Here is a 57,671-nt window from a genome sequence, read left to right as displayed (position 1 = left end):
AAGGAAAAGACCCCTTCCTTCACGGTCAGCCCCGACAAGCAGTTCTACTACTGCTTCGGCTGCGGTGCCGGCGGCAACGCCCTGGGCTTCGTCATGGACCACGACAACCTGGACTTCCCCCAGGCCGTCGAGGAGCTGGCCCGCGCCGCCGGCATGGAAGTGCCCCGCGAGCAAGGCCGCCGCGACCACAAGCCGCGCCAGCCAACCGATTCGCCGCTGTACCCGCTGCTGGACGCCGCCTCGGAGTTCTACCGCCAGGCCCTGCGCAGCCACCCGACCCGCAAGGCGGCGGTGGATTACCTCAAGGGCCGTGGCCTGTCCGGGGAAATCGCTCGCGATTTCGGCCTGGGCTTCGCCCCGCCAGGCTGGGACAACCTGCTCAAGCACCTGGGTGCCGACACCCTGCAGCAGAAGGTGATGATCGATGCCGGCCTGCTGATCGAGAACGCCGAAAGCGGCAAGCGCTATGACCGCTTCCGCGACCGGGTGATGTTCCCGATCCGCGACAGCCGCGGGCGCATCATCGCCTTCGGTGGCCGGGTGCTCGGCGACGACAAACCCAAGTACCTGAACTCCCCGGAAACCCCGGTGTTCCACAAGGGCCAGGAACTCTACGGCCTGTACGAGGCACGCAAGCACAACCGCAACCTCGACGAAATCATCGTCGTCGAGGGCTACATGGACGTGATTGCCCTGGCCCAGCAGGGCCTGCGCAACGCCGTGGCCACCCTCGGTACCGCCACCAGCGAAGAGCACCTCAAGCGCCTGTTCCGCGTGGTACCCAGCGTGCTGTTCTGCTTCGACGGTGACCAGGCCGGGCGCAAGGCCGCCTGGCGCGCCCTGGAGTCGACCCTGTCGAACCTGCAGGACGGCCGCCGCGCGCGCTTCCTGTTCCTGCCCGAAGGCGAAGACCCGGACAGCCTGGTGCGCGCCGAAGGCACCGATGCCTTCATGGCCCGCATCAACCAGCACGCCCAGCCGCTGGCCGATTACTTCTTCGAGCAACTGGGCGTCGAAGCCGACCCGCGCTCGCTGGAAGGCAAGGCGCATATGGCGACCCTGGCCGCACCGCTGATCGAAAAGATCCCCGGCGCCAACCTGCGCCAGCTGATGCGCAACCGCCTGAAGGAAATCACCGGCCTCGACCCGCAGCAGGTCGAACAACTGGCGCAACACGCCCCGGCCGCCAGCAGCGTGCCGGACTACGACCCTGGCTACGACTACGACGCCATGGCCAGCTACACCCCCGACTACGGCGACATGCCGCAGCACGACTTCGCCCCCGTTCATCAGGAACAGGAGTGGAAGCCGAACAAGGGCGCTGGCAAGAAGCAGTGGAGCGACAAACCCTGGGACAAGAACCGCAAGGGTGGCAAGCCATGGCAGCAACGTGACGAAGCGCCACCACGCGTACCGGCCCCGGTCGAGCCGCCCACCCTGGCCGCCCTGCGCACCCTGCTGCACCACCCGCTGCTGGCCGGCAAGGTGGAGGATGCCAGCCACTTCGCCGACGAAGAACACCTGTACAGCCAGCTGCTGGTGGCACTGATCGAAGCCGCGCAGAAAAATCCTGGGCTAAGCTCAATGCAGTTGATCGCACGTTGGCACGGCACCGAACAGGGGCGCCTGCTGCGGGCCCTGGCGGAAAAGGAATGGCTGATCGTGGCCGACAACCTTGAACAACAGTTTTTCGACACTATAACTAGCTTGTCCGCCCGCCAACGCGAGCGCAGCCTGGAACAACTGCTCAGGAAATCACGTCAAAGCGAATTGACCAGCGAGGAAAAAACCCAGCTCCTCGCCCTGCTGAGCCGGAATGTTCCCGCACAAACGCCGACCTCATCTGGCGCGTGAGGCCCATGCTCGGGTATAATCCTCGGCTTGTTTTTTGCCCGCCAAGACCTTCAGTGGATAGGGTGTTATGTCCGGAAAAGCGCAACAGCAGTCTCGTATCAAAGAGTTGATCACCCGCGGTCGTGAGCAGGGCTACCTGACTTACGCGGAGGTCAACGACCACCTGCCTGAGGATATTTCAGATCCGGAACAGGTGGAAGACATCATCCGCATGATCAACGACATGGGGATCAACGTATTCGAGAGTGCTCCGGATGCGGATGCCCTTCTGTTGGCGGAAGCCGACACCGACGAAGCCGCGGCCGAAGAAGCCGCTGCTGCGTTGGCGGCAGTTGAAACCGATATCGGCCGCACGACCGACCCGGTGCGCATGTACATGCGCGAAATGGGTACCGTCGAGCTGCTGACCCGCGAAGGCGAGATCGAAATCGCCAAGCGTATCGAGGAAGGCATCCGTGAAGTCATGGGCGCCATCGCCCACTTCCCGGGCACTGTCGACTACATTCTCGGCGAATATGACCGTGTCACCACCGAAGGTGGCCGTCTGTCCGACGTTCTCAGCGGTTACATCGACCCTGATGACAATATCGCCGCGCCGACCGAAGAAGTGCCGATCCCGGGCACCAAGGCCGCCGCCGCGAAGGAAGAGTCCGACGACGACGAGGAAGAATCCGAAAGCGGTGACGACGAGGAAGAGGCCGAGAGCGGCCCGGACCCGGAAGTCGCTCGCCAGCGTTTCGGTGCGGTCAACGACCAGCTTCAGGCCACCAACAAGGTCCTGAAGAAGAACGGTCGCGCCCACAAGGAAAGCATCGACGCCCTGCAGGCCCTGGCCGACCTGTTCATGCCGATCAAGCTGGTACCGAAGCAGTTCGAGGTACTGGTAGAGCGTGTTCGTGACGCCCTGAACCGCCTGCGCCAGCAGGAACGCGCCATCATGCAGCTGTGCGTGCGTGATGCCCGCATGCCGCGTGCCGACTTCCTGCGCATGTTCCCGAGCAACGAAACCGACCAGACCTGGAGCGGTGACCTGGCCAAGCGCAACACCAAGTGGGCTGCCGCCCTGGGTGAAAAGGACGCTGCCATCGTCGCTTGCCAGCAGAAGCTGATCGACCTTGAGACCGAAACCGGCCTGACCGTTGCCGAGATCAAGGAAATCAACCGTCGCATGTCGATCGGTGAAGCCAAGGCCCGCCGCGCCAAGAAAGAAATGGTCGAGGCGAACCTGCGTCTGGTGATTTCCATCGCCAAGAAGTACACCAACCGTGGCCTGCAGTTCCTCGACCTAATCCAGGAAGGCAACATCGGCTTGATGAAAGCGGTGGACAAGTTCGAATACCGTCGCGGCTACAAGTTCTCGACCTACGCCACCTGGTGGATCCGCCAGGCGATCACCCGTTCGATCGCCGACCAGGCGCGCACCATCCGTATTCCGGTGCACATGATCGAGACGATCAACAAGCTCAACCGTATTTCCCGCCAGATGCTGCAGGAAATGGGTCGCGAACCGACCCCGGAAGAGCTGGGCGAGCGCATGGAAATGCCTGAGGACAAGATCCGCAAGGTACTGAAGATCGCCAAAGAGCCGATCTCCATGGAAACCCCGATCGGTGACGACGAAGATTCGCACCTGGGCGACTTCATCGAGGACTCGACCATGCAGTCCCCGATCGACGTGGCCACGGTCGAAAGCCTCAAGGAAGCCACCCGTGACGTGCTCTCGGGCCTGACCGCACGCGAAGCCAAGGTGCTGCGCATGCGTTTCGGTATCGACATGAACACCGACCACACCCTCGAAGAGGTCGGCAAGCAGTTCGACGTGACCCGCGAGCGGATCCGTCAGATCGAAGCGAAGGCGTTGCGCAAACTGCGCCACCCGACTCGCAGCGAGCATCTGCGCTCCTTCCTCGACGAGTGATGACAAACCCCGGCCCAGGCCGGGGTTTTTCTTTTCCGGCCCTGCGCGATCCCTGTGGAAGCCGGCTTGCCGGCGATGGGCTGCGCAGCAGCCCCATTTCCTCGTTACCTCCCCCTTCCGACAGCCAGAACACAAAGCCCGCCCTTCCACCGCACACCTGCAGCAATGCCCGTCTACACTCGACTTCATACCACTTGAATGTGAGGCCGCTATGCCGCTGATGCCGGCCATCCTGTTGCTGCTCCTGATTTTGTGGAACACAGCGGCCGGCGCCCTGACCCTGACAGACGAGGAGAAAGCCTGGTTGGCTGCCCACCCGCAGCTGAGCCTGGGTGTAGACGCCTCTTGGCCACCGTTCGAGTTTCGCGACCAGGAGGGCCGATACCAGGGATTGGCCGCCGATTACATCGCCACGATCCAGCAACGCCTGGGTGTGACGCTCAAACCGGTCGAACCCAGCAGCTGGACCGAGGTACTGGCGCAAGCACGCGAAAGCCGCATCGACCTGCTGCCCGGCATCATGTCCACCCCCGAACGCCAAGGCTACCTGGCCTTCACCCGGCCGTACCTCGACTTCCCCATCGTCATCCTCGCCCACAAAGGCGGCGCACAGCCGCGCAACCTGGACGACCTGTACGGTCTGAAGATTGCCGTGGTCGAAAACTACGCCCCGCACGAACTGCTGCGCACCCACCACCCGGACCTCAACCTGGTGGCCCTGCCCAACGTCAGTTCCACCCTGCAGGCCCTGGCTACCGACGAAGTGGACGCGGTGGTCGGTGACCTCGCTTCAAGCATCTGGAGCCTGCGCCAGCTCAAGCTCGACGGCCTCTACGTCAGCGGTGAAACGCCCTACCGCTACCAGCTGGCCATGGCCGCCCCGCGCGACAAGAAGGTGCTGGTCGGCATTCTCGACAAAGTGATGGCCGACATGAGCAGCGCTGAAGTCAGCCAGATCCAGCAACGCTGGGTAGGCAATGTGGTCGACCAACGGATGTTCTGGTCGGACCTGCTGGTATACGGCCTGCCGGCGGTGCTGGTATTGATGGCCGTGCTGGCAGTGGTCATCCGCATCAACCGCCGGCTCAGTTCGGAAATTTCCCGGCGCATCGCCCTGGAACAGGAACTGCGCAGCAGCGAGTACCACTATCGCAGCCTGGTCGAGAGCCTGTCCGCCATCGCCTGGGAGGCCGACGCCAACGACTTCACCTACAGCTACGTCTCACCCCACGCCGAAGGCCTGCTCGGCTACCCATTGACCGACTGGCTCAAACCCGGCTTCTGGCGCAGCATCCTGCACCCGGAGGATGCCCTCTGGGCCCAGGCCTACTGCGACAGCGAAACCGCCGCCGGGCGCGACCACAGCCTCGACTACCGGGTAATCCGGGCCGATGGCCAGCCATTGTGGGTACGCAACATCGTCAGCATGATCGAGCATGGCCACCAGCCGGTGATGCGTGGCCTGATGATCGACATCAGCGAGACCAAGCGCACCGAGGACGCCCTGCGCCTGTCCGAGCAGAAGTTCGCCTCGGTGTTCCAGCAGTGCCCCGACATCCTGCTGATCGCCCGCCACAGCGACGGCTGCCTGCTGGAGGTGAACGAAGCCTTCGAAGAGCAGATCGGCCTCACCCCGGGCCAGGTAATCGGCCGCACCGCCACCGAGCTCAACCTGTGGGGCGTCGAAGGCACCGGCCCGCGGCTGCTCGAACGCCTGCACCGGGGCGGTATTCGCAACCTGGAAATGAGCTTCCGCCGCAGCAACGGCCAACTGTTCACCGGCCTGACCTCGGCCGAAACCTTCGAGCTCGACGGCAACCTCGCGCTAGTGGTGGCGGTACGCGACATCAGCCAGCTCAAGGAAACCCAGGAGCAGCTGCAGATCTCGGAAGAGAAATTCGCCAAGGCCTTCCATGCCTCGCCCGATGGCCTGCTGCTGTCGCGCCAGAGCGACGGCTTGCTGCTTGAAGTGAACGAGGGCTTCTGCCGCCTGACCGGCTATGACCTCAGCCCGACCCTCGACCAGACCTCGCTGGACCTGGGCATCTGGGTCGACCTCAACGAGCGCAAACGCCTGGTCGAACAGCTCAACCGCGACGGTTTCGTACGCGACTTCACGTGCCACCTTCGCCGCAGTGATGGGCAGATTCGCCTCTGCGAGCTCTCTGCACGGCCGCTGCCGATTGCTGGCGACGACTGCATGCTGACCATCGCCCGCGACATCACCGAGCGCCACCTGATGCAGGAAAAGCTGCAGCTGGCCGCCACCGTGTTCGAGAACACCGCCGAAGGTGTACTGATCACCGACATCGACCAGCGCATCAGTGCCGTCAACCGCGCCTTCAGCGAAATCACCGGCTACAGCGAGATCGAAGCCCTCGGCCAGACTCCGCGCCTGCTTGCCTCCGGCCAGCACGACAGCGCGTTCTATGTCGCCATGTGGCACCAGCTGACCGACGAAGGCCACTGGCAAGGCGAGATCTACAACAAGCGCAAGAACGGCGAGCTGTACCCCGGCTGGCTGACCATCAGCGCCGTGCGCAACAGAGAACGCGAGATCACCCACTTCGTCGCCGTGTTCGCCGACATCTCCAGCCTCAAGCACGCCCAGGCCAAGCTCGACTACCAGGCCCACCACGACCCGCTGACCGGCCTGCCCAATCGTGCCCTGTTCGAGAACCGCCTGCAGGCCGCACTCACCTGCTCGCAAGTGTCCAACCGCAAGGGCGCGGTGCTGTTCCTCGACCTCGACCGTTTCAAGCACATCAACGACAGCCTCGGCCACCCGGTCGGCGACCTGCTGCTCAAGGGCATCGCCCAACGCCTGAAGGAGCAGGTGCGTGATGTCGACACCGTGGCCCGCCTGGGCGGCGACGAGTTCATCATCCTGCTGCCCGGCCTGCACAAACCCAGTGACGCCAGCGCCATCGCCAACAAGCTGCTAGCCTGCTTCAACGCACCGTTCCAGGCCGGCGAGCACGAGTTCTTCACCAGCGCCAGCATCGGCATCAGCCTTTATCCACAGGACGGCACCGACGTTGCCACACTGATTCGCAACGCCGACGCAGCCATGTACCGCTCCAAGGCCAAGGGCCGTAACCGCGTCGAAGCCTACACCCTCGACCTCACCGCCCAGGCCAGCGAACGCATCGCCCTGGAGCACGAACTGCGCCGCGCCATCGAGCGCAACGAACTGAGCCTGTGCTTCCAGCCCAAGCTCAGCCTCAAGACCCAGAGCCTGGTCGGCGCCGAAGCGCTGATCCGCTGGAGCCACCCGACCTTTGGTGAAGTGCCGCCAGAGCACTTCATCCACCTGGCGGAAGAGAACGGCACCATCCTCCAGATCGGCGACTGGGTACTGGAACAGGCCTGCCGGCAGATGCATGCCTGGAAGATGCACTACGACCCCTTCGGCCCGCTGTCGATAAACCTCGCCGGCGCCCAGCTGCGCCACCCCCACCTTGCCCGACGCATCGAACAGTTGCTGAAGCACTACCAGCTCAAGGCCGGCGACCTGCAGCTGGAAATCACCGAAAACTTCATCATGAGCCAGGCAGAGGAAGCCCTGGCCGTGCTGCACCAGCTGAAGAAGCTGGGCGTGCAGCTGGCCATCGACGACTTCGGCACCGGTTATTCATCGCTGAGCTACCTCAAGCGCCTGCCGCTGGACATCCTCAAGATCGACAAATCCTTCATCCGCGGCCTGCCCGACGACCCCCACGACGCCGCCATCGCCCGCGCGATCATCGCCCTGGGCCGCAGCATGCAGCTGACCATCATTGCCGAGGGTGTGGAAAACCAGGCCCAGCAACGCTTCCTGGCGGCTGAAGGCTGTGAGCAGATCCAGGGCTACATCGTCAGCCTGCCCCTGCCCCCGGACGACTTCGCGGCGACGTTTCTTCGCATAGCACTATCGGATCTTTCAGATGGCACAGGTGCGAAACCCTCGTTATAATCCGGCCACTTACTGAGGGCCTATAGCTCAGTCGGTTAGAGCAGAGGACTCATAATCCTTTGGTCCACGGTTCGAGTCCGTGTGGGCCCACCAGAAAACTCAAAGGCCTACGTTGCAGAACGTAGGCCTTTTTCTTTTCGGCAGTTCTGCCGGATGAAAAAGCTACGGCCAATGTTTACATCCTGGGCCAGGCCGACACGGCAGCTGTAGGAGCGGCCTTGTGTCGCGAAAGGGCCGCGAAGCGGCCCCGGGATTTCGGCACTGAGCAAATATTGTTGGGGCTGCTGCGCAGCCCTTTCGCGACGCAAGGCCGCTCCTACAACGGGGGCGCATCAGCATGGCCAACTGTCTACCCTTGCCCTGCTTACCGCAGGCTGGCTAGGCTAGCGGGTCAACCGTAGAGACTCGCCATGTCGGATTCCCGCTCCATCACGCTGGATGAAATCGATCGCCAGCTGATCGCCCTGCTGCAGATAAACGCCCGCGAAAGCGTCGCCACCCTCGCCCGCCAGTTGGGTATCGCCCGCACCACCGTCAACTCGCGCCTGGAGCGGTTGGAGAAGAACAAGGTCATCTCCGGCTATGGCGTACGCCTGGGCCAGCGGGTGATGGGTGGCGGGCTGCAGGCGTATGTGGGGATCAAGGTGCAGCCGCGCTCGGGCAAGGAGGTGGTGCGGCGCCTGAGTGCCATGGGCCAGGTGCAGCAACTGTGCGCAGTGAGCGGCGAGTTCGACTATGTGGCTTGGCTGCGTACGGATTCGCCCGAGCAACTGGACCAGTTGCTCGACCAGATCGGCAGTGTCGACGGGGTGGAGAAGACCACCACGTCGATCATTCTCAGCAGCAAGGTGGACCGCGGACAGCCGCTCTGAACCTGGCTGGCGGTCAGGCCTCCTGGCCGTCGAGCAGGCCTTCCAGAATCGCCGAAAGGCTTTCAGCGGAATGCTGCATCGACCAGACGATGTCACGGCTGCGCTCGGGGGCGTGATGCTGGGCGTAGTCGGTGGCGATCTGATTGAGGCCACGGGCCAGCAGGCAGGCATGGACCAAGGCGTCTGCGGCGTCGATGCCGGGGCGTATGGCGAATAATGGCGGATGGCTGGATTCGCAGTTGCAGAAGGTTTTTTCTGCGGTGGGTTTCAGTTTTTCGGGTTGGTCGGGTAAGCGTTTGGTCATGGTATAGCCTCCAAATCACAAGGGTGATCGGCGACCAATCGCATCCTTCTCACGGGAATTGGGTGGCAGCCATGCACGAGGTGAGAACCGGCGAACTTGGAGGCGCGTACCCGGCCAGGCAAAGCCTGCCCGCGCACAGCTGCCATAGCAGTGCGCCTCCAGAATGGTCCGCGGGTTCTCACGCCCGATCGCCGAATTTCCGGCGACCCAGTGAAGTTAACGATGAAGCGATTCCCGCGATGCCAGACCGAGGCGATAGGGGGCGTAGGGTAATTCTTTATTTCCCGGCATGGGTGTAGGAACTATCTGATCACACCCTGGTAAGCCCGCCGCAGACCCTGTGGGAGCGGGCGTGCCCGCGAACACGGGCGCAGCCCGTGCCATACACCGCGAGGGCTTCTTCGCGGGCTCGCCCGCTCCCACAGGGGGCCGATGCTGTGCTTGAGATGGGTAGGCTTCCTGTTCGTCATAAAGCTATATTGCTTATACATTTCGACGATACAAGCTACATTCAGACAACAATCTGCACCTTAATAACGAACACCCCACTCCCTAAAATGGCCCCCAGGCATCTCCTATACTCAGGCTCCGCCCGCTGCGCAGCCTCTCTGGCAAGGTCACTCCATGAACAAGAAAAACCGCCACCCCGCCGATGGTAAAAAACCCGTCACCATCTTCGGCCCGGACTTCCCCTTCGCCTTCGACGACTGGCTGGAACACCCCGCAGGCCTGGGCAGCATCCCGGCCGAGCGCCATGGTGAGGAAGTGGCAATCGTGGGTGCCGGTATCGCCGGCCTGGTGGCGGCCTACGAGCTGATGAAGCTGGGCCTCAAGCCGGTGGTGTACGAAGCATCCAAACTGGGTGGCCGGCTGCGCTCGCAAACCTTCAACGGCACCGACGGGATCATTGCCGAACTGGGTGGCATGCGCTTCCCGGTGTCGTCCACTGCCTTCTACCACTACGTGGACAAGCTGGGCCTGGAGACCAAACCGTTCCCCAACCCACTGACCCCGGCCTCGGGCAGCACGGTGATCGACCTGGAAGGCCAGACCTACTACGCCGAAAAACCCACCGACCTGCCCAAGCTGTTCCACGAAGTGGCCGATGCCTGGGCCGACGCGCTGGAAAGCGGTGCCCAGTTCGCCGACATCCAGCAGGCCATCCGCGACCGTGACGTACCGCGCCTGAAAGAGCTGTGGAACAAGCTGGTACCGCTGTGGGACGACCGCACCTTCTACGACTTCGTCGCCACCTCGCGCTCGTTCGCCCAGCTGAGCTTCCAGCACCGCGAAGTGTTCGGCCAGGTCGGCTTCGGCACCGGCGGCTGGGACTCGGACTTCCCCAACTCGATGCTGGAAATCTTCCGCGTGGTGATGACCAACTGCGACGACCACCAACACCTGGTGGTTGGCGGTGTGGAGCAGGTACCGCAAGGCATCTGGCGCCATGTACCGGAGCGCTGCGTGCATTGGCCGGAAGGCACCAGCCTGAGCGGGCTGCATGGCGGCGCACCGCGTACCGGGGTCAAGCGCATCGCCCGCGCTGCCGATGGCCGCCTGGCGGTCACCGACAACTGGGGCGACACCCGTCACTACTGTGCCGTGCTCGCCACCTGCCAGACCTGGCTGCTGACCACCCAGATCGACTGCGAGGAATCGCTGTTCTCGCAAAAGATGTGGATGGCCCTGGACCGCACCCGCTACATGCAGTCGTCGAAGACCTTCGTCATGGTCGACCGGCCGTTCTGGAAGGACAAGGACCCGGAAACCGGCCGCGACCTGATGAGCATGACCCTCACCGATCGCCTCACCCGTGGCACCTACCTGTTCGACAACGGTGACGACAAGCCGGGGGTGATCTGCCTGTCCTACTCGTGGATGAGCGACGCGCTGAAGATGCTGCCGCACCCGGTGGAAAAACGCGTGCAACTGGCCCTGGACGCACTGAAGAAGATCTACCCGAAGACCGACATCGCCGGGCACATCATCGGCGACCCGATCACCGTTTCCTGGGAGGCCGACCCGCACTTCCTCGGCGCCTTCAAGGGCGCGCTGCCGGGCCACTACCGCTACAACCAGCGCATGTACGCGCACTTCATGCAGCAGGACATGCCTGCCGAGCAGCGCGGCATGTTCATCGCCGGTGACGATGTGTCGTGGACGCCAGCCTGGGTGGAAGGCGCGGTACAGACATCGCTGAATGCGGTGTGGGGTATCATGAATCACTTCGGTGGCCGCACCCACCCGGACAACCCCGGCCCAGGCGATGTGTTCGACGAAATCGGCCCGATCGCCCTGCCGGACTGAGACAAGGAGGCAGCATGCGCATCGCTCTGTTCCAGGGCGCACCCAAGCCACTGGACGTGCCCGGCAACCTGCAACGGTTGCGCCACCAGGCGCAACTGGCGGCCGAACGCGGGGCCAGTTTGCTGGTGTGCCCGGAGATGTTCCTGACCGGCTACAACATCGGCCTGGCCCAGGTCGAGCGCCTGGCCGAGGCCGTCGATGGCCCGGCGGCCATGGAGGTGGTGGAGATCGCCCAGGCGCACCGCATCGCCATCGTCTATGGCTACCCGGAGCTTGGTGATGATGGCGCGATCTACAACAGCGTGCAGTTGATCGATGCGCACGGCCGCAGCCTGAGCAACTATCGCAAGACCCACCTGTTCGGCGAGCTGGACCGCTCGATGTTCAGCGCAGGTTCCGATCACTTCCCGGTGGTGGAGCTGGATGACTGGAAGGTCGGCCTGCTGATCTGCTACGACATCGAGTTCCCGGAAAATGCCCGGCGCCTGGCGCTGGACGGTGCCGAGCTGATCTTGGTGCCGACGGCGAACATGTCGCCGTACGACTTCATCTGCCAGGTGACCGTGAGGGCGCGGGCGCAGGAGAACCAGTGCTACCTGGTGTATGCCAACTACTGCGGCTCGGAAGGCGAGATCCAGTATTGCGGGCAGAGCAGCATCATCGGCCCGGATGGCAGCCTGCTGGCCATGGCCGGGCGGGACGAATGCCAGTTGCTGGCGGAGCTGGAGCATGAGCGGGTGGTGCAGGGGCGCGGGGCGTTTCCTTACCTGAGCGATCTGCGCCAGGAGCTGCATCTGCGTAAAGGCTGACAGGGGCCGCTGTGCGGCCCAATCGCCGGCAAGCCAGCTCCCACCTCGACCGCACCGGTTCCAAGGCATGTGCAGTCCCTGTGGGAGCCGGCTTGCCGGCGATAGGGCCAGGCCTGCCAACACAAATGGGTTAGCATGAACACCTGACCCGGAGTTTCCATGCCTGACGCCACCCGCCACCTCACCCTCGCCAACGGCCTGCAGCTGACCCTGCGCCACGCCCCGCGTCTGAAGCGCTCGGCCGCCGCCCTGCGGGTGCACGCGGGCAGTCACGACGCGCCGACCAATTGGCCCGGCCTGGCCCACTTTCTGGAGCACCTGTTCTTCCTCGGCACCTCGCGCTTCCCTCTGGACGACGGCCTGATGCGCTACGTGCAGGCCCTCGGCGGCCAGGTCAATGCCAGCACCCGCGAACGCACCACCGACTTTTTCTTCGAGGTCCCGCCCAGCGCCCTGGCCGGGGGGCTGGAGCGCCTGTGCCAGATGTTGGCCGAGCCAGACCTGGGCATCGAGCGCCAACGCCGCGAACGCGAAGTAATCCATGCCGAGTTCATTGCCTGGTCGCGCAGCCCTCAGGCCCAGCAGCAGTTCGCCTTGCTGCAATCGGCAGCGCCCGGCCATCCATTGGGCGCTTTTCATGCTGGTAACCGGCACACCCTGGCCTTGCAGGATCCTGCCTTCCAGCAAGCGCTCGGTGGCTTTCACCAGCGCTTCTACCAAGGCGGCCAGGTCACCCTGAACCTGTGCGGCCCGCAATCGCTGGATGAACTGGAATTGCTGGGCCGGCAGCATGCCAAGCTGTTCGCAACGGGTGAACGGGTGCCACAAGCTCTGCCACCGCCTTTATCGGCGACCGACACGCACCTGCTGTTCAGCCACGAAAACCTGCCGGGAGGTGCCGAGCAGGCCCTTGAGTTGCTGATCGCCTGCCTCGGCGATAGCCGCCCGGGCACCTGGCTGCATGCGCTTCGCCAGCGTGGTTGGCTGCAAGGCTTCAAGGCCGAGGCGCTGTATGCCTTCGCTGGGCAGTTGCTGTGGCACATTGATCTGAAGCTGAGCGAGGACGCCTGCCCAGAGGAAGCCGATGCCCTGTTGCAGGGCTGGTTCGGCTTCATCCGCCAGGCCGCCCCTGAGCAATTGAGTGCCGAGTTCGAACTGCTGCAGCAAAGCCGCGAACACAGCGCCAGCGCGCTTGAGCTGGCCCGCCGGGACAGCGCCGGCCAGCCGTTCGCCGGCCTGGACACACAAGGCTTGCAGGCCCTTCGTGCCCTGCTGGAAGGCCTGCCGGGCCGCGCACATGGGCATTGGCAACTGCCCGCCGTCGACCCCTTGCTCCTGGCCGACTTGCCTGATGCCAGTCCGCACCCGCTGCCAGCGGCACTGAAAGTGAGCGACCAGCTGCCTGGCGCCCGTCAGTACGCGGCGCTGTACCTGCGCTGGCATGTCCCGTCCCCCTTGCGCCAGCGCCTGCATGCGCTGCTCGAACGCACCTTGCACCCCCTGCAGGAGCGCTGCGAGCGCGTATCGGTGCAGCTGCAGTTCAGTACCGCTGGCGAATATTGGCAACTGCGCTGCGCCGGGCTGCCGGCAGCGGTATTGCGCACTGTAGAACAGGCCTTGGCACTGATGCTCAAGCCCCCGGCAGGCAGCTGGCTGCCCAGTTCGACGCAGCCTCCAGCACTGATCCCCATCCGGGCCCTGCTCAAGCAGCTGCCCGACGCCGTGCTGGGCGCCGCGCCTGCACCTGCTCCGGCCTGCACCCTGGCACAGACGCATCTCGACAGCCTGTGGCAGCAAGCACGCTGGCACGGCCTGGCTGCCGGCTTCGACGATGCCGCCCTGAACGCATTGGGCACCGCGCTTCAGCACTGCCCTGGCCAAGGCTCGGCGCCTGGCCCTCTGCCCGCCTGGGCCAACCACCGTTGGCAACATGCCGAAGTACCTGGCAGTGAGCATGCCCTGCTGCTGTTCTGCCCACTGCCGGCGGCCATGGAGGCCGCTGGCCGCCTGCTCACCCAATTGCTGCAAGGGCCGGTTTACCAACGGCTGCGGGTAGAATTGCAGCTCGGCTATGCGGTATTCAGTACCTTTCGTCAGGTCGAGGGGGTCGGCGGCCTGCTGTTCGGGGTCCAGTCGCCTCATGCCAGCCAGGTACAGATCCTCGACCACCTGCTCACCTTGCTGCGCCAGGGCGTCACCCTGGCCCCTGCCGCTGGTCAGGCCCTGGCCGGGCAATTCGATGAACCGGCGATGGGCAACGCCGAAGTCGCCGAATGGGCGTGGCAGACATTCCTGGCCACACAACCCGGCAGGCTGGATGCGTTGCGCAGGTCTATCCTGAAAACGCGGCAGACGGATCTGGACCAGCTGCTGAGCCACTTGCTCGATACAGGCTCCACTTGGCTATGCCTTGCCAACGCTGCCGCACCAGATGCTTCCTGGCTGGGTACAACCCCATGATTGTTACGAAAACCGCAACGGAGTTTTCGAATAATTAACCTTTCGGTACAAATTTTTCTTGTAAGATAGCGCAATCCCAGCCATGGGAACCTCCAGCCAATGGCGGTACCCAAGTAGTAGCTGACAAACCCACCCCCTCATCCGGAAGGAGTAATTCCATGTGGACCAAACCTGCATACACTGATCTGCGCATCGGCTTCGAAGTCACCATGTACTTCGCCAACCGCTAAGCCCGGCTTACGGTTCAACGCCTCGGCCTGCCGGGGCGTTTTCGTTTTTTTGCTACGGTTTCTGCAGAGAGAGTGGCCATGTACATCCAGGTTCTCGGTTCCGCCGCCGGCGGCGGGTTCCCACAGTGGAACTGCAACTGCGTCAACTGCAAGGGCTTGCGTGACGGCACCCTGCGTGCCACGCCACGCACCCAGTCGTCCATCGCCCTGTCCGACGACGGCGTGCACTGGGTGCTGTGCAATGCCTCGCCCGATATCCGCGCCCAGCTCCAGGCCTTTGCGCCGATGCAGCCGGCCCGCGCCCTGCGCGACACCGGCATCAACGCCATCATCCTGCTGGACAGCCAGATCGACCACACCACCGGCCTGCTCAGCCTGCGCGAAGGTTGCCCGCACCAGGTGTGGTGCACCGACATGGTCCACCAGGACCTGACCACCGGCTTCCCGCTGTTCAACATGCTCAGCCACTGGAACGGCGGCCTGCAGTGGAACCGCATCGAGCTGGAAGGCAGCTTCGTCATCGACGCCTGCCCCAACCTGCGCTTCACCCCGTTCCCCCTGCGCAGCGCCGCACCGCCCTACTCGCCGCACCGCTTCGACCCGCACCCGGGCGACAACCTTGGCCTGCTGGTCGAGGACACCCGCACCGGCGGCAAGCTGTTCTACGCCCCGGGCCTGGGCCAGGTGGACGACAAGCTGCTGACGATGATGCACGGCGCCGACTGCCTGCTGGTCGACGGCACCCTGTGGGAAGATGATGAAATGCAGCGCCGTGGCGTGGGCACCCGCACCGGCCGCGAAATGGGCCACCTGGCGCAGAACGGCCCAGGCGGCATGCTGGAGGTGCTGGATGGCTTCCCGCGCCAGCGCAAGGTACTTATCCACATCAACAACACCAACCCGATTCTCGACGAAGACTCGCCCGAGCGTGCCGAAGTGCTGCGCCGGGGTGTGGAAGTGGCCTTTGATGGCATGAGTATCGAGTTGTAAAAAGGTCTGCGAGTTACACAACCCCCTGTGGGAGCGGGCATGCCCGCGAAAAATCCAACACGGTGTATGGCACCGGCTTCGCCGGTGTTCGCGGGCATGCCCGCTCCCACAGGGGGCGAGGTGAGCCCAGACTCAGCTATACAGGAGCCAGCCGAATGAGCGACGCACTGCCAATGTCCCCTGCCGAATTCGAGCAGGCCCTGCGCGCCAAGGGCGCCTACTATCACATTCATCACCCGTACCACGTGGCGATGTACCAGGGTCGCGCCACCCGCGAACAGATCCAGGGCTGGGTAGCCAACCGCTTCTACTACCAGGTCAACATCCCGATGAAGGATGCCGCGATCCTGGCCAACTGCCCGGACCGCGAAGTGCGCCGCGAGTGGATCCAGCGCCTGCTCGACCACGATGGCGCGCCCGGCGAGGACGGTGGTATCGAAGCCTGGCTGCGCCTGGGCCAGGCCGTGGGCCTGGACCCGGACCAGCTGCGCTCCCAGGAGCTGGTACTGCCCGGTGTGCGCTTTGCCGTGGACGCCTACGTCAACTTCGCACGCCGGGCCAGTTGGCAGGAAGCGGCCAGCAGCTCGCTGACCGAGCTGTTCGCCCCGCAGATCCACCAGTCGCGCCTGGACAGCTGGCCGCAGCATTACCCGTGGATCGACCCGGCCGGCTACGAATACTTCCGCACCCGCCTGGGCCAGGCCCGGCGTGACGTGGAGCACGGCCTGGCGATTACCTTGCAGCACTACACCACCCGCGCGGGCCAGGAGCGTATGCTGGAGATACTGCAGTTCAAGCTGGATATTCTCTGGAGCATGCTCGACGCCATGAGCATGGCCTACGAGCTGAACCGCCCGCCCTATCACTCCGTCACCCAGGAACGGGTGTGGCACAAAGGGATCACCCTATGAGTTTCGACCGTAATCAAGTGCCAGCCTGGCGCCCCGGCTACCGCTTCCAGTACGAGCCGGCGCAAAAGGGCCATGTGCTGCTGTACCCCGAGGGCATGATCAAGCTCAACGACAGCGCGGCCCTGATCGGTGGCCTGATCGACGGCCAACGCGACGTTACCGCGATCATCAGCGAACTCGAACAACAGTTCCCCGGTGTCCCGGAAGTGGCCGATGACATCGAGCAGTTCATGGAGGTGGCCCGTGCCGAACACTGGATCGTCCTCGCCTGAGTTACCGCCCACGCCCGCAGTCGGCCTGCCGCTGTGGCTGCTGGCCGAGCTGACCTACCGCTGCCCGCTGCAGTGCCCGTACTGCTCCAACCCGCTGGACTTCGCAGCCCAGGGCCAGGAGCTGAGCACCGCGCAGTGGTTCAAGGTGATGGCCGAAGCCCGGGAAATGGGTGCCGCGCAAATCGGCTTTTCCGGCGGAGAACCGCTGGTACGCCAGGACCTCGCCGAACTGATCGGCGAGGCCCGCCGGCTGGGCTACTACACCAACCTGATCACCTCGGGCATCGGCCTGACCGAAGCGCGCATCGCCGACTTCAAGAAAGCCGGCCTGGACCATATCCAGATCAGCTTCCAGGCCAGTGACGAGCAGGTCAACAACCTGCTGGCCGGCTCGAAGAAGGCCTTCGCGCAAAAGCTGGAAATGGCCCGTGCGGTAAAGGCCCATGGCTACCCGATGGTGCTCAACTTCGTCACCCACCGGCACAACATCGACAAGATCGACCGCATCATCGAGCTGTGCATCGCCCTGGAAGCCGACTTCGTCGAGCTTGCCACCTGCCAGTTCTACGGCTGGGCCCACCTCAACCGGCTGGGCCTGCTGCCGACCCACGCGCAGCTGGAACGGGCCGAACGCATCACCAACGAGTACCGGGACAAGCTCAAGGCCGAGGGCAACCCGTGCAAGCTGATCTTCGTTACCCCGGACTACTACGAGGAGCGCCCCAAGGCCTGCATGAATGGCTGGGGCAGCCTGTTCCTCACCATCACCCCGGACGGCACCGCCCTGCCCTGCCACGGCGCGCGCCAGCTGCCGGTGCAGTTCCCCAACGTGCGCGACCACGACCTGCACCACATCTGGTACGACTCGTTCGGCTTCAACCGCTTCCGCGGCTATGAGTGGATGCCCGAACCCTGCCGTTCCTGCGACGAGAAGGAAAAGGACTTCGGCGGCTGCCGCTGCCAGGCCTTCATGCTCACCGGCGATGCCAGCAACGCCGACCCGGTGTGCGCCAAGTCGGCCGACCACGGCATCATCCTCAAGGCCCGCGAGGAGGCGGAAAGCGCCCAGCTCACCATTGAAGAGATGACCTTCCGCAATGAACGAAACTCCCGTGTCATCGTCCGCGGCTGAGTTCAGCGCGGCCCAGGCAGTTGCCGCCGGCACCGACTTCGCCGAACTCAAGGTCAGCGCCGCGGGGCTGTTCTGGAACGAGTTTCGCCCGGCCGATGGTGCCTGTCGCATCTGGCACTGGCAGCACCAGCAGGCCCGCTGCCTGACCCCCGATGGCTTCAGCGTGCGTAGCCGGGTGTACGAATACGGCGGTGGCAGTTTTTGCCTGGGTGGTGACGGGCTACTGTTCGTCAACGAAAAGGACCAGCAGGTCTATACCCAGGACCTGGAAGGCGCGGTACCACGTGCCCTGACCGATGATGCCAGCTGCCGCTACGGCGATGTGCAGTGGCACGACGGCCTGGTGCTGGCGGTCGAGGAGCAGCATGGCGAACGGGTCGAGCATCGCTTGGTCGCCCTGGGTGAACGAGCCCGCGAAGTGCTCGCCGAGGGTGCCGACTTCTATGCCTCGCCTACGGTGAGTACCGACGGCCAGCGCCTGGCGTGGGTCGAATGGGACCGCCCGGCACAACCCTGGACCGTCACCAGGCTGATGTGCCGCACACGTGATGCAAGTGGCCACTGGGGGCCCGCGCAATGTGTGGCCGGCGCTGACGAATCGCTGCAGCAGCCGCGCTTCGATAGCGAAGGCCGACTCTTCTGCCTGTCTGACCGCAATGGCTTCTGGCAACCCTGGGGCGAGATCGATGGCTGCTGGCAGGCCCTGCCTGCCGAGCCCGCGGACCACGCTGCGGCGCCCTGGCAACTGGGCGCCAGCACCTGGTTGCCACTGGGACAGCAAAGCTATCTGGCCAGCTGGTTCGAAGACGGCTTCGGGCAACTGGGGCTGCGTACTGCCGATGGCCGCCTGGAGCGTTTCGCCAGCGCCTACACGCGTTTTCGCAGCCTGGCCATGGATGCCGAACACCTGTACGCGATTGCCGCCTCGCCGATCAGCCCGCCGGCGGTCATCGCCATCGCCCGTAGCAACCACGAGGTCAGCGTATTGGCTGGTGGCGCCGAAATGCTGCCGGCAAGGCATATCAGCCTGCCGCAGTCGATCCACTACGGCAGTGACGGCCACCGCGCCCATGGCTTCTTCTACCCGGCAGCCCGCTCGCAAGGGGCCGCGCCGCTGGTGGTGTTCATCCACGGCGGGCCGACTTCGGCCTGTTATCCCGTGCTCGACCCGCGCATCCAGTACTGGACCCAACGCGGCTTCGCCGTCGCCGACCTGAACTACCGGGGCAGCACCGGCTATGGCCGTGAATACCGCCAGGCCTTGCATCTGCGCTGGGGTGAAAGCGATGTGGCCGATGCTTGCGCGGCGGTGGAACACCTGGCCGGACGTGGGCTGGTCGACAGCCGCAAGGCGTTCATCCGCGGCGGTAGCGCGGGCGGCTACACCACACTGTGCGCCCTGGCATTCCATGATGTGTTCCGCGCCGGCGCCAGCCTGTACGGGGTCAGCGACCCGGTTGCCCTGGGCCGGGCCACCCACAAGTTCGAAGGGGACTACCTGGACTGGCTGATCGGCGACCCGCTGCAGGATGCCGAGCGCTATCGCCAGCGTACGCCGCTGCTGCATGCGGGGCAGATCAAGGTGCCGGTGATCTTCTTCCAGGGCGAACTGGATGCGGTGGTGGTGCCGGAGCAGACGCGGTCGATGCTGGCGGCATTGCAGGCTAACGGGATAGAGGCCGAAGGGCACTTCTATGCGGGGGAGCGTCATGGGTTCCGCAAGGCGGAGAACCTGGCGCATGCCTTGGAAGAAGAGTGGAAGTTCTATTGCCGGGTGTTGGAGGGCTGAGATTCTGGGGCCGCTTTGCGGCCCATCGCGACACAAGGCCGCTCCTACAGGGATCGGACAAGCCCGAATGTGGCGCTGTACCTGTAGGGGCGGCCTTGTGTCGCGATGGGCTGCAAAGCAGCCCCAAAAATCTCAGCGCTTGGCGATGATATACACCGCATGCACGATCCCCGGAATGTACCCCAGCAAGGTCAGCAAGATATTCAGCCAGAACGCCCCGCCAAACCCCACCTGCAGGAACACGCCCAGCGGTGGCAGGATGATGGCGATGATGATGCGTATAAAGTCCATGCGAGTCTCTCCTGAAGGGGTTACATCAGAGACTAGCCGCCCGCCACAGAGGTTCAACAGGCAAAAAAAAACGCCCCGGGCCGAATGAAACAGGCCAAGGGCGATGCGCAGGAACGCCAGACGGTTCGTAGAATTCTCGATGTCACCAGGCCGCTAGGCTGGCATTTCGCGGCGGGCCTGCTGCTGGGCGTGCAGGCGGGCAAAGGCACGGGCCAGGCGCAGCAGCATTTCGTCGATGTTGCCCTTGCTCACGGTCAGCGCTGGCGAAAAACGCACCACATCCGCCTGCGGTGCGTTGAGCAACAGGCCTTCGTGCAGGGCAGCCGCCACCAGCTCGCGGGCCAGGTTTTCTTTCATCTGCAGGGCCCACAGCAGGCCTTGCCCGCGCACTTCGCCCTGGCCATAACGCCCGGCCAGCCGGCTCAGGCCTTCACGCAGGTGGCGGCCGTTGTCTTGCACGTGGGCGAAGAAGCCAGGCTCCAGCACGGTATCCAGCACGGCCAGGCCGGCGGCGCACATCAGCGCGTTGCCATGGTGGCTGCCTTCCAGTTCGCCAGGTTCGGCGCAGCACGCCGTGCCCCGGGCCAGCAAGGCCGCCAGCGGCACGCCACCGCCCAGGCCCTTGCCCAGGGTGATGATGTCGGCGCGCACGCCGTAGGTTTCCTCGGCCAGCAGCGCGCCACAGCGGCCGATGCCGGTCTGCACCTCGTCGAGGATCAGCAGGATGCCCAGTTCGCGGCACAGCGTTTCCACACCCTTGAGGTATTCCTGCGAAGCCGGGATGACACCTGCCTCGCCCTGGATCGGCTCGAGCATGATCGCCACGGTGCGCGAGTCCACCTCGGCGTGCAGCGCCGCCAGGTCATTGAACGGCACCTTGCTGAAGCCCGGCAGGCCCGGCTCGCAGCGGTTGCATGGCAGCGGGTCGGACGCCGACAACGCGCCTAGGCTGCGGCCATGGCAGGCCTGGCTGGCGGTAATGATGTGATAGGCGCCGTTGCGGTGCAGTTGGCCCCACTTGCGCGCCAGCTTGATCGCACCTTCGCAGGCTTCGGCACCGCTGTTGAGCAGGTAGGCCTGGTCGCTGCCGGTGCTCTGGCACAGGCGGTTGACCAGCCCCAGCAGGCCACGGCTGTGGAAGCCCGAGCCCGGGTTGATCAGCGCCTGGGCCTGGTTGCCCAGCGCCTTCACCAGCACACTGGGGCTGTGGCCCAGGCTGTTGACTGCACCACCCTGGGTGAAGTCCAGGTAGGCATGCCCTTCGTTGTCCCACAACCAGGAGCCCTGGCCACGCACGAACACCTGCGCTGCGCGTTCGGTGCTGGGCATCAGGCGCTCACGCGACAGCTGCGGCGCTTCCGGCACGATCACCGGCGCACGCTTGGGCTCGGCGACGGCGGCAGGGGCCGGGCGGCGCAGGTTGAACAGGTTCATCAGGGCTCCAACCAATCACGACAGGGGCGGCCAAGGTGCGGTCTGGGTGCCGGCACTCGATATTTTGCCTTGCCTATCAAAAGTGTTTTTCATCCGGGGTAACAATCGATCGATTCATCGCTGTAACCCGTTGGAATACGGCGATAGACTAGGCCTCGAGAGGGTTTTCGACCATTTCGTTTTTCCAGCATTTTCGATAAGTGTCACTTATGGATTTCCGCCAACTGCGTTATTTCGTCGCGGTGTATGAAGAAGGCCACGTGGGCCGCGCCGCCGAACGCCTGTCGCTGTCCCAGCCAGCGCTTTCCCAGCAGATCCGCCAGCTGGAGCACAGCCTCGACCTGAGCCTGTTCGAGCGCAGCAACAAGCGCCTGCTGCCGACTCTGGCCGCCCACACCCTGTACAACCACGCCCTGCCACTGCTCGACGGCCTGCAGCGAGCCCACGAGGCCATGCGCAACTTCAAGGGCCAGTCGCTGCGTACTTTGGCCATCGGCGTGCTGCAGACCGTGCGACCGAGCCTGGTGCCGCAGCTGCTCGAACGCCTGCGCAGGGCACAGCCGCACCTTGTGGTGCAGATCTACGAATTGTCGGGGCTGGAGATCGAACGGCGCTTGCTCAATGGCAGCCTGGACATTGGTATCAGCTACCTGCCGCCACGCCAGCCGGGGCTGCATGGTCTGCTGCTGTACGAAGATGAGCTGCAACTGGTCATCCCCGCTACCCACCCGTTGAAGGACTTCAAGAAGGTGTCCATCCGCCAGGCCGCCGAGCTGCCCATGCTGATGCTGGGCGAGGAGTTCCAGATCCGCCAGATCTGGCAGGCGCAGCTGGCCAGCCAGGGGCGTCGGCCGCAGGTGCAGGCAGAGATGAACAACATGGCGGGGATTCTCGACAGCCTGGCCCATACCGCGCTGGCCACCATCCTGCCGGGGCGGGCCAAGGAGGCCGCCGAGGATGACCAGGGGCTGCTGTGGAAGCCGTTGAGCGAGCCGCGGGTACCGCTGAAGGTTGGCTTGGTGTTCCGCGATGCCCAGCGCCAGCAGGCCTCTGTGGAGCTGCTGCGCACGCTGCTGGAGGAAGAGACGGATGCCCGCCTGTTGGGTGCATCACCGCTGGATGTGCTGGGCTGAAAAACAAGCGCACAAAGAAAACCCCGCCGAAGCGGGGTTTTCCAGACTGTTTCCCTGTGACATCCGTATCGCCCCGCCATCCTGGCAGGTGGTCCTTCGTCGTCATCCTTGATCTGTCCTTTGCGCTTCCTGCGCAACGTCCATGTGGTAAAGAATAACCGTGGATCCAATCTGAGAACAGTGGTGAAAAGTCACCACGTTGTGTAGGAAAAAGCTTACACGGCAGGTGCCACAGGGGAACGCATAGCCATTCGAGCTTGCGCGGTACCTGTGGGAGCGGCCTTGTGTCGCGATGGGCTGCGCAGCAGCCCCCAAATCTGTCAGAACTGCTCGGCATCCAGCAGGTACAACGACTCACTCCCCGCCTTCACCGAAGCCACCAGCGAATCCACCCGCGGCAGCAACCGCGCAAAGTAGAACCGCGCCGTACCCAGCTTGCCCGCATAGAACGCTTCATCCCCCTCACCCGCCTGCGCCGCCCGCGCCATCAATGCCCACATGTAGGCATAGGCAACATAACCAAAGGCATGCAGGTACTCGACAGAAGCCGCGCCAATCTCGTTCGGGTTGCCCTTGGCCTGTTCCAGCACCCACTCGGTCAGCCCGTCGAGCTGATCGAGATAGGCAGCCAACGGCTTGGCAAATTCCTCCAGCTCGCTACCCGCGCTGGCAATGAACTGGCGAATCTCGTCGGAGAACAGCCGGTAGTACGCCCCACCACTGGCCACCACCTTGCGCCCCATCAGGTCGAGGGCCTGGATGCCGTTGGTGCCTTCGTAGATCTGCGTAATACGCACATCGCGCACCAGTTGCTCCTGCCCCCATTCGCGAATGTAGCCATGCCCGCCGAACACCTGCTGGCCGTGCACCGCGCACTCCAGGCCCAGGTCGGTGAGGAAGGCCTTGGCCACCGGCGTCAGCAGTGCCACCAGCTCTTCGCTGCGCTTGCGCACGGCGGGGTCTTGGCTGTACTTGGCACTGTCCAGCTGCATGGCCACGTAGCTGGAGAAGGCACGGCCACCCTCGATCAGCGCCTTCATGGTCAGCAGCATGCGGCGCACGTCCGGGTGGACAATGATCGGGTCAGCGGCCTTGTCCTTGGCTTGCGGCCCGGTCGGGGCGCGGCTTTGCAGGCGGTCGCGGGCATACTCCACGGCATTCTGGTAGGAGCGCTCGGCCGAAGCCAGGCCCTGGATACCAACGCCCAGGCGCTCGTAGTTCATCATGGTGAACATGGCCGCCAGGCCCTTGTTCGGCTCACCGACGATATAGCCGACCGCTTCGTCGAAGTTCATCACGCAAGTGGCCGAGGCCTGGATGCCCATCTTGTGCTCGATCGAGCCACAGGTGGCCGGGTTGCGCGCCCCCAGGCTGCCGTCTTCATTGACCAGGAACTTCGGCACCAGGAACAGCGAAATGCCTTTCGGCCCCGCCGGTGCGTCCGGCAGCTTGGCCAGCACCAGGTGGATGATGTTCTCGGTCAGGTCGTGCTCGCCGCCGGTGATGAAAATCTTGGTGCCGCTGACCTTGTAGCTGCCGTCGGCCTGGGGCTCGGCCTTGGTGCGGATGATGCCCAGGTCGGTACCGGCGTGCGGCTCGGTCAGGCACATGGAACCGGCCCACACACCGGCGTACATGTTCGGCAGGTATTTTTCCTTCAGCGCTTCACTGGCGTGGGCATTGATCGACAGGCAAGCGCCAGCAGTCAGCATCGGGTACAGGCCGAAGGACAGGCTGGAGGCGTTGACCATTTCCTCGACCTGGGCCGAGATGACCTTGGGCATGCCCATGCCGCCGAACAGCGGGTCGCCGCCCACGCCCACCCAACCGCCATCGGCATAGGTGTTGTAGGCGTCGATGAAACCGGCCGGTGTGCGCACCGCGCCGTTGTCCCAGTGGCAACCCTCTTCATCCGCAGCGCGGCTGAGCGGCGCAATGGATCTGGCAGTGACCTTGCCGGCTTCTTCCAGCACCGCCATGGCCGTGTCGGCATCGACAACCTCGGCCAGCCCGGGCAACTGCGCCCACTGCTCGGCCACGTTGAAGACTTCATTCAGTACGAAGCGCATGTCGCGCAGGGGCGCTTTATATTCAGCCATGACAACCTCTCGCTAGTCGGGTCGGGGCGGTCTCGGGGAACCGCGACACTGGGTTGCAGGCAGTGTAACCGAACAACTTTTACGAGACATAGGGTCATCACTAGACCGTATAGTCTATTTCAGTCACGCCGTGCGCACTGCCCCTCGCTGCGATTGTTGCCCATGCACCATGACACAATTGCGCCCCGCGCCCTTGGCGCTGTACAGCGCCTGGTCGGCGGATTTCAGCACGGCTTCGGGGTTACGATGATCGGCCTGGCGCTCGGCCACGCCGATGCTGATGGTGACCGACACCGTGCCGCCACTGCTGCCCGCCCGCCGTTGGCGCCCGGTGGTATCGTCCTGCGGGCGGTTGTGCTGGTCGCGCAGGTGCATCACGTAATTGGCGATCACTTCGCGCACGGCCTCCACGTGCGGCACGCATTCCTCGGCGGTCTTGCCAGCAAACACCAGGGCGAATTCCTCGCCGCCATAGCGGTAGGCGCGGCCACCCCCGGTGACCTTGGACAGGCGGCTGGCGACCAGGCGCAGCACCTGGTCGCCGACGTCGTGGCCGTGGGTGTCGTTGAATTTCTTGAAGTGGTCGACATCGGTCATGGCGATCACATAGTTGCGCCCCAGGCGCTGCATGCGCTCGTTCAGCGCACGGCGCCCCGGCAGGCCGGTCAGCTCGTCGCGGAAGGCCATCTGGTAGGCCTCGTGCGCCACCGCTGCGGCGATCATCAGCATCACCTGGCTGCACATGATGTTCAGGGTGAACGGCAGGATGAAGGTTTGCGGCAGCATCCAGAAGATGCCCAGCAGGCCCATCACCTGCGCAGCGTGCAGCGGCCGTGGCGCACGCAGGTATTGCACCACCAGCAGGATGAATACGCCGAGGAACAGTGGGTAGACCATCTGGATCAGGCTCATCCACTGGCCATGCAAGGTTGGCCAGCGGATTTCCGCCAACCAGGTCAGCAGCGCTTCGGGGTAACTTTGCTCCAGGGCCACTGCCACGCTGCCCACGGCAAACAGCACGGCGCCACGGGCGACCAGGTCCTGCAACAGGTGAGTGCGCTCCTGCCAGGCACCATACAGCCCGAACAGGGCGGGCAGCAGCAGGCACACCAGGTGGAAGATCACCGCCGCGTCCTCGCGCACGCGGCCATGGTCACGGTAGAAGTCGGTCTGGGTGTCGAGCAGGTAGTAGGCGATGTACACCGTGAGCATCAGGAACAGCTCGCGCTGGCGACGGTACACCGCACAGTAGGCTCCGCCCAGCAGCAGGACCAAGGTGGGCAGGACGTTGAACAGCGATGTGAAAAAGACACTGAGGTCTCTCACATAGGCCGCGGCGAGGCCTGCCAGCAAAAGAATCAGCGAAGGCAGGAAGTGGCTCGCGCGAACAGCGTTAAAACGAAACAAGGGTAATCTCCAACCCGGCAGATCAATGGTGGCATTGTGCCCTTACTTCATCGGCAGTGCACATGAACAGTTGAATTTCGAATCAGACTCGATTCCTTGTAGGAGCGGCCTTGTGTCGCGATCGGGGTGCGAAGCGGCCCCAGGATTTCTGCCACAGCAAAGATCGCTGGGGCTGCTTTGCAGCCCATCGCGACACAAGGCCGCTCCTACAAGGGGACCGCGCTGGACCTGAAGAAATAAAAAACCCGCCTGCCGGTGAAGGCAGGCGGGTTTCGTTTACAGCGGCAGGATCAGTACGACAGGCCGAAGTGCTCTTCGTCCATCGCCATCAGGTTGTTGGCACCCGACAGCATGGTCGCCACGTGGGTACGGGTACGCGGCAGGATGCGCTGGAAGTAGAAGCGCGCGGTCTGCAGCTTGGCGGTGTAGAACGCTTCTTCGCTGGTGCCGGCAGCCAGTTTCTCGGCCGCCAGGCGGGCGATGTCGGCCCAGAAGTAGGCCAGGCAGGCGTAGCCGGAATACATCAGGTAATCGACCGAGGCCGCACCCACTTCTTCGCGGTCCTTCATGGCGGCCATACCCACTTTCATGGTCAGCTCGCCCCATTCCTTGTTCAGCGCCGCCAGCGGTTCGACGAACTCCTTGACCGCTTCGTTGCCTTCCTGCGCCTGGCAGAACTTGTGCACGATCTTGGTGAAGCCCTTCAGTGCTTCGCCCTGGGTCATCAGCACCTTGCGGCCGAGCAGGTCCAGGGCCTGGATGCCGGTGGTGCCTTCGTACAGCATGGAAATGCGGCTGTCGCGCACGTTCTGCTCCATGCCCCACTCGGCGATGAAGCCGTGGCCACCGTAGATCTGCACGCCATGGTTGGCGGCTTCGAAGCCGACCTCGGTCATGAACGCCTTGGCGATCGGGGTCAGGAACGCCAGCAGGGCATCGGCCTTCTTGCGCTCTTCTTCATCCTGGCTGTACTTGACGATGTCCACCTGCTTGGCAGTGAAGTACACCATCGCGCGGTTGCCTTCGGCGAAGGCCTTCATGGTCAGCAGCATGCGACGCACGTCCGGGTGGACGATGATCGGGTCAGCAGCCTTGTCCGGTGCTTTCGGGCCGGTCAGGGAGCGCATCTGCAGGCGCTCACGGGCGTACTTCAGGCCACCCTGGAACGCTACTTCGGCGTGGGCCAGGCCTTGCAGCGCGGTACCCAGGCGAGCGGTGTTCATGAAGGTGAACATGCAGTTCAGGCCTTTGTTGGCCGGGCCGATCAGGTAGCCGGTAGCGCCGTCGAAGTTCATCACGCAAGTGGCGTTGCCGTGGATACCCATCTTGTGTTCGATCGAGCCGCAGCTCACGCCGTTGCGCTCGCCCACACCGCCTTCGGCGTTGGGCAGGAACTTCGGCACGATGAACAGCGAGATGCCCTTGGTGCCAGCCGGTGCGTCCGGCAGGCGGGCCAGGACGATATGGACAATGTTGTCGGCCATGTCGTGCTCACCGGCCGAAATGAAGATCTTCGTGCCCGACACCTTGTAGCTGCCGTCGGCCTGTGGCTCGGCCTTGGTGCGCAGCATGCCCAGGTCGGTACCGCAGTGCGGCTCGGTCAGGCACATGGTGCCGGTCCACTCGCCGGATACCAGCTTGGTCAGGTAGGTGTGCTGCTGCTCGGCGGTGCCGTGTGCAGAGATGGTGTTCATCGCGCCGTGCGACAGGCCCGGGTACATGCCCCACGACCAGTTCGAACCACCGACCATTTCGCTCAGGGCCAGACCCAGCGACTCCGGCAGGCCCTGGCCGCCGTGCTCGACGTCATGCGCCAGGCTCGGCCAGCCGCCTTCGACGAACTGTTCGTAGGCCTCTTTGAAACCAGTCGGGGTTTTCACGCCCGACTCGCTCCAGGTGCAGCCTTCCTGGTCACCCACGCGGTTCAGTGGCGACAGCACCTGCTCACAGAACTTCGCGCCTTCTTCGAGGATCGCGTCGACCATGTCGGGCGTGGCGTCCTGGCAACCCGGCAGGCTCTGATAGTGCGCCTCATAGCCGAGCAGCTCGTCGCGAACGAAGCGGATATCACGCAAGGGAGCTTTGTAATCAGGCATTGCGATGAACCTCTAGGTGAGTTCTGTGGGGTGACCCGCACTTGGCGGCCGTCGATCAAACAGTTGTTTGAAACTTACGTTTAGCTCCGCCTTATGTCAAGGATGGACTATGGTGCCATTTACGCCACGAAAAACGGCATTCATGCCAAGCCTTGAAAAATAAAGACGCCCCTGTGGGAGCGGGCGTGCCCGCGAAAGGGTCCGGCCAGGCAGTAGAGGTGCCTGATCTGACGCATTCGCGGGCACGCCCGCTCCCACAGGGGCTGCGTGTAAATCGGGTGAGCGCCCTGTCAGGCGTAGGTGTCGATGATCCGACCGAGCATTTCGTCGGATGCCTTGGCGACCTTTGCGCCAAGCTCGACTTCGAGTTTGCCCACGGCCAGCTGCACGGTGCTGGTGGCCAGGTCCATCTGCTGGCTGCGGTCGACCGCGCGCAGGCGTTCGGCCTGAAAATCGCTGGACTGGCTGGTGGCGCTACGTTCGGCGGTGGTGCTGGCGATCTGGCTGGCGGCCTGATCGACGCGGTTCTGGCCGGTCTGGATTGCGCTCAGGCCCGCGTAGTAGGCGGAGCTACCGGTGATTTCCATGTCAGGACTCCATTGACGCTGGATGACGAACAGGCCCAATTAAAGCAGGCCAGAGGTGAAAAGGCCCGTTTAAATCCCTAATGGCCTGGTGCCAGTTGATAGGCCTTGGGTATTCCTGTATCGGCCTCTTCGCTGGCTTGCCCGCTCCCACAGGGACCGCACAATACCTGAACCCTGCGCTGTACCTGTGGGAGCGGGCAAGCCCGCGAAAGGGCCAAGCCTGGAAACGGTTAATCCAGCAGATCCAGCTGAAGGTGTTCAGCCACCATGTCGGCACTGGCCTGCTTCAATTTGGGCACCCGCCCCAGGCATGGCGCCGGCAAACGCTCGGCCAGGCTGGCCAGGTTCTCTTCCAGGCGCGAAGTACGCGGCTCGATGATGTTCGCCACCCATCCCGCCAATTGCAGCCCGTCACGGGCAATCGCTTCGGCGCTGAGCAAGGCGTGGCTGATGCACCCCAGTCGCACCCCCACCACCAGGATCACCGGCAACTTCAAGGCAATGGCCAGATCGGACAAGTTGGCCTGCCCCGACAACGGCACGCGCCAGCCACCGGCCCCCTCGATCAGGGTGAAATCGGCATTTTGTTGCAGCACATTCCGCATCGCCGCCAGCAGGTCCGACACGGCCAGCGTCACCCCTGCCTCACGTGCTGCCACATGCGGCGCAATCGCGGGCTCGAAGGCAAACGGGTTGACCTGCTCGTAGGGCAGCTTGATCGTGCTTTCATCGATCAGCGCCTGGGCGTCACTGTTGCGCAAGCCTTTCGGTGTCATGGTGCAACCGGAGGCCACCGGCTTGGCCCCCAGCGTGCTCATGCCCTGCAACCGTGCCGCATGCAACAGCCCGGCAGCGATGGTGGTCTTGCCAACATCGGTATCGGTACCGGCAATGAAATAGGCCTGGTTCATCTCGCTCCCCTTACACCTGTGGCTTGCGCAACAAACCATAGACCACCTGATAGGTGGCTGGCAGCCCCTCAGGCTGGCGAAACGCCTCATAAGCCTGCAGCAGGCCCTGCATGCGTGCCCGGCCGGTAAGCCCGGAAGGTCGGCCAGGGTTCAGGTTGTGGGCACCGAGGGCCTTGAGTTCATGGGTCAGGCTGCGTACATCCGGGTAGTGCAGCACGTGCGGGCAGCGCTGCAGCCCGAGCTGTTCGAAGCCGCTGGCTGCGCACAGGCGCTGATAGTCCTCGAAACGGCGGAAGCGGTTCACATGCACCAGGCCATCCACCGCCTGCCAACTGGCGCGCAGTTCATCGAGGGTACCCACACACAGGCTACTGAAGGCCAGCACGCCGCCCGGGCGCAGCACTCGCAGCGCTTCTGCCAGCACGCTGGCGAACTGGTCGCACCACTGCACGGCCAGGCTGGTGAACACCAGGTCGACGCTGGCATCACGCAGCGGCAAACGCTCGGCGTCACCGGCCACGTGATAGAGCGCCCCGCCCTGTTCGTTGCGGGCATGGCACAACATGCCCTCGGCGATATCCACCGCCACACCGCTGGCCTGGGTGAAACGCTCGGCCAGCGCCCGGCTGAAATGGCCGGTGCCGCTACCCAGGTCCAGCCAGCGTGACGGCTGCAGGCCTTCCGGCAACTGCTCCAGCAAGCTCGAACCCACCGCGCGCTGCAAGGCTGCCACGCTGTCGTAGCTGGCTGCGGCGCGGGAGAACGAGGCCGCTACCTGGCGCTTGTCGGGCAGCGCGCCGGGCAGGGTTGGACGGGAAAGGTCAGTCATCGCCACTCTCATGCAGGAAACTCTTGATGCCCGCCGCCAGTTCCTGCGGGTACTCCAGCAGGAACGCGTGGGAACTGTCTTCGACCAGGCCCACTTCCACATCGGGCAGCAGCTCGCTCAGCGCTTTTGCCGCCTCTGCCGGCACCAGCGCATCGCTGCCGGCGAACAGGTGCAACTGCGGGCCACCGTAGGCCTGCAGTGCTTCGCGGGTATCCAGCTTGGCCAGCACCTCAAGGCCGGTGGCCAAGTACAGCGGGTCGGTGTCCGGCACGCCTACACCCAGCTGGCGCAGCAGGGTGCGCGGTTGCAGGGCACCGTCGCTGCACAAGGTACGGAAGCGCTTCAGGGTGACCTGGGTATGGCTGCGGCAGCCGTCGAGGAAGGTGCCGAAAGTATCTTCGGCCATGCCGTGGGGCCAGTCGGGGCGAGCCACGAAACTGGGGTTGCTGGCCAGGGTCAGCAGGCCGCAGCAATGGTCGCCGCGCTTGTGCGCCAGCGCGCTGGCCAGCATGCCGCCTAACGACCAGCCGCCCAGCCAGACATCGCTCGGCAGCTTGCGGTCAAGGTGGTCGACCCAGGCCTGCACATCGCTGTGGGCCAGTTCCGGCAAGGGCATCAGCTCTACCTGCAGGCGGGCGTCCTGGGCACGCAGGCTGGCGGCCAGCGGCTCCAGAGAAGCAGTGCCCAGACCCCAACCAGGCAACAGAACAAGTCGATTACGCATCGGCGCTCTCCAACTGTGGATAACACTCGGCCAATGCATTCAACAATAGCTGCACCTGCGCCTCGCTGTGCGCGGCGCTCAATGTCACCCGCAGGCGTGCGCTGCCCGCCGGCACGGTGGGCGGGCGGATGGCCGTCACCAGCAAGCCGCGCTCGCGCAGCATGCGTGACAGGCGCAGGGCCTGTGCGCTGTCGCCGATGATGATCGGCTGGATCGGCGTCGGGCTGTCCATCAATGCCAGGCCGATCTGCTGCGCGCCTTCACGGAACTGGCGGATCAGCGCAGCCAGGTGCTCTCGGCGCCAGGCCTCGCGGCGCAGCAGTTCCAGGCTCTTGAGGGTGGCGCAGGCCAGCGCCGGTGGCTGGCTGGTGGTGTAGATGTACGGGCGGGCGAACTGCACCAGCGCCTCGATCAGCTCTTCGCTGCCGGCCACAAAGGCGCCAGCGGTACCACAGGCCTTGCCCAGCGTACCGATCAACACCGGCACATCTTCAACGCCCAGGCCGAAGTGCTCGACGATACCGCCACCCTGGGTGCCGAGGGTGCCCAGGCCATGGGCATCATCGACCATCAGCCAGGCACCGCGGGCGCGGGCGACATCGGCCAGCGCCGGCAGGTCGGCCAGGTCGCCGTCCATGCTGAACACGCCATCGGTCACTACCAGGGTATTGCCGACGGCCTTGTCCAGGCGGCTGGCCAGGCTGGCCGGGTCGTTGTGCAGGTAGCGGTTGAAACGGGCGCCGCTGAGCAAGCCGCCATCCAGCAGCGAAGCGTGGTTCAGGCGGTCCTGCAGCACCGTGTCGCCCTGCCCCACCAGCGCAGTGATGGCGCCCAGGTTGGCCATGTAGCCGGTGGAGAACAGCAGCGCGCGCGGGCGCCCGGTGAGTTCGGCCAAGGCCTCCTCCACCTGGTGGTGCGGCGTGCTGTGGCCGATCACCAGGTGCGAGGCACCGCCACCGACACCCCAGCGCTCGGCGCCGGCCTGCCAGGCGGCAATCACCTCGGGGTGGTTGGCCAGGCCCAGGTAGTCATTGCTGCAGAAGGCCAGCAGGCGCTGGCCATCGACCACCACTTCCGGCCCCTGCGGGCTTTCCAGCAGTGGCCGCTGCCGATACAGGTCTGCGGCGCGCCGTTCGGCCAGGCGCGCCGCCAGGTCGAAGGCCATTTCAGGCTGTCGCGGCGTTGTAGAACATCTCGCTGCTGCGCTGCTCGACCAGCGCCTGCTCGATGGCCGCCTGGTGCACTTCGTCGGCGTGCTCTTCACGCGCTTCGGGTTTGATGCCCAGGCGTGCGAACAGCTGCATGTCCTTGTCGGCCTGCGGGTTGGCGGTGGTCAGCAGTTTTTCGCCGTAGAAGATCGAGTTGGCGCCAGCCATGAAGGCCAGGGCCTGCATCTGCTCGTTCATCTGCTCGCGGCCAGCGGACAGGCGCACGTGCGACTTGGGCATGAGGATACGGGCCACGGCCAGCATGCGGATGAAGTCGAACGGGTCGACGTCTTCTTCCTCGGCCAGCGGCGTGCCGGCCACCTTGACCAGCATGTTGATCGGCACCGATTCCGGGTGCTCGGGCAGGTTGGCCAGCTGGATCAGCAGGCCGGCGCGGTCGTCCAGCGACTCACCCATGCCGAGGATGCCGCCGGAGCAGATCTTCATCCCGGCATCGCGCACGTAGGCCAGGGTCTGCAGACGCTCGCTGTAGGTGCGGGTGGTGATGATGCTGCCGTAGAACTCCGGCGAGGTGTCGAGGTTGTGGTTGTAGTAGTCCAGGCCGGCCTGGGCCAGGGCCTTGGTCTGTTCCTGGTCAAGCTTGCCGAGGGTCATGCAGGTTTCCAGGCCCATGGCCTTCACGCCTTTGACCATCTCCAGCACGTAGGGCATGTCTTTGGCCGACGGGTGCTTCCACGCCGCGCCCATGCAGAAGCGGGTAGAACCGATGGCTTTGGCGCGGGCGGCTTCTTCCAGCACCTTCTGCACTTCCATCAGCTTCTGTTTTTCCAGCCCGGTGTTGTAGTGGCCGGACTGTGGACAATATTTGCAATCTTCCGGGCAGGCGCCGGTCTTGATCGACAGCAGGGTCGAAACCTGCACGCGGTTCGGGTCGAAATGCGCGCGGTGCACGGTCTGCGCCTGGAACAGCAGGTCATTGAATGGTTGCTGGAACAGCGCCTTGACCTCGGCCAGGGACCAGTCGTGACGTGTTGTTGCAGTTGTGCTGGCGCTCATTGGCGTTTCCTTGTTTAGGCTGAAGCAGGCGCCGGGACAGGAAAGCCCGCCAGCGCATCACGGATAGCTCGCATAGTCATGGAAGGCCTATGAACTGTCAACCACACTGGAAAAGACTGGTTTACAAGTGCTCACATATTAACCAATCGTGTTTACTGTGCGATGAACCTGCCGAGCAGGCCTACCCGCTGTGCGTCGCCTGCGAGCAGGAACTGCCCTGGCTGGGCGATCATTGCCTGCGCTGCGCCCTGCCGTTGCCCATGGCCGGCCTGACCTGCGCTCAGTGCCAGCGCCGCGCACCGGCCTTCGAGCAGGTGCTTGCACTGTGGCATTTCGGCTTTCCGGTGGACACGCTGATCAGCCGTTTCAAGCACAACCGCCAGTGGCCCTTGGGGCGCCTGATGGCCGAATTGCTCGCGCATGGGCTGCTGCACCGCTTTACCGAAGGGCTGCCGCGCCCCGACCTGTTGTTGCCTGTACCCTTGGCCAGACGTCGACTACGGGAGCGGGGGTTCAACCAGGCGGGGATGCTCGGGCGCTGGCTGTCGTCGCACGTGGGGGTACGTTGCGACGAGCGGCTACTGTTGCGTACACGGGAGACACCTGCGCAGCAACAACTGGACGCCAAGGCCAGGCGACGCAACTTGCGCCAGGCGTTTACCGTCACGGGCAAGCTGACGGGCAAGCATGTCGCCATTGTCGATGACGTGTTGACCACCGGTGCGACCGCGCAGGCGGTTGCCCAAGTGCTGCGCAAGGCCGGTGCGCGGCGGGTGGATGTGTATTGCCTGGCGCGCACGCCCAAGCCGGGGTATGTATGACGTGTGGGAGCGGCCTTGTGTCGCGAAAAGGGTGCGTAGCAGCCCCAGCGATTTTTGCCGTGGCAGAGATCCTGGGGCTGCTACGCAGCCCTTTCGCGACACAAGGCCGCTCCCACACAAGCTACACTTCGCTGCCACTTACAATGACCGAATGCCCATGTCCCTGCCCCCCCACCTCACCCAGCACATCGCCCGCCGCCCCCAGCGCATCGCGCTGCTGCAGCACATTGCCGAAGAAGGTTCGATCACCCGCGCCGCCAAGGCTGCGGGCATCAGCTACAAGGCCGCCTGGGACGCCATCGACGAACTCAACAACCTGGCCAGCCAGCCCCTCGTCGAGCGCAGTACCGGCGGGCGTGGCGGCGGTGGTGCCCGTCTGTCGCCGGAAGGCCAGCGGGTTCTGCGCCTGTATCAGAGGCTGCAGGCCCTTCAGGCGCAAATCCTCGAAGCGGCCGAGGAGTCCAGCGACCTCGACCTGCTCGGCCGGCTGATGCTGCGTACCAGCGCGCGCAACCAGTTGCAGGGCCAGGTCAGTGGCCTGCGCCGCGAGGGACGGCATGATCGCGTCAGCCTGGCGTTGGGTGGCGGGTTGGAGATCGAGGCATTGATCACCCACGACAGCACCGCACGGCTGGAGCTGACGCTGGGGACGACGGTAGTGGCGCTGCTCAAGGCGGGGTGGGTGAGGTTGCTGGCCGACGAGGAACAGGCCGAAGCGGGGAATAACTGCCTGCGGGCGACAGTGGAGGAGGTACTGGCGGAGGCTGATGGGCCTGGTGAGGTCCGGTTGGCGTTGGGGAATGGGCAGACGTTGTGTGCGTTTGCCGAGACGGATTGGTTGGCTGGGCAGCGGGTGGCAGCAGGCAGTTCGGTGCGGGTTCAATTTCATCCCTCTTATGTATTGCTTGGGATTCCTGCATAGCCAGGCCGCGCTTTGCGCGGTTCGCGGGCTTGCCCGCTCCTACAGGGACCGCACTGCTCGATACATGTGCACCGTACTTGTGGGAGCGGGCACGCCCGCGAAGAGGCCGGTACAGGCATAACGGGTTACCATGGCCCCCACGCCGCCTACCCCCGGAGCCACCATGTCCCACCCCTTCGACACCCTTACCCCCGACCTGGTCCTGGACGCCGTGGAAAGCCTGGGCTTTCTCAGCGATGCCCGGGTGCTGGCGCTGAACAGCTACGAAAACCGCGTCTACCAGGTGGGCATCGAGGGCGCGCAACCGCTGATCGCCAAGTTCTACCGCCCAGGCCGCTGGAGCGACGCGGCCATCCTCGAAGAGCACAGCTTCACCGCCGAACTGGCCGACTGCGAAGTGCCGGTGGTCGCCCCGCTGCAGCACGACGGCCGCACCCTGTTCGAACACCAGGGCTTCCGCTTCACCCTGTTCCCCCGCCGCGGCGGCCACGCGCCAGAGCCGGGCAACCTCGACCAGCTCTACCGCCTCGGCCAGTTGCTCGGCCGCCTGCACGCCGTGGGCGCCAGCAAACCGTTCGAGCACCGCGAAGCGCTGGCTGTGGACAACTTCGGCCATGCATCGCTGAATACCCTGCTGGAAGGCGACTTCGTCCCCCGGGAACTGCTGCCTGCGTTCGAATCGGTGGCGCGCGACCTGCTCAAGCGGGTGGAGGACATCTATGCCCGCACGCCGCACCAGCTCATCCGTCTGCATGGCGACCTGCACCCCGGCAACCTGATGCACCGCGACGAGGTGTACCACGTGGTCGACCTCGACGACTGCCGCATGGGCCCGGCGGTGCAGGACCTGTGGATGATGCTGGCCGGCAGCCGCGAGGAGCGCCTGGGGCAACTGGCCGAACTGATCGACGGCTACAACGAGTTCCACGACTTCGACCCGCGCGAGCTGGCCCTGATCGAGCCCCTGCGCGCCCTGCGCCAGCTGCACTACAGCGCCTGGCTGGCGCGGCGCTGGGACGACCCGGCATTCCCGCCGAGCTTCCCCTGGTTCGGCCAGCCACGCTACTGGGGAGACCAGATTCTCGCCCTGCGCGAGCAAATGGCCGCACTGGATGAAGCGCCGCTGAAATTGTTCTAGAAGCACGCCCACCTCTGTCTACAATAGGCGTCGCTTTATTTAGCTACCTAAGCAAGGATTCTGCATGCACGCCGCAAACCCGCGTCGCGGGTACCTACTGGGCCTCAGCGCCTACATCATCTGGGGGCTGTTCCCCCTGTACTTCAAGGCAATCCAGAGCGTCCCGGCGGTGGAGATCATTGTCCACCGGGTGCTCTGGTCGGCTTTGTTCGGCTCGTTGCTGCTACTGGTGTGGAAACACCCGGGCTGGTGGCGTGAACTGCGTGACAACCCGCGCCGGCTGGGCATCCTGGCCCTGAGCGGGGCGCTGATCGCCGGCAACTGGCTGACCTACGTATGGTCGGTGAACAACGGGCGCATGCTCGAGGCCAGCCTTGGTTACTACATCAACCCACTGATCAATGTGCTGCTGGGCATGCTGATTCTCGGCGAGCGCCTGCGCCGCCTGCAGTGGCTGGCCGTGGCCATGGCCGCCGTGGGTGTGGCCCAGCAGGTGTGGCAGGTGGGCAGCCTGCCGTGGGTGTCGCTGGTACTGGCGCTGAGCTTCGGCTTCTATGGGCTGATTCGCAAACAGGCACCGGTGGCGGCATTGCCGGGCCTGGTGGTGGAAACCTGGATGCTGGTACCACTGGCCCTTGGCTGGCTGTTGCTGCACCCGGCGGCGACAAGTGCCCAGGGCGCGTTCTACACCAGCAGCGAAGCGTTGTGGCTGATGGCTGCGGGGCCGGTGACACTGGTGCCGCTGGTGTGCTTCAACGCTGCCGCGCGGCACTTGCCGTACACCACGCTGGGTTTCCTGCAGTACTTGGCGCCGACCTTGGTGCTGCTGCAGGCGGTGCTGCTGTTCGATGAGCACTTGTCGTCGAGTAACTTGGTGGCGTTCATGTTCATCTGGGCGGGTTTGGCGATTTACAGCGTCGATGCGTGGGTCAGTTTGCGCAAGCGCAGCTGATCAAAAAATGATCACAACTCTGCAGGCCTTGTATTTCGTGGCCTGCAGAGACATCTCCAAAGGTTATCCACACCCTCGTCCCCGTGCTTTGTGCACAAGCTGCTGATTTTTGGGTGTTTTTTGATCAAAGCTGTGTAAGGCGCGCGCGGTCTGGGCTGGAGAGGGGAACCCCCAGGTTATCCACAGGGCCTTCCCCGTGATATCGGGATAACCGCAGGGGGGGCCGCTTCGCGCCCCATCGCCGGCAAGCCAGCTCCCACATCGACCGCGCTACCCTCAAGGCCTGTGCAATACCTGTGGGAGCTGGCTTGCCGGCGATGGGCCGCGAAGCGGCCCCGGCAATCTCGGATCAATCCTCCGGCCGCAGCTTCAACTCCACCATCAAGTCGTCCGCCAGGCTCTCCAGCTTCTGCTGCAAATCCTCCAGCGGTAGAGTCAACGGCAAAGCCAACAACGCATCTGCATGAAACAACGGCTCGCTGCTCATCGGCGCCGGCCGCACTTCTGTTGAAAACCGCTCGACGTTCACCTGCAATTCAGCCAGCAAGCGGGTGATATCACGCACGATCCCCGGCCGGTCATTACCTACCAGCTCCATGGCAATCGGCTTCCAGGTACACGACGGCTCGATGCCGCTCTCGGCGATCAGCACGCGAATGTCATATCGGACCAACCCCTGCAGCGAAGCAACCAGCTCGTCGTAGTTTTCCGCCGGCACCGCCACCCGCAGGATGCCGGCAAACTGCCCGGCCATGCGCGACATGCGGCTTTCCAGCCAGTTGCCACTGTGGTCGGCGATGCACTGGGCAATGCGCTCGACCTGGCCGGCCTTGTCAGGGGCAATCACAGTCAGTACAAGATGATCCACAAGCCCTTCCTCGTGTCGGACCGCGCCGTGCGGCAGAAAATCGGGGGATCGACTCAGTATAGGCAAGGCGCGGCAACCTGCCGCAGGGCAATCCGCATAACGAATCGTGTACTGTTTCAAGATTTATCTGGAACAATCCACCTGTTTTTTGCGAACATACTCACTCCCAGCGTGACCATACGCGACCAACGGGTCGCATAACGGCGCTTTTAGTCTGATTTTGCCCCGCCTACTGCTTCATGTAGTATCCCGTGGCGCGGACTACAAAACGTCGTTTGGATGTCTGCCAAGGCGCCTGTGAAAATACGCACACTGTCTGCCAGCCGGTCTGGCAGGCCGCACCCAGCCGCGCTCGGGGCTTTACTCGGGGGCATGCACTGGTGCCGTGTTTAGAGAAGCGCTACAGGCTTAATACAGAAGAGCGAAATAGCTGAGCAGAGTGAGGCAAGCAATGACTGGATACGTTCAAGTCGGTGGCCTTCAGGTCGCCAAGGTCCTGTACGACTTCGTGAACAACGAAGCCATCCCAGGGACCGGCATCGTCGCCGAGCAGTTCTGGGCCGGTGCAGAGAAGATCATCAATGACCTCGCTCCAAAGAACAAAGCCCTGCTCGCCAAGCGCGACGAGCTGCAAGCCAAGATCGACGCCTGGCACCAGGCACGCAAAGGCCAGGCCCACGACGCCGTAGCCTACAAAGCATTCCTCCAGGAAATCGGCTACCTGCTGCCACAAGCCGACGATTTCCAGGCCACCACCCAGAACGTGGACGAAGAAATCGCCCACATGGCCGGCCCGCAGCTGGTCGTACCGGTGATGAACGCCCGCTTTGCCCTGAACGCCGCCAACGCCCGTTGGGGTTCGCTGTACGACGCGCTGTATGGCACCGATGCCATCAGCGATGAAGGCGGCGCCGAGAAAGGCCAAGGCTACAACAAGGTACGTGGCGACAAGGTCATCGCCTTCGCCCGCGCCTTCCTCGACGAAGCCGCGCCACTGGCGGCCGGCTCGCACGTCGACTCCACCGGCTACCGCATCGAAGGCGGCAAGCTGGTAGTTGCCCTGAAAGGTGGCAGCAACAGCGGCCTGCGTGACGACGCCCAGCTGATCGGCTTCCATGGCGATGCCGCCGCGCCGACTGCCGTGCTGCTCAAGCACAACGGCCTGCACTTCGAGATCCAGGTCGATGCCAGCACCCCGGTCGGCAGCACCGACGCCGCCGGCGTGAAAGACATCCTGATGGAATCGGCGCTGACCACCATCATGGACTGCGAAGACTCGGTTGCCGCCGTGGACGCCGACGACAAGGTGATCGTCTACCGCAACTGGCTGGGCCTGATGAAAGGCGACCTGGCCGAAAGCGTGAGCAAGGGTGGCAAGACCTTCACCCGCACCATGAACCCGGACCGCGAGTACGCCGCGCCCAACGGCGGCAGCGTGACCCTGCACGGTCGTTCGCTGCTGTTCGTGCGCAACGTTGGCCACCTGATGACCAACCCGGCGATCCTCGACGCCCAAGGCAACGAAATCCCCGAAGGCATCCAGGACGGCCTGTTCACCAACCTGATCGCCCTGCACAACCTCAATGGCAACACCAGCCGCAAGAACACCCGCAGCGGCAGCGTGTACATCGTCAAGCCGAAGATGCACGGCCCGGAGGAAGTAGCCTTCGCCGCCGAGATCTTCAGCCAGGTCGAAGACCTGCTGGGCATGAAGCGCAACACCGTCAAGGTCGGCATCATGGACGAGGAGCGCCGTACCACGGTCAACCTCAAGTCGTGCATCAAGGCCGCAGCCGAGCGCGTGGTGTTCATCAACACCGGCTTCCTCGACCGCACCGGCGATGAAATCCACACCTCGATGGAAGCCGGCGCCGTGGTGCGCAAGGGCGCCATGAAGAACGAGAAGTGGATCGGTGCCTACGAGAACAACAACGTCGACGTCGGCCTGGCCACCGGCCTGCAAGGCCGTGCGCAGATCGGCAAAGGCATGTGGGCCATGCCCGACCTGATGGCAGCCATGCTCGAGCAGAAGATCGCCCACCCGCTGGCAGGTGCCAACACCGCCTGGGTGCCGTCGCCGACCGCCGCCACCCTGCATGCCCTGCACTACCACAAGGTGGACGTACAGGCGCGTCAGCGTGAACTGGCTTCGCGCACCCCGGCGTCGGTGGACGACATCCTGTCCATCCCGCTGGCCGCCGACACCAACTGGTCGGCCGAAGAAATCCGCAACGAACTGGACAACAACGCCCAGGGCATCCTCGGCTACGTGGTGCGCTGGATCGACCAGGGTGTGGGTTGCTCGAAGGTGCCGGACATCAACAACGTCGGCCTGATGGAAGACCGCGCCACCCTGCGCATTTCGGCCCAGCTGCTGGCCAACTGGCTGCGCCATGGCGTGGTCAGCCAGGAGCAGGTGCTGGAAAGCCTCAAGCGCATGGCCGTGGTGGTCGACCAGCAGAACGCCGGCGACGCCCTGTATCGCCCGATGGCACCGAACTTCGACGACAACGTCGCGTTCCAGGCTGCGGTAGAGCTGGTGGTGGAAGGTGGCAAGCAGCCGAACGGCTATACCGAGCCGGTATTGCACCGCCGTCGCCGCGAGTTCAAGGCGCGTAACGGGTTGTAAGCGACATCTGCGACAGGGGCCGCTTTGCGGCCCTTTCGCGACACAAGGCCGCTCCTACAAGCACGCGCCAGACCTCAGCCTTGCGCGGTACTTGTAGGAGCGGCCTTGTGTCGCGAAAGGGCTGCAAAGCAGCCCCAATCCTGCACTACTCGATCTTCAGTTCTTTCTTCACCAGTTCCAGCAGCCTGTCCAGATCGACCGGCTTCAGCAGAAAATCCACAACCCCCAGGTGCATCACGTCCACCGCCTCTTTCACATCGGTGTCGCCCGACACCACGATGATCGACAACGCCGCCCGTTCCGACTCGCGAATCTGCCGGATCAGGTCCAGGCCATCCTCGGGCTGCATGCGTAAATCCGTGATCATCAAGCCGATTCGTTGCTGGTAGTGCAGGTATAGCCTGGCTTCCTCGGCCCCATCCGCTCCGACACAGTCGATCCCCCGGCTTTTCAGGTACAGGATCAGCGCCTCACGGTTCACCGCATTGTCATCCACCACCAGCACCAACGGCTTGGCTGCCACAGGCGCACTTACGACGGCCAATGCCTCGCGCTCGGCGTCGCTCAGGATGTCGTGTTGCTCAGGCATGCTCATCTCGTCAAAAAAATTCCGCTTCAGCATTAGGACCGCAGAACTTGCGTAACCCGGCTGGCCTTTCGTCGGGTCTTTGACAGGGGCGCTCATAGACTTACGTCCAATGGGCACCACCCCGCCGCAAGCCGACCATGGAGGCAGAGAACAACATGGCCGGCACCTATATATAGATATATATAGTTCGGCATAGCGATACGGTCAGTTTCATGAGCAAAAAGGACGCCTACACCCAGGCGGGCAGGACAGCAGTGCTGCAGAACATCCAGGGCACCCTGCAGTTCCTGCAGCGTTTTCCGCCGTTCAACCAGATGGAACACAGCCACCTGGCCTACCTGGTCGAACAGTGCCAGCTGCGCTTCTATGCCAGCGGCGAAAGCATCGTCAAACCTGCCGACGGGCCGGTCGAGCACTTCTACATCGTCAAGCAGGGCCGCGTGGTGGGTGAGCGCCAGCACCTGGTCAAGCCTGGTGTGGAGACCACCTTCGAAATCACCAGCGGCGAATGCTTCCCGCTGGCTGCCCTGCTCGGCGAGCGAGCGACCCGTACCGAGCACCTGGCCGGTGAGGACACCTTCTGCCTGCAGCTGAACAAGGCCGCGTTCATCCGCGTGTTCTCGATGTCGGAAGTGTTTCGGGATTTTGCCCTGCGCGGGGTCAGCAGCCTGCTCGACCAGGTCAATCAGCAGGTACGCCAGCGCGCGGTGGAAACCCTCGGCACCCAATATTCGCTGAACACGCCATTGGGTGAACTGGCCATGCGCCACCCGGTGGTGTGCAGCCCCGACACGCCCCTGCGCGACGCCGTGCGGCTGATGCACGAGCAGCAGGTCGGCAGCATCGTGGTGGTCGACCCGCAGCGCTACCCCACCGGTATCTTCACCCTGCGCGACCTGCGCCAGGTGGTGGCGGCGGCCGATGCCGACCTGGGTGCGCCCATCGCGCGGCACATGACCGCCCAGCCGTTCTACCTCAGCCCCCAGGCCAGCGCCTTCGACGCAGCCATGGCCATGACCGAGCGGCATATCGCCCACGTATGCCTGGTGGAAAACCGACGCCTGTGCGGTGTGGTTTCGGAGCGCGACCTGTTCTCCCTGCAACGGGTCGACCTGGTGCACCTGGCGCGCACCATCCGCCATGCGCCACGCCTGGATACCCTGGTCTCGCTGCGCGGCGAAATCAGCCAACTGGTCGAGCGCATGCTGGCCCATGGCGCGTCCTCCACGCAGATCACCCAGATCATCACCCTGCTCAACGACCACACCGTGTGCCGGGTGATCGAACTGGCGCTGGCCGAGCGCGGTGACCCGGGCGTGCCGTTCAGCTGGCTGTGCTTTGGCAGCGAAGGGCGACGTGAACAAACCCTGCACACCGACCAGGACAACGGCATCCTCTTCGAAGCCGCCGACAGCGCCGAAGCCGACGCCATCCGCGCACGCCTGCTGCCGCTGGCGCAATACATCAACCAGTGCCTGGCCCAGTGTGGCTTCACCCTGTGCAAGGGCAACGTCATGGCCGGCAACCCAGAGCTGTGCCTGTCGCGTAGTGAGTGGGCGCGGCGTTTTGCCGGTTTTGTCCGCGAAGCCAGCCCGGAGAACCTGCTGGGCTCGAGCATCTATTTCGACCTGCGCGTGGTGTGGGGCGACGAGCAAGGTTGCGAGCAGCTGCGCCAGGGCCTGCTCGAGCAGGTGGCCGACAACCGCATCTTCCAGCGCATGATGGCTGACAACGCCCTGCGCCAGCGCCCGCCGGTGGGCCGCCTGCGCGAGTTCGTGCTGACCCGCCAGGGCAACGACAAGGCCGCCACCCTCGACCTCAAGGTCCAGGGCCTGACGCCCTTCGTCGATGGTGCCCGGCTGCTGGCCCTGGCCAACGGCATCGGTGCCTGCAATACCCTGGAACGCCTGCGCCAGCTGGTGGCCAAGGGCGTGATCGAGGCACTGGACGGCGCAGCGTATGAAGAGGCCTACCACTTCATCCAGCAAACCCGCATGCAGCAGCACCAGCGCCAGACCCGCGACAACCTGCCCTATTCCAACCGCCTGGACCCGGACAGCCTCAACCACCTGGACCGGCGCATCCTGCGCGAGTCCCTGCGCCAGGCCCAGCGCCTGCAAAGCAGCCTGGCCTTGCGGTACCAGCTATGAGCCTGTTCGCCTGGTTGCGCCCCAGTGCGCCCGAACTGGACCATGCCACGCGCCAGCGCCTGGCCCGGCTGCCCAAGGCCGCGCCCCTGGGGGTGTGTACCCTGCGCGAGCAGCGCTGGGTGGTGCTCGATTTGGAGACCAGCGGCCTGAACCCCAACCGTGACCAGGTGCTGTCGGTTGGCGCCGTGGCCATCGAAGATGGCGCCATCGACTTTGCCCAGCAGTTCGAACGCACCCTGCACCGGCCTTTGCAGAAGACCAACGCCAGCGTGCTGATCCATGGCCTGGGCCCGAGTGCCCTGGCTGCCGGTTGCGACCCGGCCGAGGCCTTGCTCGATCTGCTCGACTTCATTGGCAATAGCCCGGTGCTGGCATTCCACGCGCCGTTCGACCAGCGCATGCTGGCCCGTGCGCTGAAGGAAAGCCTGGGCTATCGCTTGCACTCGCCCTTCCTGGATGTTGCCGAGCTGGCACCGATGCTCAACCCCGACACAGTGCTGCGCGAGGCCGGGCTGGATGACTGGGTGGCGCGGTTTGGCCTGCAGGTAGAGGAGCGCCATCATGCCAGCGCCGATGCCTTGGTGACCGCCGAGCTGGCGCTGATCCTGTTCAGCCAGGCCCGGCGCCAGCAGCTGGACAGCCCGCTGCAGCTGGAGCAGCGGCTGCGTGGGTGGCGCAGGCGCAAGGTGCACAACCACGGCCTGTAGATTTGTATTGACCTGACAGGGCCAATCGCCGGCAAGCCAGCTCCCACAGGTACTGCACAAGTTCCAGAATCAACGCGTTTCCTGTGGGAGCTGGCTTGCCGGCGATTGGCCACCTGCCTTTTTCATGATGGCCATCCGATAAGCGTCCATTGCACCCACCCCCTCCCCTCTGCAACAATCGCGAATAATTATCGTTAGTTAATGCATTCGTTCCGGGGGGACGCTGCTTGTCTTCTGCACAGAGCCCACACGCCGATCTGGTCGGTGCGCTGTACCGCGACCACCGCGGCTGGCTGCTCGCCTGGCTGCAACGCAGCATGGCCTGCCGCCAACGTGCCGAAGACGTGAGCCAGGACACCTTCGTGCGCCTGCTCGGCCGTGAGCAACTGGATACGCCCCGCGAACCCCGCGCATTCCTGGCCGCCGTGGCCAAGGGCCTGATGTTCGACCACTTCCGCCGCGCCGCGCTGGAACAGGCCTACCTGGCCGAACTGGCCCTGATGCCGGAAGCCGAACAACCTTCCCCGGAAGTGCAGCACCTGATCCTCGAGGACCTCAAGGCCATCGACCGCCTGCTCGGCAAGCTGTCGAGCAAGGCCCGCGCAGCATTTCTGCACAATCGCCTGGACGGTATGAGCCATGCCGAAATCGCCGAGCGCATGGGGGTTTCGGTGTCGCGGGTGCGCCAGTACATCGCCCAGGGCATGCGCCAGTGCTACGTGGCCCTGTACGGGGAGCCGACGTGAGCAGTGCACCGGTTTCGTCGCGGGTGCTGGAAGCTGCCATTGCCTGGAAACTCAGCCTCGACAACGGCAGCGGCACACCCGACGAGCGCAGCGAATTCATGCGCTGGCATGCCGCCAGCGAGGAGCACGCCCGCGCCTGGCGCCAGCTCGGCGCCATGGACCAGCGCGTGAGCGCCGCTGCCGGCCCGGCACGCCAGGCCCTGCTGCAATCGCGCGCCGGCCTGCGCCGACGCATCGGCAAGGTCGGCGGCGGGCTGGCCGGCATGTTTCTTTTGGGCTCGCTGCTGGCCTGGGTCGGCGCACCATCGCTGGCACCGAGCTACTGGCTGGCCGACCAGCGCACCGCCACCGGCGAGCTGCGTACCCTGCGCCTGGAAGACGGCACCTTGCTGAGCCTGAACAGCCACACTGCCGTGGATATCGACTACGCCGGCGAGCAACGGGTGATCGTGCTGCACCAGGGCGAGATCTCGGTCGAAACCGGCCATCAGGACCCGCGCCCGCTGCTGGTGCGCACCGACGATGGCCGCCTGCGCCCATTGGGCACGCGCTTCCTGGTACGCCGCGAGGACGACGGCACGCGCCTGGAAGTGCTGCAAGCCTCGGTCGCCGCCATGCCGCTGAACAGCGGCGACGAACAGGTGCTGCGCGAAGGCCAGCAGGTGCTGATGAACGCTAACGGCCTTGGCCGGATCGGCACGGTGCCAGCCGGTGCCGACGCCTGGACCCGCGGCATGCTGGTGGTGGACAACGTGCGCCTGGCTGACCTGCTGGCCACGCTCGGCCAGTACCGCAGCGGTTACCTCGGGGTGGACGAGCAAGTCGCCGACCTGCGTGTGACCGGCAGCTTCCCGCTGACCGACACCGACCTGGCGCTGTCGTCGCTGGTGCCGGCACTGCCGGTGAAGGTCGAGCGGCATACGCCGTGGTGGGTGACCGTCGTTCCGAAGTAAACCTGTACCGGCCTCTTCGCGGGCTCGCCCGCTCCCACAAGTACCCCACCGTGCTTGAAACCTGTGTGGTACCTGTGGGAGCGGGCAAGCCCGCGAAAGGGCCGGTATAGGCAAAAACCAATTTCAAATAATTCTCAATTTTTTTCAGATTCGCCCTGTCACTTTTCAAATCTCGCTCGGCAAGGAAGCAGAAAGCACTTATCCGTCGAGGAGCCGCTGCATGTCCCGTGCTGTTGATCGTATCCTGCGCCCCAGCCTGATGGCCCTGGCCATCGCCGTGGCCGCGCCATTGGCCTGCCCTGCCCTGTTCGCCGCCGAGCAATCCGCTCAGCGCGCCTACGACCTGCCCAGCGCCCCGCTGGCCACCACTCTCAACCAGATCGCCAGCCAGGCCGGCATAACCCTGGCCATCGACCCGGCACTGGTCAGTGGTCGCACCTCGCCCCCGGTGAGCGGGCAGTACGATGGCCTTGGTGCCCTGCAGGCCGCCCTGCGCGGCACCGGCCTGCAGCTGCAGCAAAGCAGCGTGGGCAGCTACAGCCTGGTGGCTACGCCGGAAGGGACACTGGCGTTGCCGGAGACTGCGATCAATGCGACTTCCAACTATGAAAGCGCCTGGGGTGCCTCCAGCGGCTACGTGGCCACGCGCACTGCCGCGGGTACCAAGACCGACACACCAATCGTCGAGACCCCACGCTCGATGACTGTCATCACCCGCCAGCAACTGGACGATCGGCAGGTACTCAACCTCAATGACGCCCTGCGCTACACCGCTGGCGTGCAAAGCAGCGGTTACGGTTCGGACTCGCGCGCTGACTGGCTGCGTGTACGAGGTTTCGACCCGACGCAGTTCCTTGACGGCCTGCCGCTGCCCAAGGGTTCGTTCGCCAACCCGAAGGTCGAGCCGTGGAACCTCGAACGCATTACTGTACTGCGCGGCCCGGCGTCGTCGGTGTATGGCCAGACACCACCGGGCGGCATGCTCGACATGGTCAGCCGCCGTCCGCAGCTTGAAAGTGCACACCAGATCGAAGCCCAGGTGGGTAGCAACGAACACAAGCAGATCAACTTCGACAGCACAGGCAAGATCGATGAAGAGGGCAAGTTTCTCTACCGTGTGAGTGGTGTGGTGCGTGACAGCAACTCGCCCGTCGACCACATCCCGGACAAGCGCTACAACATCGCACCCAGCCTGACCTGGAACATCGATGACGATACCAAGCTGACGTTCATCTCCCAGTACACCCGGGACGATACCGGCATCACCGGCCAGTTCCTGCCGCTGCAAGGCACCAAACTGGACGGCCCGACCGGCAAGATTTCCCACCACAAGAACCTTGGCGAACCGGACTGGGACTTCTACGACCGCAGTTACTACGCGTTGGGCTATGCCTTCGAGCACCGACTTAACGACACCTGGCAGTTCCGCCAGAACCTGCGCTACACCAAAAGCGATTTGTCGTTCCAGGCCGTGCAGGTAGCCACCATCAACAGCATCGATGCCGATGGCAACGTCAATCGCGAGTCGGGTATCGTCAACGAAGACATCAGCCAGTTCGCCGTCGACAACAATTTCCAGGCCGACTTCCAGACCGGCGACATCAGCCATACCGTGCTGCTGGGCCTGGACCATCAGCGTTCGAATACCAACTATCAGTGGCTGTATGGCATGGGCGTACCTCCGATCAATGTCAACCGCCCGGTATATGGCGCCGACCTGTCGAACGTCACCTACTTCGCCATGCAGGACTTCCAGCAGAAAACCCACCAGACAGGTGCCTACGTCCAGGACCAGATGTCACTCGACAACTGGCGCCTGACCTTGGGTGGTCGTGAAGACTGGATTCACACCGGCACTGTGTTCCACAACAGCGCCGACGCAACCAATACCCAGCGCGACAAAGCCTTCAGCGGCAACGTCGGCCTGAGTTACGTTTTCGACAACGGCATCACGCCGTACTTCTCCTACACCGAGTCGTTCCAGCCGGCCAGTGGTGCCAACGTCAACTCCACGGAATCTTTCAAGCCAACCGAAGGCCGTCAGTATGAAGTGGGTGTGAAATACCAGCCCGTCGGGACTGACACCCTGCTCACTGCAGCGGTTTATGACCTGAAGCAGCAGAACGTCAGCGTCACGGAAGGCAGCATCACCCGCCAGGTGGGTGAACTGCAGGTTCGCGGCCTGGAACTGGAGGCCGCCACTCAGGTTACCGAGAACCTCAAGGCCATCGCGTCATACACCTATACCGACACCGAGATCCTGAAGGGTGACGACAAAGGCAACCGCATGGCGCTGATCCCGCGCAACCAGGCAACCCTGTGGGCCGACTACACCTGGCACAGCGGGCCACTGGACGGCTTCGGCATTGGCGGTGGTGTGCGCTATGTGGGTGACACCTACGGCAACACTGCCAACACCGAACTGGCCCATGTGGGTTCGTACACGGTGTACGACGCTTCGGTGCACTACGACCTGGGCCGCCTGGACAACAGCATGAAAGGCCTGACGGTAGCCGTGGAGGCGAAGAACCTGTTCAACAAGGACTACCTGGCCAACTGTGACGGTTACTGGTGCTACTACGGCGACGAGCGCAACGTGGTGGCCAGTGTCAATTACAAGTTCTGAGTGAACGGGGGCCGCTTTGCGGCCCTTTCGCGACACAAGGCCGCTCCTACAGGAAAACGTGCTCCCCTGTAGGAGCGGCCTTGTGTCGCGAAAGGGCTGCGCAGCAGCCCCAGCTTCCAACAGGCAAAAATCGGTACCGTGATGAAAAGCCCAACCATCCGCCGCTGGTCGGTGATCCACACCTGGAGCAGCCTGGTCTGCACCCTGTTCCTGCTGTTGCTGGCAGTCACCGGCCTGCCGCTGATCTTCCACCACGAACTCGAACACCTGCTCGGCGACGCCCCCGAACTGCGGGAAATGCCGGCCGATACACCACACCTCGACCTGCAGCAGTTGGTGATCAAGGCCGAGCAGCACCGCCCCGGCGAGGTCATGCAGTACTTCGGCTACGACGAAGACGAAGCCAACGGCGTAGTGGCCATAACCGCCGCCACCGCCGGCACCGAGCCCAATTCGTCGCACACCTTCATGCTCGACGCCCGCACCGGTGAAGCCGTGGCCATGCCGGCCGCCAACGGCGGCTTCATGATGACCATGCTGCGCCTGCACGTGGACATGTTCGCCGGCCTGCCCGGCAAGCTGCTGCTGGCCTTCATGGGCGTGCTGTTCGTCGTGGCGATCATCTCCGGCACCGTGCTCTATGCACCGTTCATGCGCCGCCTGGACTTCGGCACGGTGCGCCACGGCAAATCCCGTCGACTGCGCTGGCTCGACCTGCACAACCTGATCGGCGTGGTCACCTTGGCCTGGGCACTGACGGTAGGCGTGACCGGCGTCATCAGCGCGCTGTCGGACCTGGTCATCGCCGCCTGGCGCAACGACAGCCTGGCCGCCATGGTTGCCCCGTACCGTGATGCCCCACCGCTCACCGAACGCGCCCCGGCCACCCACCTGCTGACCATCGCCGAACAGGCCGCCCCCGGCATGCGCCCGGACTTCATCGCCTTCCCCGGCACACGCTTTTCCAGTGAGCACCACTATGCGGTGTTCATGAAGGGCGCCACGCACCTGACCTCGCACCTGCTCACGCCCGTGCTGATCGATGCGCGAACACTGGCGGTGACCGCCGTCGGCGAACGCCCCTGGTACATGGATGCCATGGGCCTGTCGCAACCACTGCACTTCGGCGACTACGGCGGCCGGCCAATGCAAATCCTGTGGGCGCTACTCGATGTGCTGACCATCATCGTCCTCGGCAGCGGCTTGTACCTGTGGTGGGGCAAGCAACGCACGAAGCGGGAGGCGCGGGCATGAGCCACAAGTCACAGCCGACCTGGCGCATCTTCATCTGGCCGATGGTCGTGGCCTTGCTCACTGCCGTGGGGTTGTTTGCCGCCTTGCTGGGGGACGGGGGCTGGGACAGCCTGGCCTGGCTCGGCCTGGGGGTGTCGGCGGCTCTCGGCCTGCAAGGTTTCTACGCTCGTCCACGGCAGTAACCGGGTAATACCCGCACCCTCTTTTGCCGCGACATGGTTGGCTGCCATCTTCCAAGGAGCCATACCATGACACCTTTGCAGCGCCTCGAAGCGCTCGATCAACAACTCATCGCCCTTGAGCAAGGCAAACCCGAACTGGCGGGCGAAACGGAACCGGCCGCCCTGCGCCAGCGTTTTTTTGGTGACCTGGCAGCGTTCTGGAACGCCCCTGTCGAAACAGGCCACAGCCGCGTCCGGCAACTGCGCGAACTGCGTCATGAGCAACTTCTGGCCGAACTGGAACTGCGCCTCGCCGACCAGACCCTGGACTACAGCCACATCAGCCTGCTGCGCACCTCCCTGGAGCTGCCGCTACCCTGGCAGCGCAACCACCTGCCAGACACCCACCGGGCCCAGGTTTATCGGCCGGTATTCAACCGTTCAAGCCCCCATGGCCGGTTGCCGTTACCCGGCGTGCTGGTACTGGTGGCAGAAGCACCGGAAGGGGCCATTGCCGAGCCCGCAACAGCCACAGGCCAGGCACTGCTGTGCAGCGTGTCTCATGGCGTTGAAGGCTTCGCCAACCTGGCCGAACTGCACAGGGAGCTGTGCGAGCGCCTGGACGACCCCATGCAAAGCCGGCCAATGCTGCAACTGCTACCCCGCCTGCAGGACCAGCAACTGGTCCGGTGTGCCGACCGGCTGCGCTACGAGTGGTTTACCGGCGACCTGGTCGAACAACAGGCCACTGACGTGATCGACGCGCAGCATCAACGGCTCACCATCGCCTGGCACGCCGCCTGGGCGCTTGACCAGAACCCGGATCTACCGGCACTGAAAAGCACCCTGGCCAAACAGCAGTCACTGACCGATCTCATGGGCAGCCAATATGCGTTGTCCACCCGTTATGCGCTGCTGCTGGAAAAACACCTGCCCGCTTGGCTGCGCCAGAGCTCCACGCAAAGCCTGACGCACATCATGCAAACGATCCAGGAGCTCGCCGGGGCCATCACCCAGGCTGCTGCACCCGGCCTTTTGACCCTGGAGGCATTCGGTAATCGCCACCACCTGCTGGCATGGGTGCGCGAACGCCTTGGCAAGGCGCTGCGGCGCGAATTCTCCATCGACTTGCCTGCCGAAAAAGTCTGCATAACCGTCACGCTTGCACACCGCACCGGCCCGCTGATCAACCCGCTGGCACCTTCGGGTTACGTGGCCGTTGCCAACCGTCGCCATGTCGGTGGCACCATCGAACTGGTAACCACCACCTACCGCCTGGACGAGCTGGCCCTGCTGAACATCGGCTGGTTCGACGTCGATTACTGGCTGACTGCCCGAATACACCACGAAGACGGTTCCACGCTGGAGTCAATATCCGCAGAAGGGGTAAAGCGCCTGGTGCGCGAGCTTGACGCCGGCAGTGGCTACATCCGCTACCTGCGAACCCACCTGCTGGAGTCTCCAGGTGCGCGCTGGCGCATGCAATGCCACGGCAACATGAACCGCGCCCGCATGCGCGCCGAGGCGGCCAAGGCCCGCTATGCCAGGCACTTTCTGAACGATACCCACGAGCGAGGCTATCGCTGGGTCAAAGCCGTCACCGACCACCCCGACAACAATTGGCGCCCTACCATCGACGAGCATCGTATCGCGGTGCGCCAGCTGATCATCGACGGGCACACGCTGCAAGGGGTACTGCTGCTCAATGCCGAGAGCGACAACCAGCCGTCGCTGGTGCTGTATACACCGGACGCACCCGACCGGCGCGCATGGCGTGAATACCCCGATACCCGGGCGCTGCTCAGAACCCTTCGCAGCACGCCGTCCTTGCGAAAATACCTGATCCAGCGCGCGCCTCTGGCTGATGGCAAGCGGCTCGACAAATTGGTGCGCAAGGGCCGCCTCGGGCCATATGTGCAAAGGCCAATGATCAACGGCAACCTCTTCGATGCCCTTTACAAGGCCCAGGTCCACGCCATGATCGCCGAGGCCGATACCAACAGCCGCAGCAACCGCGAGCTGCTCGGCGAGTACGGGCTGTCGACGCTGCGCCTGGTTCTCGACATGATCAGCCTCGTGCTACCGGCCCCGACAATGTCAGCCCTAGCCTTCGGCCGTATGTCGATTTCGCTGTGGGACGGCTTCGAAGCCCTGGAAAAAGAGGATTACGCAGCAACCTTCCACCACGCCATGGCCGCTTTGAGCCACAGCGCCGACGGGTTGTCCAGTTTCGCTGGCTCGCCCCTCATGCGCAGGGCGATGCGCGGCCTGCCACCGCAACCCCCGCGCCCACTGCCGAAAACCCACGAAGCGGCCGTGGACGTGAGCAAGCTGCGCTACCGGATCGACGGGGTTCATGGCGAGGAAGTGTACGAACAGATCAACAGCGTGCCAGGCCCGGACCGTTACTTCGTCAAGGACAGCCAGGGGCGGTTGTACAACGTCCACTTCGACGGCTATCGCTGGCGGGTGCTCGACCCCAGGCAGCCGGATGCCTACGCGCAGCTGCCGATCAAACGGCTGCGCAATGGCAATTGGGTGGTCGATTCCATCGTGCTATGGCATGACGGGTTGCCTGACGTAGCCCAGCTGTTGGAAGAGGTACGCCTGCAACCGCCGCTCGAGGGCGAATCGGTGGCAGGGGAAGCCGACCTGCACGACGCCGGGGGGCAACTCTATCTACAGCTGGGTGACCAGCAGTTGCCGGTTCGTCGGCACCTGCTCGCCGGGCATTACCATCTGCTGCTGCCCGAGAAGGCACTGGGCGCAGTCCACGCCTGGGCAGTACTGCGCCAACAGGGCGGCCAATGGCGTATTCGCGTGCGCCAGCCAGGCCGCAGCAGCGACTGGCTGGCACTGCCGGCGGACTACTCGGCCAGCTTGGGCAGCAGCCGGTCCAGCCGCTGATGCAAGGCACTGCCACTCGGCCAGTTGCGCAGCAGCCGCGCCCGATCACGGGCGTAGGCCGGGGCAAAGCTGAGCTGGGTGGCGTGCTGGCACATGGCGTCGAGGTCGATCAGCGACCACTGGCCGTTGTGCCAGAACAGGTTGTGGCCCTTGAAGTCACCATGGCTGATACGCTCGCGAATCAGCTGCTGCATCACATGCACCAGGGCATCCACCTGCTCCTCGGGCGCATCGCCGTTATCCACGTAGGGCGCGAAGCATTCGGCCAGGTCTGGGCCATCGATATACTCGGTGACCAGGTAGGCACGGCTTCGCAGCCCCATCACCCGTTGTTCCAGCACCGCGAGTGGACGCGGCGTGGCAATATCGAGGAATTCCAGGCGGTGGCCTTCGACCCAGGAATGCCAGGCCCGGCTCGGGCGCCAGAAGCGCTTGAACCAGTGCGCGGTGTTCTTGATGTTGTAGCGTTTGAGCACCAGCGTGCGGCCGCCAACCTCGATGCGCGCCACGCTGGCCGCACCACCGGTCTTGTACAGGTGGCCCTGGTCGATCAACGCGTCGGCCTGCTCCAGCACCGGCAACATGGCTTCGGCCTCGTCGCGGCGGACTGCCCGCAAGCCCGAAAGGCTGCGCTCGACACTGAACAGGCTGCATTCACGACCAGCCTTTTCCAGGTAATCCTTCTGGCGCCAGCTGCGCACCTTGTCCACCTGCTTCTGCAAGGCTTCCAGCGGCAGCGCATGCTCGGCGTTGGCCAGCAGGTAGTGCACCAGCAGTTCTTCGATGAACGGCTCCAGGCGCTTGGGTAGCTGGGCGAAGAATACCCCCAGGTTTTCCAGCACACGTGGGCGCGACAGCTGCTGGCCAGGCGTTTCGGCCTTGATGCCGGCGCCGTCGATCAGGTACAGCTTGCCGCCGTGGCGCAGCAGGTTGTCCAGGTGCAGGTCTTCCTGCCACAGGCCCCGGGCGTGCATGTGCGCCACTGCGGTGAGCGCCTCGCCCAGCACCAGGTGCTGCTCGTCGGCCAGTACCGGCAAGCTCTCCACTGCCGCCCAGGCATCGGCCAGGCTTTCGGCGCCGTCGAGGAATTCGAACAGCAGCCAGCCGCCCTCGCCTTCCTTGAGGCCGTCGGCCAGCAGCTTCGGCGTGGTCAGGCCCTGCTCGGCCAGCAGCTTCACGCCCTGCAGTTCGCGCTGGAAATGCCGTGCAGCGTTACCACCGACCAGCAGCTTGGCCAGCACCGGAGTGCCGCGCCACACGCCGGCGCCCACATAGCGCTGGCCCGGCAGCACGCGCAGCAGGCTGAGCAATTGCAGGTCGGCCGTGCCGGCAGCATCGGCCAGGGTGATGCTCAGGGGCAACGAGGGGCTGCGCCCGGCCTCTTTCAATTCAGACAAACGCATCAGCGGGCCTCTTTTTCACGACGGCGTTGCGTCAGGCGTTGCAGCCAGGTATCGACCAGCGTGCCATCGGCAGGCTGCGCCAGGTAGCTGGCCAGCAAGGTACGTACATCACGCTCGCTCCAGACCGGGGCACGACGCAGCAGCGGCTCCAGGTCCTTGAGACGGTCACGCATGCCGAACAGCAGGGGGCGGGTCTTCTCCAGGTCGATCAGTTGCGCGTCCCAGCCTTCGCGGCGCTGGCGCAGGAAGATGTGCTTGGGGTAGAAGCAGCCATGCACCTGGCCGGCGCTGTGCAGGGTGCGCGCCAGCTGGCCGCAGGCCTGCAGGACGCCATTGCGTTCAGCATCGCTCAGTTGTGGCCACTGGGCCAGCAGGCTGTCGAGGTCGGCCCATTCGTCCAGGGCGCGAGTCATCAGGATCGCCCGGTGCGTGCCGCCTTTCTTGCGCTCGCCATAGAACACCGCCTGCAAGGCCGGAATCTGCAGCTTCTGGTAACGGCTGATGTTGCGGAATTCGCGGGCGAAGGTCGGCTCGCCGAATGGCCGGTGCAGGGTACGGGTCAGGTAGTCGCTCTGGCGCTTGAGGTAGTAGCCCTTGCCTTCGAGCTCCAGGCGGAACACGCTGCTCCAGCCACCGCGGCCGGTGTTCGGTTCGTCCACGGCATCCAGTTGCAGCGCCCACAGCGCCTCGAAGTCGTCCAGGCCATGGCGTTTGAGCAGCGCGAGGTCCGCGCTGGCCAGGTAATCGGTCATTCCCTTCCCTCGAAAAAGCTCACCACCTGGCGAATGCGCTTCTTGTCACGCGCATTCAGCCGGTCGCGGCCACGGTATTGCAGGTAGAAACGCAGGCGCTGGGTTGCCGACAGGTGGTATTTGGCCACTTTGTCCAGACACGCCAAGTCCTTGATCATCCGGTGCCGCCACATGAAGCCGCGCCAGAAATCGCCGGTGGGGCAGTCGATGAAGAATAGCGTGCCCTGGTCGTCGACCAGCAGGTTGCGCCATTTCAGGTCGTTGTGGGCGAAGTGGTGCTGGTGCATGACCCGGGTGTGGCGCGCCAGCTGGCTGCTGACATGCCCGACCCAGGCGCGATCGGCCAGGCGTGCATCGTTGCGCTCGGCCAGCGCCGACAGGTCTTCGGTGCGCGGCAGTTCGCGGGTGATCATGGCCCCCCGGCCAAAGGCCAGGCCATTGCGCTCCAGGCCCCAGGCCACCACTTCGGCAGTGGGGATGCCCCACTTGTCGAACTGCTTGAGGTTCTGCCATTCGGCCTTGATCCGCGGCCGGCCCAGGTAACGGCGCATGTGCTTGCCTGCCCCGGTGTAGCGCTTGACGTAGTAATTGACCCCGTCACGCTCGATACGCACCACCTCGCTGATCGGGTCGCGGGTCAGGCGCTCGCCTTGCAGGGCAAATACCGCTTCCAGGCTGCCGAAGTCCGCCGCCAGGTGTTCATAGCCTGGCGCCAGTGTCCACCCCGCCATCAGAGTGCATCCCCATAACGTTGCTTGCGGTCATAGAGTTTCTGCGCCTTGCGCTCCAGCCAGGCGAGCAGCGCGGCTTCATCCTTCAGGACCTGCCGCAGCGGGCGCTGGAAGTAACCGCGCAGGAAGCGCAGCTTGTCGCGCTGGGTCAGGCCGATGTCCAGCGCCGAGAAGTACAGCGCGGCCAGGTCCTTGTCGCGCCAGCGGCGGCTGATTTTCGCCCGGGTCTGCGCGCGGTGCAGGTCGATCACCGACAGTTTGAAGTCGTCCGCCGTCACCGGGCGGTCGGTGTGCAGCAGGAAGTGGCAGATGTAGCAGTCGCGGTGGTTGACCCCCGCGCGGTGCATGCCGCCGGTCATCTTCGCCACTTCGGCGATCAGCGCGCGCTTCAGGCGCGGCTCGGGCGGCTGCCTGACCCAGTCGATGCTGAAGTCTTCCAGGCTGATGGTCGGCGCCAGTTCTTCGGTGATGATGAACGAATGCTGCGCGGCCGGGTTGCTGCCACGCTCGCCATAGGCGACGGCAGTCATGGTCGGCACGCCAACCTGGTGCAGGCGCTGGATGGCCTGCCATTCCTGGCCGGCGCCAAGCACCGGCAGCTTGGCGGTAAGCAGGTTCTTGAAGATCTCGCCCCAGCCGATGCCGCGGTGGATCTTGACGAAGAAGCCCTCGCCAGCGACCTCGGTGCGCAGCGTGCGGCGCCCTTCCAGTTCGCGATAGACCTCGCCTTGCAGCGCCTCCACGGCATCGAAGGCATCACGCCCGGCCCACAGGCGCTTGAACGGTTCGGCCAGTATCAGCTTCATGCGGACTCCTGCCCCAGGATCACGTCGGCGGCATGCTGCGGCATGCTGTACAGATCGGCGGTTTCAGCAAACGCCAGGCCGTTGCGCGACCAGCCGGCGCGGGCCTGTTGGTCTTCGAGCATGCGCTGCAGGTAGCCATTGAGCTGTTCCTGCTCGAACGGCTCGTCCAGCACCAGGCCGCTGTCGGCCTCGGCAATGTAGTGGGCGTAGCCGCACACCTTGGAGACCAGCACCGGCAGGCCGGCCACCAGCGCCTCGAGCAGCACCGTGCCGGTGTTTTCGTTGTACGCCGGGTGGATCAGCAGGTCGGCGCCCAGCAGGAAGCGCGGGATGTCGCTGCGGCCCTTGAGGAACTGCACCTGCTCGCCCAGGCCCAAGGTAGCGCTTTGCAGCTGGAACACCTTGGGGTCATCCTGGCCGATCACCATCAGCCTGGTGCGCTTGCGCAGGGCCGACGGCAGCGCGGCCAGGGCCTTGAGGCTGCGGTCAACGCCCTTGGTCTTGAAGCCCGAGCCAATCTGCACCAGCAGCAGGTCGTCATCGCCCAGGTTGAATTCCTTGCGGAACTCGGCGCGGATTTCGCCGGCATTGGCCGGCGCGCGGCGGTCTTGGGAAATGCCCGGCGGCAGCAGGTGGAAACGCTCCACCGGGGTGCCGTAGTGCTTGATGAACAGCGGCTGCTGCACTTCGGAAATCATCAGCACTTCGGTATGGGCGTCCTTGGCGAACACCGCACGTTCGTACTCGGCAAAGTGCCGGTAGCGGCCCCAACGGCGGTACAGGCCGCCACGCAGGGTCTGCGCCTTGTCCTCGAAGCAGCCGTCGGCGGCGTAGTACACGTCCAGCCCAGGCATCTTGTTGAAACCGATAAGGCGGTCGACCGGGCGCTTGGCCAGGTCGGCGGCCATCCAGGCGCTGAGCTTCTCGTTGCGGCGGTGGTTGAAAATCGCCTTCACCGGCGCCACCAGCACTTCGAAGCCCGGCGGAATGTCACCCTCCCAGATCAACGTGTACACA

Annotated in this window: 46 protein-coding genes and 1 tRNA gene (2 of these 47 running past the window's edge); 28 read left to right on the top strand and 19 right to left on the bottom strand. The window is 64.3% G+C overall.

The window, feature by feature from the left end; genetic code table 11:
• The 5 genes from dnaG to CAG44_RS09830 all read left to right on the top strand — a co-directional run.
• Positions 1-1,854, top strand: partial view of a DNA primase gene (dnaG, locus tag CAG44_RS09850; protein ID WP_025337451.1) — the 3' portion only. It extends 129 nt beyond the left edge of the window; only the last 1,854 of its 1,983 coding nucleotides appear in the window; its start codon lies off the left edge, out of view; it ends in the stop codon at positions 1,852-1,854.
• Positions 1,855-1,921: 67 nt separating this feature from the next.
• Positions 1,922-3,772: an RNA polymerase sigma factor RpoD gene (gene rpoD, locus CAG44_RS09845; RefSeq protein ID WP_025337450.1), complete on the top strand. Its 1,851-nt coding sequence runs from the start codon at positions 1,922-1,924 to the stop codon at positions 3,770-3,772.
• A gap of 211 nt (positions 3,773-3,983) precedes the next feature.
• A complete protein-coding gene (locus tag CAG44_RS09840) occupies positions 3,984-7,727 on the top strand; it encodes an EAL domain-containing protein (RefSeq protein WP_085692026.1) in 3,744 nt (1,247 codons plus the stop codon).
• Between the two features lie 16 nt (positions 7,728-7,743).
• A tRNA-Ile gene (locus tag CAG44_RS09835) sits at positions 7,744-7,820 on the top strand.
• Positions 7,821-8,137: 317 nt separating this feature from the next.
• The gene (locus tag CAG44_RS09830; RefSeq protein ID WP_015268712.1) at positions 8,138-8,599 is read left to right on the top strand and encodes an Lrp/AsnC family transcriptional regulator; all 462 of its coding nucleotides are present in this window, start codon (positions 8,138-8,140) and stop codon (positions 8,597-8,599) included.
• 13 nt (positions 8,600-8,612) lie between these two features.
• Here the strand turns inward: CAG44_RS09830 and CAG44_RS09825 are convergent, their stop codons facing one another.
• Positions 8,613-8,903: a hypothetical protein gene (locus CAG44_RS09825; protein WP_025337447.1), complete on the bottom strand. Its 291-nt coding sequence runs from the start codon at positions 8,901-8,903 to the stop codon at positions 8,613-8,615.
• Positions 8,904-9,527: 624 nt separating this feature from the next.
• Between CAG44_RS09825 and CAG44_RS09815 the strand changes: the two genes are divergently transcribed.
• From CAG44_RS09815 to CAG44_RS09775, 9 genes are all read left to right on the top strand, one after another.
• Positions 9,528-11,210 carry an NAD(P)/FAD-dependent oxidoreductase gene (locus CAG44_RS09815; protein WP_085692024.1) on the top strand — a complete coding sequence of 561 codons (1,683 nt, stop codon included), beginning with the start codon at positions 9,528-9,530 and terminating at the stop codon, positions 11,208-11,210.
• Between the two features lie 14 nt (positions 11,211-11,224).
• Positions 11,225-12,019, top strand: coding sequence for a carbon-nitrogen hydrolase family protein (locus CAG44_RS09810; protein ID WP_085692023.1), 795 nt, complete (start codon positions 11,225-11,227; stop codon positions 12,017-12,019).
• Between the two features lie 159 nt (positions 12,020-12,178).
• A complete protein-coding gene (gene pqqF, locus CAG44_RS09805; protein ID WP_085692022.1) occupies positions 12,179-14,479 on the top strand; it encodes a pyrroloquinoline quinone biosynthesis protein PqqF in 2,301 nt (766 codons plus the stop codon).
• A gap of 158 nt (positions 14,480-14,637) precedes the next feature.
• Positions 14,638-14,709 carry a pyrroloquinoline quinone precursor peptide PqqA gene (pqqA, locus tag CAG44_RS09800; RefSeq protein ID WP_003243383.1) on the top strand — a complete coding sequence of 24 codons (72 nt, stop codon included), beginning with the start codon at positions 14,638-14,640 and terminating at the stop codon, positions 14,707-14,709.
• Between the two features lie 78 nt (positions 14,710-14,787).
• The gene (gene pqqB, locus CAG44_RS09795; RefSeq protein WP_024086143.1) at positions 14,788-15,699 is read left to right on the top strand and encodes a pyrroloquinoline quinone biosynthesis protein PqqB; all 912 of its coding nucleotides are present in this window, start codon (positions 14,788-14,790) and stop codon (positions 15,697-15,699) included.
• A gap of 155 nt (positions 15,700-15,854) precedes the next feature.
• Positions 15,855-16,610: a pyrroloquinoline-quinone synthase PqqC gene (gene pqqC, locus CAG44_RS09790; protein ID WP_003255592.1), complete on the top strand. Its 756-nt coding sequence runs from the start codon at positions 15,855-15,857 to the stop codon at positions 16,608-16,610.
• Positions 16,607-16,882: a pyrroloquinoline quinone biosynthesis peptide chaperone PqqD gene (pqqD, locus tag CAG44_RS09785; protein ID WP_085692021.1), complete on the top strand. Its 276-nt coding sequence runs from the start codon at positions 16,607-16,609 to the stop codon at positions 16,880-16,882. The genes pqqC and pqqD overlap by 4 nt, the downstream gene beginning before the upstream one ends.
• Positions 16,854-18,014, top strand: coding sequence for a pyrroloquinoline quinone biosynthesis protein PqqE (gene pqqE / locus CAG44_RS09780; protein ID WP_085692020.1), 1,161 nt, complete (start codon positions 16,854-16,856; stop codon positions 18,012-18,014). The genes pqqD and pqqE overlap by 29 nt, the downstream gene beginning before the upstream one ends.
• The gene (locus CAG44_RS09775) at positions 17,980-19,803 is read left to right on the top strand and encodes a S9 family peptidase (RefSeq protein WP_085692019.1); all 1,824 of its coding nucleotides are present in this window, start codon (positions 17,980-17,982) and stop codon (positions 19,801-19,803) included. The genes pqqE and CAG44_RS09775 overlap by 35 nt, the downstream gene beginning before the upstream one ends.
• Before the next feature lie 132 nt (positions 19,804-19,935).
• On the opposite strand, the gene CAG44_RS09770 is transcribed toward CAG44_RS09775, so the two are convergent.
• Both CAG44_RS09770 and CAG44_RS09765 read right to left on the bottom strand, forming a co-directional pair.
• Positions 19,936-20,094: a YqaE/Pmp3 family membrane protein gene (locus CAG44_RS09770; RefSeq protein ID WP_009681539.1), complete on the bottom strand. Its 159-nt coding sequence runs from the start codon at positions 20,092-20,094 to the stop codon at positions 19,936-19,938.
• 153 nt (positions 20,095-20,247) lie between these two features.
• Positions 20,248-21,528: an aspartate aminotransferase family protein gene (locus CAG44_RS09765; protein WP_085692018.1), complete on the bottom strand. Its 1,281-nt coding sequence runs from the start codon at positions 21,526-21,528 to the stop codon at positions 20,248-20,250.
• 209 nt (positions 21,529-21,737) lie between these two features.
• Between CAG44_RS09765 and CAG44_RS09760 the strand changes: the two genes are divergently transcribed.
• Entirely contained in the window at positions 21,738-22,661 is a 924-nt protein-coding gene (locus tag CAG44_RS09760) for a LysR family transcriptional regulator (protein ID WP_004375209.1), read from the top strand.
• Positions 22,662-22,981: 320 nt separating this feature from the next.
• On the opposite strand, the gene CAG44_RS09755 is transcribed toward CAG44_RS09760, so the two are convergent.
• From CAG44_RS09755 to bioB, 9 genes are all read right to left on the bottom strand, one after another.
• Positions 22,982-24,760 (bottom strand): acyl-CoA dehydrogenase C-terminal domain-containing protein, encoded by a 1,779-nt coding sequence (locus CAG44_RS09755; protein ID WP_085692017.1) that lies wholly within the window; start codon positions 24,758-24,760, stop codon positions 22,982-22,984.
• Between the two features lie 123 nt (positions 24,761-24,883).
• On the bottom strand, positions 24,884-26,167 hold the full coding sequence (locus tag CAG44_RS09750) for a diguanylate cyclase (RefSeq protein ID WP_085692016.1): 1,284 nt from the start codon (positions 26,165-26,167) through the stop codon (positions 24,884-24,886).
• Between the two features lie 290 nt (positions 26,168-26,457).
• A complete protein-coding gene (locus CAG44_RS09745; protein ID WP_085664092.1) occupies positions 26,458-28,263 on the bottom strand; it encodes a phenylacyl-CoA dehydrogenase in 1,806 nt (601 codons plus the stop codon).
• Positions 28,264-28,553: 290 nt separating this feature from the next.
• Positions 28,554-28,850, bottom strand: a complete 297-nt coding sequence (locus CAG44_RS09740) for a hypothetical protein (protein ID WP_003258614.1) — start codon at positions 28,848-28,850, stop codon at positions 28,554-28,556.
• A gap of 230 nt (positions 28,851-29,080) precedes the next feature.
• On the bottom strand, positions 29,081-29,761 hold the full coding sequence (bioD, locus tag CAG44_RS09735) for a dethiobiotin synthase (protein ID WP_085692015.1): 681 nt from the start codon (positions 29,759-29,761) through the stop codon (positions 29,081-29,083).
• Between the two features lie 10 nt (positions 29,762-29,771).
• Complete coding sequence (gene bioC, locus CAG44_RS09730; protein ID WP_075044392.1) at positions 29,772-30,590, bottom strand: malonyl-ACP O-methyltransferase BioC; 819 nt, start codon at positions 30,588-30,590, stop codon at positions 29,772-29,774.
• The gene (locus CAG44_RS09725; RefSeq protein ID WP_054573687.1) at positions 30,583-31,314 is read right to left on the bottom strand and encodes an alpha/beta fold hydrolase; all 732 of its coding nucleotides are present in this window, start codon (positions 31,312-31,314) and stop codon (positions 30,583-30,585) included. Before CAG44_RS09725 ends, bioC begins: the two co-directional genes overlap by 8 nt.
• The gene (gene bioF / locus CAG44_RS09720; protein WP_085692014.1) at positions 31,307-32,479 is read right to left on the bottom strand and encodes an 8-amino-7-oxononanoate synthase; all 1,173 of its coding nucleotides are present in this window, start codon (positions 32,477-32,479) and stop codon (positions 31,307-31,309) included. Before bioF ends, CAG44_RS09725 begins: the two co-directional genes overlap by 8 nt.
• Before the next feature lies 1 nt (position 32,480).
• On the bottom strand, positions 32,481-33,539 hold the full coding sequence (gene bioB, locus CAG44_RS09715) for a biotin synthase BioB (protein WP_013970556.1): 1,059 nt from the start codon (positions 33,537-33,539) through the stop codon (positions 32,481-32,483).
• An 89-nt stretch (positions 33,540-33,628) separates the two neighbouring features.
• Here bioB and CAG44_RS09710 point away from each other — a divergent pair, with 89 nt between their 5' ends.
• The 4 genes from CAG44_RS09710 to rarD all read left to right on the top strand — a co-directional run bounded on the left by CAG44_RS09710 (position 33,629) and on the right by rarD (position 37,372).
• Entirely contained in the window at positions 33,629-34,360 is a 732-nt protein-coding gene (locus CAG44_RS09710; RefSeq protein ID WP_085692013.1) for a ComF family protein, read from the top strand.
• Positions 34,361-34,517: 157 nt separating this feature from the next.
• The gene (locus CAG44_RS09705) at positions 34,518-35,282 is read left to right on the top strand and encodes a TOBE domain-containing protein (protein ID WP_085692012.1); all 765 of its coding nucleotides are present in this window, start codon (positions 34,518-34,520) and stop codon (positions 35,280-35,282) included.
• Between the two features lie 163 nt (positions 35,283-35,445).
• A complete protein-coding gene (locus CAG44_RS09700; protein ID WP_075044386.1) occupies positions 35,446-36,420 on the top strand; it encodes a serine/threonine protein kinase in 975 nt (324 codons plus the stop codon).
• 64 nt (positions 36,421-36,484) lie between these two features.
• On the top strand, positions 36,485-37,372 hold the full coding sequence (gene rarD / locus CAG44_RS09695; protein ID WP_013970552.1) for an EamA family transporter RarD: 888 nt from the start codon (positions 36,485-36,487) through the stop codon (positions 37,370-37,372).
• A 349-nt stretch (positions 37,373-37,721) separates the two neighbouring features.
• Here rarD and CAG44_RS09690 read toward each other — a convergent pair whose 3' ends face one another.
• A complete protein-coding gene (locus CAG44_RS09690) occupies positions 37,722-38,240 on the bottom strand; it encodes a glycine cleavage system protein R (RefSeq protein ID WP_085692011.1) in 519 nt (172 codons plus the stop codon).
• Between the two features lie 451 nt (positions 38,241-38,691).
• On the opposite strand from CAG44_RS09690, the gene CAG44_RS09685 reads away from it, so the two are divergent.
• Positions 38,692-40,869 (top strand): malate synthase G, encoded by a 2,178-nt coding sequence (locus CAG44_RS09685; RefSeq protein WP_085618463.1) that lies wholly within the window; start codon positions 38,692-38,694, stop codon positions 40,867-40,869.
• A 145-nt stretch (positions 40,870-41,014) separates the two neighbouring features.
• On the opposite strand, the gene CAG44_RS09680 is transcribed toward CAG44_RS09685, so the two are convergent.
• Positions 41,015-41,554, bottom strand: a complete 540-nt coding sequence (locus tag CAG44_RS09680; RefSeq protein WP_025337423.1) for a response regulator — start codon at positions 41,552-41,554, stop codon at positions 41,015-41,017.
• Positions 41,555-41,670: 116 nt separating this feature from the next.
• On the opposite strand from CAG44_RS09680, the gene CAG44_RS09675 reads away from it, so the two are divergent.
• The 8 genes from CAG44_RS09675 (at position 41,671) to CAG44_RS09635 (ending at position 52,962) form a co-directional block, all read left to right on the top strand.
• On the top strand, positions 41,671-43,608 hold the full coding sequence (locus CAG44_RS09675; protein ID WP_085692010.1) for a DUF294 nucleotidyltransferase-like domain-containing protein: 1,938 nt from the start codon (positions 41,671-41,673) through the stop codon (positions 43,606-43,608).
• Positions 43,605-44,315: a PolC-type DNA polymerase III gene (locus CAG44_RS09670; RefSeq protein ID WP_075044380.1), complete on the top strand. Its 711-nt coding sequence runs from the start codon at positions 43,605-43,607 to the stop codon at positions 44,313-44,315. Before CAG44_RS09675 ends, CAG44_RS09670 begins: the two co-directional genes overlap by 4 nt.
• 227 nt (positions 44,316-44,542) lie before the next feature.
• Positions 44,543-45,061, top strand: coding sequence for an RNA polymerase sigma factor (locus tag CAG44_RS09665; protein WP_085591343.1), 519 nt, complete (start codon positions 44,543-44,545; stop codon positions 45,059-45,061).
• On the top strand, positions 45,058-46,014 hold the full coding sequence (locus tag CAG44_RS09660) for a FecR domain-containing protein (RefSeq protein ID WP_085692009.1): 957 nt from the start codon (positions 45,058-45,060) through the stop codon (positions 46,012-46,014). The genes CAG44_RS09665 and CAG44_RS09660 overlap by 4 nt, the downstream gene beginning before the upstream one ends.
• A gap of 220 nt (positions 46,015-46,234) precedes the next feature.
• Positions 46,235-48,640, top strand: a complete 2,406-nt coding sequence (locus CAG44_RS09650) for a TonB-dependent siderophore receptor (RefSeq protein WP_085692008.1) — start codon at positions 46,235-46,237, stop codon at positions 48,638-48,640.
• A 141-nt stretch (positions 48,641-48,781) separates the two neighbouring features.
• Entirely contained in the window at positions 48,782-49,894 is a 1,113-nt protein-coding gene (locus tag CAG44_RS09645) for a PepSY domain-containing protein (protein ID WP_085618454.1), read from the top strand.
• Complete coding sequence (locus CAG44_RS09640) at positions 49,891-50,076, top strand: hypothetical protein (protein ID WP_085692007.1); 186 nt, start codon at positions 49,891-49,893, stop codon at positions 50,074-50,076. Before CAG44_RS09645 ends, CAG44_RS09640 begins: the two co-directional genes overlap by 4 nt.
• Before the next feature lie 66 nt (positions 50,077-50,142).
• Positions 50,143-52,962: a dermonecrotic toxin domain-containing protein gene (locus CAG44_RS09635; protein WP_085692006.1), complete on the top strand. Its 2,820-nt coding sequence runs from the start codon at positions 50,143-50,145 to the stop codon at positions 52,960-52,962.
• Here the strand turns inward: CAG44_RS09635 and CAG44_RS09630 are convergent.
• The 5 genes in view from CAG44_RS09630 to CAG44_RS09610 are tightly spaced (each overlapping or abutting the next) and all read right to left on the bottom strand, a layout consistent with a single transcriptional unit that may run on beyond the window.
• Positions 52,923-54,365 carry a lipopolysaccharide kinase InaA family protein gene (locus CAG44_RS09630; protein WP_085591335.1) on the bottom strand — a complete coding sequence of 481 codons (1,443 nt, stop codon included), beginning with the start codon at positions 54,363-54,365 and terminating at the stop codon, positions 52,923-52,925. The genes CAG44_RS09635 and CAG44_RS09630 overlap by 40 nt on opposite strands.
• On the bottom strand, positions 54,365-55,117 hold the full coding sequence (locus CAG44_RS09625) for a lipopolysaccharide kinase InaA family protein (protein ID WP_025337413.1): 753 nt from the start codon (positions 55,115-55,117) through the stop codon (positions 54,365-54,367). The genes CAG44_RS09630 and CAG44_RS09625 overlap by 1 nt, the downstream gene beginning before the upstream one ends.
• Complete coding sequence (locus tag CAG44_RS09620) at positions 55,114-55,848, bottom strand: lipopolysaccharide kinase InaA family protein (protein WP_085591333.1); 735 nt, start codon at positions 55,846-55,848, stop codon at positions 55,114-55,116. The genes CAG44_RS09625 and CAG44_RS09620 overlap by 4 nt, the downstream gene beginning before the upstream one ends.
• Positions 55,848-56,654 (bottom strand): lipopolysaccharide core heptose(I) kinase RfaP, encoded by an 807-nt coding sequence (gene rfaP / locus CAG44_RS09615; protein ID WP_025337411.1) that lies wholly within the window; start codon positions 56,652-56,654, stop codon positions 55,848-55,850. The genes CAG44_RS09620 and rfaP overlap by 1 nt, the downstream gene beginning before the upstream one ends.
• Positions 56,651-57,671: the 3' portion of a glycosyltransferase family 4 protein gene (locus CAG44_RS09610; protein ID WP_085692005.1), read on the bottom strand. 104 nt of this gene lie beyond the right edge of the window; 1,021 of the gene's 1,125 nt are visible here — the last part of the coding sequence; the start codon falls outside the window, past its right edge; it ends in the stop codon at positions 56,651-56,653. Before CAG44_RS09610 ends, rfaP begins: the two co-directional genes overlap by 4 nt.

It is taken from the genome of Pseudomonas sp. B13(2017) (assembly GCF_002113245.1).
GTDB lineage: Bacteria > Pseudomonadota > Gammaproteobacteria > Pseudomonadales > Pseudomonadaceae > Aquipseudomonas > Aquipseudomonas putida_Z.
This window is presented reverse-complemented; position numbering and strand designations above follow the sequence as displayed.

What these genes read in the sequence shown, in the direction of transcription:
- rarD (WP_013970552.1), top strand. Translation starts at nt 36,485, where the DNA reads ATGCACGCCGCAAACCCGCGTCGCGGGTACCTACTGGGCCTCAGCGCC.
- CAG44_RS09630 (WP_085591335.1), bottom strand. Translation starts at nt 54,365, where the DNA reads ATGCGTTTGTCTGAATTGAAAGAGGCCGGGCGCAGCCCCTCGTTGCCC.
- bioB (WP_013970556.1), bottom strand. Translation starts at nt 33,539, where the DNA reads ATGAGCGCCAGCACAACTGCAACAACACGTCACGACTGGTCCCTGGCC.
- bioF (WP_085692014.1), bottom strand. Translation starts at nt 32,479, where the DNA reads ATGGCCTTCGACCTGGCGGCGCGCCTGGCCGAACGGCGCGCCGCAGAC.
- CAG44_RS09705 (WP_085692012.1), top strand. Translation starts at nt 34,518, where the DNA reads ATGTCCCTGCCCCCCCACCTCACCCAGCACATCGCCCGCCGCCCCCAG.
- rpoD (WP_025337450.1), top strand. Translation starts at nt 1,922, where the DNA reads ATGTCCGGAAAAGCGCAACAGCAGTCTCGTATCAAAGAGTTGATCACC.
- CAG44_RS09725 (WP_054573687.1), bottom strand. Translation starts at nt 31,314, where the DNA reads ATGCGTAATCGACTTGTTCTGTTGCCTGGTTGGGGTCTGGGCACTGCT.
- CAG44_RS09770 (WP_009681539.1), bottom strand. Translation starts at nt 20,094, where the DNA reads ATGGACTTTATACGCATCATCATCGCCATCATCCTGCCACCGCTGGGC.
- CAG44_RS09755 (WP_085692017.1), bottom strand. Translation starts at nt 24,760, where the DNA reads ATGGCTGAATATAAAGCGCCCCTGCGCGACATGCGCTTCGTACTGAAT.
- CAG44_RS09620 (WP_085591333.1), bottom strand. Translation starts at nt 55,848, where the DNA reads ATGGCGGGGTGGACACTGGCGCCAGGCTATGAACACCTGGCGGCGGAC.
- CAG44_RS09815 (WP_085692024.1), top strand. Translation starts at nt 9,528, where the DNA reads ATGAACAAGAAAAACCGCCACCCCGCCGATGGTAAAAAACCCGTCACC.
- pqqF (WP_085692022.1), top strand. Translation starts at nt 12,179, where the DNA reads ATGCCTGACGCCACCCGCCACCTCACCCTCGCCAACGGCCTGCAGCTG.
- CAG44_RS09740 (WP_003258614.1), bottom strand. Translation starts at nt 28,850, where the DNA reads ATGGAAATCACCGGTAGCTCCGCCTACTACGCGGGCCTGAGCGCAATC.
- CAG44_RS09825 (WP_025337447.1), bottom strand. Translation starts at nt 8,903, where the DNA reads ATGACCAAACGCTTACCCGACCAACCCGAAAAACTGAAACCCACCGCA.
- pqqB (WP_024086143.1), top strand. Translation starts at nt 14,788, where the DNA reads ATGTACATCCAGGTTCTCGGTTCCGCCGCCGGCGGCGGGTTCCCACAG.
- CAG44_RS09765 (WP_085692018.1), bottom strand. Translation starts at nt 21,528, where the DNA reads ATGAACCTGTTCAACCTGCGCCGCCCGGCCCCTGCCGCCGTCGCCGAG.
- CAG44_RS09650 (WP_085692008.1), top strand. Translation starts at nt 46,235, where the DNA reads ATGTCCCGTGCTGTTGATCGTATCCTGCGCCCCAGCCTGATGGCCCTG.
- rfaP (WP_025337411.1), bottom strand. Translation starts at nt 56,654, where the DNA reads ATGAAGCTGATACTGGCCGAACCGTTCAAGCGCCTGTGGGCCGGGCGT.
- CAG44_RS09830 (WP_015268712.1), top strand. Translation starts at nt 8,138, where the DNA reads ATGTCGGATTCCCGCTCCATCACGCTGGATGAAATCGATCGCCAGCTG.
- pqqD (WP_085692021.1), top strand. Translation starts at nt 16,607, where the DNA reads ATGAGTTTCGACCGTAATCAAGTGCCAGCCTGGCGCCCCGGCTACCGC.
- CAG44_RS09745 (WP_085664092.1), bottom strand. Translation starts at nt 28,263, where the DNA reads ATGCCTGATTACAAAGCTCCCTTGCGTGATATCCGCTTCGTTCGCGAC.
- CAG44_RS09635 (WP_085692006.1), top strand. Translation starts at nt 50,143, where the DNA reads ATGACACCTTTGCAGCGCCTCGAAGCGCTCGATCAACAACTCATCGCC.
- bioC (WP_075044392.1), bottom strand. Translation starts at nt 30,590, where the DNA reads ATGACTGACCTTTCCCGTCCAACCCTGCCCGGCGCGCTGCCCGACAAG.
- CAG44_RS09760 (WP_004375209.1), top strand. Translation starts at nt 21,738, where the DNA reads ATGGATTTCCGCCAACTGCGTTATTTCGTCGCGGTGTATGAAGAAGGC.
- pqqC (WP_003255592.1), top strand. Translation starts at nt 15,855, where the DNA reads ATGAGCGACGCACTGCCAATGTCCCCTGCCGAATTCGAGCAGGCCCTG.
- CAG44_RS09645 (WP_085618454.1), top strand. Translation starts at nt 48,782, where the DNA reads ATGAAAAGCCCAACCATCCGCCGCTGGTCGGTGATCCACACCTGGAGC.
- CAG44_RS09700 (WP_075044386.1), top strand. Translation starts at nt 35,446, where the DNA reads ATGTCCCACCCCTTCGACACCCTTACCCCCGACCTGGTCCTGGACGCC.
- CAG44_RS09625 (WP_025337413.1), bottom strand. Translation starts at nt 55,117, where the DNA reads ATGACCGATTACCTGGCCAGCGCGGACCTCGCGCTGCTCAAACGCCAT.
- bioD (WP_085692015.1), bottom strand. Translation starts at nt 29,761, where the DNA reads ATGAACCAGGCCTATTTCATTGCCGGTACCGATACCGATGTTGGCAAG.
- CAG44_RS09775 (WP_085692019.1), top strand. Translation starts at nt 17,980, where the DNA reads ATGAACGAAACTCCCGTGTCATCGTCCGCGGCTGAGTTCAGCGCGGCC.
- CAG44_RS09840 (WP_085692026.1), top strand. Translation starts at nt 3,984, where the DNA reads ATGCCGCTGATGCCGGCCATCCTGTTGCTGCTCCTGATTTTGTGGAAC.
- CAG44_RS09685 (WP_085618463.1), top strand. Translation starts at nt 38,692, where the DNA reads ATGACTGGATACGTTCAAGTCGGTGGCCTTCAGGTCGCCAAGGTCCTG.
- CAG44_RS09670 (WP_075044380.1), top strand. Translation starts at nt 43,605, where the DNA reads ATGAGCCTGTTCGCCTGGTTGCGCCCCAGTGCGCCCGAACTGGACCAT.
- CAG44_RS09640 (WP_085692007.1), top strand. Translation starts at nt 49,891, where the DNA reads ATGAGCCACAAGTCACAGCCGACCTGGCGCATCTTCATCTGGCCGATG.
- CAG44_RS09675 (WP_085692010.1), top strand. Translation starts at nt 41,671, where the DNA reads ATGAGCAAAAAGGACGCCTACACCCAGGCGGGCAGGACAGCAGTGCTG.
- CAG44_RS09810 (WP_085692023.1), top strand. Translation starts at nt 11,225, where the DNA reads ATGCGCATCGCTCTGTTCCAGGGCGCACCCAAGCCACTGGACGTGCCC.
- CAG44_RS09710 (WP_085692013.1), top strand. Translation starts at nt 33,629, where the DNA reads ATGAACTGTCAACCACACTGGAAAAGACTGGTTTACAAGTGCTCACAT.
- CAG44_RS09680 (WP_025337423.1), bottom strand. Translation starts at nt 41,554, where the DNA reads ATGAGCGCCCCTGTCAAAGACCCGACGAAAGGCCAGCCGGGTTACGCA.